43 protein-coding genes are annotated in these 48,053 nt (G+C 73.6%); 23 read left to right on the forward strand and 20 right to left on the reverse strand.

Features of this window, described 5'->3' with window-relative positions:
- Positions 1 to 189 precede the first annotated feature (189 nt).
- The gene (locus tag ACFVGS_RS23065) at positions 190 to 1,344 is read right to left on the reverse strand and encodes a cystathionine gamma-synthase (RefSeq protein ID WP_384411842.1); all 1,155 of its coding nucleotides are present in this window, start codon (positions 1,342 to 1,344) and stop codon (positions 190 to 192) included.
- A gap of 80 nt (positions 1,345 to 1,424) precedes the next feature.
- Between ACFVGS_RS23065 and ACFVGS_RS23070 the strand changes: the two genes are divergently transcribed.
- From ACFVGS_RS23070 to msrA, 4 genes are all read left to right on the forward strand, one after another.
- Complete coding sequence (locus ACFVGS_RS23070; protein ID WP_384411844.1) at positions 1,425 to 2,531, forward strand: hypothetical protein; 1,107 nt, start codon at positions 1,425 to 1,427, stop codon at positions 2,529 to 2,531.
- Between the two features lie 191 nt (positions 2,532 to 2,722).
- Positions 2,723 to 4,324: a M48 family metallopeptidase gene (locus ACFVGS_RS23075; RefSeq protein WP_385693524.1), complete on the forward strand. Its 1,602-nt coding sequence runs from the start codon at positions 2,723 to 2,725 to the stop codon at positions 4,322 to 4,324.
- A 51-nt stretch (positions 4,325 to 4,375) separates the two neighbouring features.
- Positions 4,376 to 5,467: a hypothetical protein gene (locus tag ACFVGS_RS23080; RefSeq protein WP_385693525.1), complete on the forward strand. Its 1,092-nt coding sequence runs from the start codon at positions 4,376 to 4,378 to the stop codon at positions 5,465 to 5,467.
- A 144-nt stretch (positions 5,468 to 5,611) separates the two neighbouring features.
- Positions 5,612 to 6,271 carry a peptide-methionine (S)-S-oxide reductase MsrA gene (gene msrA, locus ACFVGS_RS23085; RefSeq protein ID WP_385693526.1) on the forward strand — a complete coding sequence of 220 codons (660 nt, stop codon included), beginning with the start codon at positions 5,612 to 5,614 and terminating at the stop codon, positions 6,269 to 6,271.
- Positions 6,272 to 6,295: 24 nt separating this feature from the next.
- Here msrA and ACFVGS_RS23090 read toward each other — a convergent pair whose 3' ends face one another.
- From ACFVGS_RS23090 to ACFVGS_RS23100, 3 genes are all read right to left on the reverse strand, one after another.
- Complete coding sequence (locus ACFVGS_RS23090; RefSeq protein WP_385693527.1) at positions 6,296 to 7,636, reverse strand: BTAD domain-containing putative transcriptional regulator; 1,341 nt, start codon at positions 7,634 to 7,636, stop codon at positions 6,296 to 6,298.
- An 11-nt stretch (positions 7,637 to 7,647) separates the two neighbouring features.
- Complete coding sequence (locus ACFVGS_RS23095) at positions 7,648 to 7,806, reverse strand: hypothetical protein (RefSeq protein ID WP_385693528.1); 159 nt, start codon at positions 7,804 to 7,806, stop codon at positions 7,648 to 7,650.
- A gap of 98 nt (positions 7,807 to 7,904) precedes the next feature.
- The gene (locus ACFVGS_RS23100; protein ID WP_385693529.1) at positions 7,905 to 8,135 is read right to left on the reverse strand and encodes a hypothetical protein; all 231 of its coding nucleotides are present in this window, start codon (positions 8,133 to 8,135) and stop codon (positions 7,905 to 7,907) included.
- Between ACFVGS_RS23100 and ACFVGS_RS23105 the strand changes: the two genes are divergently transcribed.
- Positions 8,125 to 9,018 (forward strand): RNA polymerase sigma-70 factor, encoded by an 894-nt coding sequence (locus ACFVGS_RS23105; RefSeq protein WP_385693530.1) that lies wholly within the window; start codon positions 8,125 to 8,127, stop codon positions 9,016 to 9,018. The genes ACFVGS_RS23100 and ACFVGS_RS23105 overlap by 11 nt on opposite strands.
- A gap of 83 nt (positions 9,019 to 9,101) precedes the next feature.
- Positions 9,102 to 9,632, forward strand: a complete 531-nt coding sequence (locus tag ACFVGS_RS23110; RefSeq protein ID WP_385693531.1) for a hypothetical protein — start codon at positions 9,102 to 9,104, stop codon at positions 9,630 to 9,632.
- 110 nt (positions 9,633 to 9,742) lie between these two features.
- Here ACFVGS_RS23110 and ACFVGS_RS23115 read toward each other — a convergent pair whose 3' ends face one another.
- A complete protein-coding gene (locus ACFVGS_RS23115) occupies positions 9,743 to 10,786 on the reverse strand; it encodes an NAD(P)-dependent alcohol dehydrogenase (RefSeq protein WP_385693532.1) in 1,044 nt (347 codons plus the stop codon).
- 129 nt (positions 10,787 to 10,915) lie between these two features.
- Here ACFVGS_RS23115 and ACFVGS_RS23120 point away from each other — a divergent pair, with 129 nt between their 5' ends.
- Positions 10,916 to 11,776, forward strand: coding sequence for a helix-turn-helix domain-containing protein (locus tag ACFVGS_RS23120; protein ID WP_384411858.1), 861 nt, complete (start codon positions 10,916 to 10,918; stop codon positions 11,774 to 11,776).
- A 58-nt stretch (positions 11,777 to 11,834) separates the two neighbouring features.
- On the opposite strand, the gene ACFVGS_RS23125 is transcribed toward ACFVGS_RS23120, so the two are convergent.
- A complete protein-coding gene (locus ACFVGS_RS23125) occupies positions 11,835 to 13,106 on the reverse strand; it encodes an Ig-like domain-containing protein (protein ID WP_385693533.1) in 1,272 nt (423 codons plus the stop codon).
- Positions 13,107 to 13,378: 272 nt separating this feature from the next.
- Positions 13,379 to 13,723, reverse strand: coding sequence for a hypothetical protein (locus tag ACFVGS_RS23130; protein WP_384411861.1), 345 nt, complete (start codon positions 13,721 to 13,723; stop codon positions 13,379 to 13,381).
- A 109-nt stretch (positions 13,724 to 13,832) separates the two neighbouring features.
- Between ACFVGS_RS23130 and ACFVGS_RS23135 the strand changes: the two genes are divergently transcribed.
- Positions 13,833 to 14,102, forward strand: coding sequence for a hypothetical protein (locus ACFVGS_RS23135; protein WP_384411863.1), 270 nt, complete (start codon positions 13,833 to 13,835; stop codon positions 14,100 to 14,102).
- An 86-nt stretch (positions 14,103 to 14,188) separates the two neighbouring features.
- On the opposite strand, the gene hutH is transcribed toward ACFVGS_RS23135, so the two are convergent.
- Entirely contained in the window at positions 14,189 to 15,730 is a 1,542-nt protein-coding gene (hutH, locus tag ACFVGS_RS23140) for a histidine ammonia-lyase (RefSeq protein ID WP_384411941.1), read from the reverse strand.
- 431 nt (positions 15,731 to 16,161) lie between these two features.
- On the opposite strand from hutH, the gene ACFVGS_RS23145 reads away from it, so the two are divergent.
- Positions 16,162 to 16,995 carry a hypothetical protein gene (locus ACFVGS_RS23145; RefSeq protein WP_385693547.1) on the forward strand — a complete coding sequence of 278 codons (834 nt, stop codon included), beginning with the start codon at positions 16,162 to 16,164 and terminating at the stop codon, positions 16,993 to 16,995.
- 21 nt (positions 16,996 to 17,016) lie between these two features.
- Here the strand turns inward: ACFVGS_RS23145 and ACFVGS_RS23150 are convergent, their stop codons facing one another.
- Positions 17,017 to 17,895, reverse strand: a complete 879-nt coding sequence (locus ACFVGS_RS23150) for an NmrA/HSCARG family protein (RefSeq protein WP_385693534.1) — start codon at positions 17,893 to 17,895, stop codon at positions 17,017 to 17,019.
- Between the two features lie 198 nt (positions 17,896 to 18,093).
- Here ACFVGS_RS23150 and ACFVGS_RS23155 point away from each other — a divergent pair, with 198 nt between their 5' ends.
- Positions 18,094 to 18,645, forward strand: a complete 552-nt coding sequence (locus ACFVGS_RS23155) for a YciI family protein (RefSeq protein ID WP_384411867.1) — start codon at positions 18,094 to 18,096, stop codon at positions 18,643 to 18,645.
- A gap of 90 nt (positions 18,646 to 18,735) precedes the next feature.
- Here ACFVGS_RS23155 and ACFVGS_RS23160 read toward each other — a convergent pair whose 3' ends face one another.
- The 5 genes from ACFVGS_RS23160 to ACFVGS_RS23180 form a co-directional block, all read right to left on the reverse strand.
- On the reverse strand, positions 18,736 to 19,965 hold the full coding sequence (locus tag ACFVGS_RS23160) for a hypothetical protein (RefSeq protein WP_384411869.1): 1,230 nt from the start codon (positions 19,963 to 19,965) through the stop codon (positions 18,736 to 18,738).
- 492 nt (positions 19,966 to 20,457) lie between these two features.
- Complete coding sequence (locus ACFVGS_RS23165) at positions 20,458 to 21,609, reverse strand: diguanylate cyclase domain-containing protein (RefSeq protein ID WP_384411871.1); 1,152 nt, start codon at positions 21,607 to 21,609, stop codon at positions 20,458 to 20,460.
- Positions 21,610 to 21,811: 202 nt separating this feature from the next.
- Positions 21,812 to 22,615: an enoyl-CoA hydratase/isomerase family protein gene (locus tag ACFVGS_RS23170; protein ID WP_384411873.1), complete on the reverse strand. Its 804-nt coding sequence runs from the start codon at positions 22,613 to 22,615 to the stop codon at positions 21,812 to 21,814.
- A 59-nt stretch (positions 22,616 to 22,674) separates the two neighbouring features.
- The gene (locus tag ACFVGS_RS23175) at positions 22,675 to 23,832 is read right to left on the reverse strand and encodes an adenylate/guanylate cyclase domain-containing protein (RefSeq protein ID WP_384411875.1); all 1,158 of its coding nucleotides are present in this window, start codon (positions 23,830 to 23,832) and stop codon (positions 22,675 to 22,677) included.
- Positions 23,833 to 24,131: 299 nt separating this feature from the next.
- Positions 24,132 to 24,983, reverse strand: coding sequence for a biotin--[acetyl-CoA-carboxylase] ligase (locus ACFVGS_RS23180; RefSeq protein ID WP_384411877.1), 852 nt, complete (start codon positions 24,981 to 24,983; stop codon positions 24,132 to 24,134).
- 134 nt (positions 24,984 to 25,117) lie between these two features.
- Here ACFVGS_RS23180 and ACFVGS_RS23185 point away from each other — a divergent pair, with 134 nt between their 5' ends.
- The 4 genes from ACFVGS_RS23185 to ACFVGS_RS23200 all read left to right on the forward strand — a co-directional run bounded on the left by ACFVGS_RS23185 (position 25,118) and on the right by ACFVGS_RS23200 (position 32,437).
- A complete protein-coding gene (locus ACFVGS_RS23185) occupies positions 25,118 to 26,722 on the forward strand; it encodes an acyl-CoA carboxylase subunit beta (RefSeq protein ID WP_385693535.1) in 1,605 nt (534 codons plus the stop codon).
- 17 nt (positions 26,723 to 26,739) lie between these two features.
- Positions 26,740 to 26,952, forward strand: coding sequence for an acyl-CoA carboxylase subunit epsilon (locus tag ACFVGS_RS23190; protein ID WP_384411881.1), 213 nt, complete (start codon positions 26,740 to 26,742; stop codon positions 26,950 to 26,952).
- A 184-nt stretch (positions 26,953 to 27,136) separates the two neighbouring features.
- Entirely contained in the window at positions 27,137 to 27,598 is a 462-nt protein-coding gene (locus tag ACFVGS_RS23195; protein ID WP_385693536.1) for a hypothetical protein, read from the forward strand.
- A 3-nt stretch (positions 27,599 to 27,601) separates the two neighbouring features.
- Positions 27,602 to 32,437 (forward strand): caspase family protein, encoded by a 4,836-nt coding sequence (locus tag ACFVGS_RS23200; protein ID WP_385693537.1) that lies wholly within the window; start codon positions 27,602 to 27,604, stop codon positions 32,435 to 32,437.
- Here the strand turns inward: ACFVGS_RS23200 and ACFVGS_RS23205 are convergent.
- The gene (locus tag ACFVGS_RS23205) at positions 32,419 to 33,828 is read right to left on the reverse strand and encodes an MFS transporter (protein WP_384411887.1); all 1,410 of its coding nucleotides are present in this window, start codon (positions 33,826 to 33,828) and stop codon (positions 32,419 to 32,421) included. The two genes, ACFVGS_RS23200 and ACFVGS_RS23205, sit on opposite strands and share 19 nt — an antisense overlap.
- A gap of 36 nt (positions 33,829 to 33,864) precedes the next feature.
- On the opposite strand from ACFVGS_RS23205, the gene ACFVGS_RS23210 reads away from it, so the two are divergent.
- From ACFVGS_RS23210 to ACFVGS_RS23220, 3 genes are all read left to right on the forward strand, one after another.
- Positions 33,865 to 34,596: a TetR/AcrR family transcriptional regulator gene (locus ACFVGS_RS23210; protein ID WP_385693538.1), complete on the forward strand. Its 732-nt coding sequence runs from the start codon at positions 33,865 to 33,867 to the stop codon at positions 34,594 to 34,596.
- A 71-nt stretch (positions 34,597 to 34,667) separates the two neighbouring features.
- Entirely contained in the window at positions 34,668 to 34,796 is a 129-nt protein-coding gene (mmpB, locus tag ACFVGS_RS23215; RefSeq protein WP_384411891.1) for a morphogenic membrane protein MmpB, read from the forward strand.
- Positions 34,797 to 34,835: 39 nt separating this feature from the next.
- Positions 34,836 to 35,441 (forward strand): nucleoside triphosphate pyrophosphatase, encoded by a 606-nt coding sequence (locus ACFVGS_RS23220; RefSeq protein ID WP_384411893.1) that lies wholly within the window; start codon positions 34,836 to 34,838, stop codon positions 35,439 to 35,441.
- Between the two features lie 24 nt (positions 35,442 to 35,465).
- On the opposite strand, the gene ACFVGS_RS23225 is transcribed toward ACFVGS_RS23220, so the two are convergent.
- A complete protein-coding gene (locus ACFVGS_RS23225; protein WP_385693539.1) occupies positions 35,466 to 35,939 on the reverse strand; it encodes a hypothetical protein in 474 nt (157 codons plus the stop codon).
- Between the two features lie 395 nt (positions 35,940 to 36,334).
- Between ACFVGS_RS23225 and ACFVGS_RS23230 the strand changes: the two genes are divergently transcribed.
- On the forward strand, positions 36,335 to 38,089 hold the full coding sequence (locus tag ACFVGS_RS23230) for an acetyl/propionyl/methylcrotonyl-CoA carboxylase subunit alpha (RefSeq protein ID WP_384411897.1): 1,755 nt from the start codon (positions 36,335 to 36,337) through the stop codon (positions 38,087 to 38,089).
- Positions 38,090 to 38,204: 115 nt separating this feature from the next.
- A complete protein-coding gene (locus ACFVGS_RS23235) occupies positions 38,205 to 38,750 on the forward strand; it encodes a TetR/AcrR family transcriptional regulator (RefSeq protein WP_384411899.1) in 546 nt (181 codons plus the stop codon).
- Between the two features lie 88 nt (positions 38,751 to 38,838).
- On the opposite strand, the gene ACFVGS_RS23240 is transcribed toward ACFVGS_RS23235, so the two are convergent.
- Both ACFVGS_RS23240 and ACFVGS_RS23245 read right to left on the reverse strand, forming a co-directional pair.
- Positions 38,839 to 39,780: a DeoR/GlpR family DNA-binding transcription regulator gene (locus tag ACFVGS_RS23240; RefSeq protein WP_384411943.1), complete on the reverse strand. Its 942-nt coding sequence runs from the start codon at positions 39,778 to 39,780 to the stop codon at positions 38,839 to 38,841.
- Between the two features lie 248 nt (positions 39,781 to 40,028).
- Complete coding sequence (locus ACFVGS_RS23245) at positions 40,029 to 41,468, reverse strand: NAD(P)H-quinone dehydrogenase (RefSeq protein ID WP_385693540.1); 1,440 nt, start codon at positions 41,466 to 41,468, stop codon at positions 40,029 to 40,031.
- A gap of 231 nt (positions 41,469 to 41,699) precedes the next feature.
- On the opposite strand from ACFVGS_RS23245, the gene ACFVGS_RS23250 reads away from it, so the two are divergent.
- The 4 genes from ACFVGS_RS23250 to ACFVGS_RS23265 all read left to right on the forward strand — a co-directional run bounded on the left by ACFVGS_RS23250 (position 41,700) and on the right by ACFVGS_RS23265 (position 46,518).
- Positions 41,700 to 42,137, forward strand: coding sequence for a gamma-glutamylcyclotransferase (locus tag ACFVGS_RS23250; RefSeq protein ID WP_352190175.1), 438 nt, complete (start codon positions 41,700 to 41,702; stop codon positions 42,135 to 42,137).
- A gap of 169 nt (positions 42,138 to 42,306) precedes the next feature.
- Complete coding sequence (locus ACFVGS_RS23255; protein ID WP_384411903.1) at positions 42,307 to 43,110, forward strand: purine-nucleoside phosphorylase; 804 nt, start codon at positions 42,307 to 42,309, stop codon at positions 43,108 to 43,110.
- Between the two features lie 236 nt (positions 43,111 to 43,346).
- The gene (locus ACFVGS_RS23260) at positions 43,347 to 45,008 is read left to right on the forward strand and encodes a phospho-sugar mutase (protein WP_385693541.1); all 1,662 of its coding nucleotides are present in this window, start codon (positions 43,347 to 43,349) and stop codon (positions 45,006 to 45,008) included.
- Positions 45,009 to 45,384: 376 nt separating this feature from the next.
- Positions 45,385 to 46,518 (forward strand): hypothetical protein, encoded by a 1,134-nt coding sequence (locus ACFVGS_RS23265; protein ID WP_385693542.1) that lies wholly within the window; start codon positions 45,385 to 45,387, stop codon positions 46,516 to 46,518.
- Positions 46,519 to 46,595: 77 nt separating this feature from the next.
- Here ACFVGS_RS23265 and ACFVGS_RS23270 read toward each other — a convergent pair whose 3' ends face one another.
- Complete coding sequence (locus ACFVGS_RS23270; RefSeq protein WP_384411909.1) at positions 46,596 to 47,240, reverse strand: PH domain-containing protein; 645 nt, start codon at positions 47,238 to 47,240, stop codon at positions 46,596 to 46,598.
- 21 nt (positions 47,241 to 47,261) lie between these two features.
- Complete coding sequence (locus ACFVGS_RS23275) at positions 47,262 to 47,900, reverse strand: class F sortase (protein ID WP_385693543.1); 639 nt, start codon at positions 47,898 to 47,900, stop codon at positions 47,262 to 47,264.
- Positions 47,901 to 48,053: the final 153 nt, after the last annotated feature.

Below are 48,053 nucleotides of genomic sequence, written 5' to 3' on the forward strand. Positions count from 1 at the left end.
GCCGGCGGGGGGGTTTGTGGGGCGGGGGTCCCGCCCCCCCCCCGGGGGGTGGGGGTTCCCGGCAGCCAACCACAACTTCGCTTCGCTCGTGGAGGAGGCTAAAACGTCCGGACACCCCCACCCCCGCTCCGGCCCCGCACCCCTCCCCGCCGTCGTCGGTGCGGCGCGGTCGCGCCGGAGGCGTGGCGGCTAGCCGAGCGCCTCGCGCAGGTCCGCGAGCAGGTCGTCGACGTTCTCGATGCCGACCGACAGGCGGACCAGGTCCGCCGGGACCTCCAGGGCCGAGCCCGCGACGCTCGCGTGCGTCATCCGGCCCGGGTGCTCGATCAGCGACTCGACGCCGCCCAGGGACTCGCCCAGGGTGAACAGCTTGGCGCGGTTGCAGACCTCGACCGCCGCCTCCTCGCCGCCCTGCACGCGGAACGAGATCATGCCGCCGAAGGCGCGCATCTGCTTGGCCGCGACCTCGTGGCCCGGGTGCTCCGGCAGGCCCGGGTAGAGGACCTGGGTGACCTTCGGGTGCTGGGTCAGCATCTCGACGACCTTGCCGGCGTTCTCGCTGTGCCGGTCCATGCGGACGGCGAGCGTCTTGATGCCGCGCAGCACGATCCACGAGTCGAACGGGCCGGCGACCGCGCCCATCGCGTTCTGGTGGTAGGCCAGTTCCTCGCCGAGCTCCGCGTCGGCCGTCACCAGGGCGCCGCCGACCACGTCGGAGTGGCCGCCCATGTACTTGGTGAGCGAGTGCACGACGACGTCCGCGCCCAGCGACAGCGGCTGCTGGAGGTACGGGGAGGCGAAGGTGTTGTCGACGACCAGCTTCACGCCGGCCTGCCGGGCGACGCCCGCGACGGCCTCGATGTCGGTGATGCCGAGCAGCGGGTTCGAGGGCGTCTCGACCCAGACCAGCTTCGTACGGTCGTTGATCGCGCCGCGCACCGACTCGACGTCCGAGGTGTCCGCCACGGAGAAGTCGACGCCCCAGCGCTGGACGACCTTCGCGAACAGGCGGAAGGTGCCGCCGTAGGCGTCGTTGGGGATGACGACGTGGTCGCCGGGGACGAGCAGGGTGCGCAGCAGGCAGTCTTCGGCGGCGAGGCCGGAGGCGAAGGCGAGGCCGCGGCGGCCGCCTTCCAGGGCCGCGAGGTTCTCCTCCAGCGCGGTCCGGGTCGGGTTGGCGCTGCGGCTGTACTCGTAGCCGCCGCGCAGTCCGCCCACACCGTCCTGCTTGTAGGTGGACACCTGGTAGATGGGCGGGACGACCGCGCCGGTCAGCGGGTCGGCGGTGTTGCCCGCGTGGATGGCGCGGGTCTCGAAGCTCTGGTGGGAGTGCTGGTCGCTCATGATGCAGGAGCGTAGTCCCGTGTCCGGGCCGCCGCCCGGTGTCTCAGCAGGTGTGCCGGAGCGTCCTGGACAATGGACGCATGGAGATTCTGTGGTTCCTCATCGCGCTGGGCATGTTGTTCGGCGTTCTGGCTCCCTTCGTGTGGCGCGGCAGGCGCGGTGTCATCCGCCCCGTGGCGCCCGGCTCGCCCGACGCGGCGGACCCCGAGGCGTACGGGTTCCTGCGCCAGGAGGAGCAGGACGTGCGGCTGCCGGGACCGGACCGGGATCTCCTCGACGTGCTCGACGTGGTGCAGGCGACGCAGGACTGGCGGGCTGCTTCGCAGTTGTTGAAGGGCACCGAGAAGGAGGGCGAGATCCGCTGGCAGCGGGTCCAGGCCTTCGCGGGCGCGGCCTCCCTCGAGCTGGCCGAGCGGCCCGGCGTCGGCGGTGCGTGGCTGCGCTCCTGGCGGGCCGAGGCGCCCAAGGACCCGGGCGGCGCGCAGGTGTACGCCGAGTTCCTGGTGCAGCAGGCGTGGCGCACCTCGACGGCGGGCACGCAGGACTTCCGGGTCATCCTGGAGGAGGCGAGGACGGCGTGCGAGCAGGCCGCGCTCCTCGCGCCGGGCGACCCCGTGCCGTACATCTCGCAGCTCGCCGTGGCCCGTGGACTCGGCTACGCCCACGAGGAGTTCGACCTGGTGTGGGCGAAGGTCATCGACCGGGCGCCGGAGCACATGGGCGCGCATCTGGCGGCGCTGCACTACTGGTGCGAGAAGTGGCACGGCTCGCGTGAGGAGGCGGACCACTTCGCGACGACGGCCGCCGCCCGCGCACCGCGCGGTTCGCTGCTCGCGGCGCTGCCGCTGTTCGCGGTCTTCGAGAACCGGCCCGAGTTCGTCGTCGGCGTGGACTTCCACCGCACGGCGGTGGTGACCAAGGCCGTGGAGGGCGCCATGTACGCGGTGCACTCGGCGCGGGTCGACGACCCGATGCTGGCGCACGTGCGGCACCTGCTCGTGGAGTTCCTGCTGGGCGCGGAGCGCTGGAGCGAGGCCATGCAGCTCCTGGTGAAGGTGGACGGTTACGTGGGCGCGCTGCCGTGGACGCTGGACGAGGACCCGGCGGCGGCGTACACGCTGCGGCGGAACCTGGTGGTGGCGGCGTACGAGGCGAACGGCGGGAGCCCGGCGACGCTGCCGAGGTGACCGGGGCGCGGGGCCCGCTCCGGGGGCGCGGGCGCCGGTGCTGGGAGGGCGCGGCGATCTCGCGCCGGTGACGGGGGGCCGGCCGGCCCGCGCGCGGAATCTGCTGGACGTCCTACCCGCGGGTAGGCGATACTCCGCACTCCCCCCACATGCCTGCCGTTTCCGTATTTCCCGTGGGGGGACTCTGCCCGATGGGCGCGACTCTGCGTGCCGTGCGCGCGTTCGTACTGCTTTCCGGTTTCTATCTGCTCGGCCTCGGGCTGCTCGCGCTGCTCGGTGCCGTCGACTGGGCGTCGTGGGTGTGGGCGCCCGCGGCCGTCCGGCTCAAGATCTTCGTGGTCACCGTGGTCCTGGCGATCCCCGTCGTCCGGGGCATGTTCATGCTGCGGACCCCGCGTGACGACGAGCCCGGCGGACTCCTCGTCAGCGAGACGGACGAGCCCCGGCTGTGGGCGACCGTGCGCGAGCTGGCCGAGCAGGTGGGCACCCGGGCGCCGGACGAGATCCGGCTGACCCCCGACGTGAACGCCGCCGTCAGCGAGGACGCCCGCTTCCTCGGCCTGCTGGGCGGCCGCCGCCGGCTGTTCCTGGGACTGCCGCTGATGGCCGGCCTCGACGAGGCAGGGCTCCGCGCGGTCCTCGCCCACGAGCTGGGCCACTACGGCAACGCGGACACCCGTCTGTCCGCGCTCACCGTCCGCGGGCGCGTCCAGGTCGGCCGCATGATCGCGATGTTCCACGCGAAGGCCGACGCCAAGGTCGCGCAGGAGCGGGCACGCCAGGAGAAGAAGTCCGAGAAGCGGGTCGCCAAGGGCAGGTCGGCCAAGGAGGTCGACACCACCGGCACCGGTGTCACCTACCGCATGATGGCGAAGATCTACTCGGCGTACGGGCGGCTCTACCTGCGCGCCACCCTGTCCGGCGCCCGCCGCCAGGAACTCGCCGCCGACCTGGCCGCCGCCCGGATCGCGGGCCGCGACGCCACGGCGCGGGCGCTGCGCGAGATCCACGCGATCGACGCCGCCCACGACTTCTACCTCTCGTCGTACGCGACGCTCGGCACCGAGTTCGGGCTGCTGCCCGCCCGTGGCGAGGTGTTCGGCGGCGTACGGCACCTGCTCGCCGCCCGCGCCGGCGAACTGGCCGGACTGCGCGAGGAACTGCCGCAGGAGCCCGCCTCCCCCTACGACTCGCACCCGCCGGTGGCCGAGCGGGTCGCCCGGATCGAGGCGCTGCCGGACGACGGCCGGTCCGCCGAGGGCACCGGGCCCGCGCTCGGTCTGCTGGCCGATCCGGAGGCCGCGCTGGCGGCGGTCGAGGACGTGTCCCTGACGCCGGAGGCACAGCGGATGCGGCGCCTGGGATGGGCCGAACTGGTCCACGAGTCCATGAGCGCCCGGGTCGCCCAGGGCGCGGAAGAGCTGCGAACGGCGGCCGGAGGGGCGGCGGTCACGCTCCCCCGGCTGCTCGACGCGATCGACGCGGGCGCGCTGTGGGAGATCGCCGGCCGCCTGCCGAAGTCCGAGGAGGCCGCGGCGGCGAGCGGCCGCGTGGCCCGCGAGTTCGCCCGCCCCGCGCTGCGCCGCGGCCTGTCCGCGATGGTGACCGAGGAACTGCTGCGCTCGGGCCGCGCCCGCTGGGAGCTCTCCTGGAGCGGCCCCGCGACCCTGGACCTGGACGACGACACGGCGGACCGGCTCCCCGCGGCCCTGGACGCGGCCACGGCCGACCGTCCGGACACGGGGCCGCTGCGCGCGCTGCTGACGCCGGCCGCTCCGGCCGCGGCCCACTGAGCGTCCCCTTCCCGGACAGGCCCCCGACCTTCTCACGAGGAACATCCACTGATGCCCCGTCTCATACCGATGATCGTGATCGCCGTGGCGATCTACTTCTGGCTGCAGTCCCGCAAGGCCCGGAAGGCGGTGTCCGGAGCGGCCGCCACCGGTCAGGCGGCCGGTGCACCGCAGGTGTCGGCCCGCTCGGCCGCGCTCGGTTTCCTGCCGGCCGACCGGCTCGACACCGAGCGGAGCCGACCGCTCGACCCGGCGCTCGCCGCGGCGCTCGACGCCGCGCGCACCGGTGACTGGAAGCCCGCCGCGGAGCTGCTGTCGGCCACCACCGCCGGTCCCGACTGGGAGACCCGGACGTTCCAGGTGGCCCGGCTCGGCTCGCTGGCCGCCGAGGACGACACGTGGCTGGCGGCGTGGGAGGCGGCGGAGCCCGACAGCCCGGACGCGGCCGTCGTACGCGCCGACAGCTCCGTCAGCCTGGCCGGGGAACTGCGCGGCAGCGCGACGGCCGCCAACACCACGCGGGAGCAGTTCGACGGCTTCCACCGCATGATGCGCCGGGCCCGCGGCGAGATCGCCCGGGCCGCCGAACTCAACCCCGCCGACCCCACCCCGTACATCGACGAGATCTGGGTCGCGCTCGCGCTGCGCTACTCGCACGACGACATGCGCGCCCTGTGGGAGCGCATCACGGCCCGCGCCCCGCACCACTACTCGGCGCACTACGCGGCGATGCAGTACTGGTGCCAGAAGTGGCGCGGCTCGGTGGAACTGGCGCGCGAGTTCACCGACCGGGTGGTCGCCACCGCTCCCCGCGGCAGCCTGCTGACGGCGTTCCCGCTGATCAGCTGGTACGAGCACGAGTCGTTCGGCCACACCGACCGGGGCTACCGCACGCCCGAGGTGTCGGCCATGGTCGACACCCTGGCGGCGGACGTGGCGGCGGCGCCGGCCGACCACCTGCGGCTCAACGAGGTCAGGCTGCTGCTCGCCTGGTACCTGGTGGAGCTGCGCCGCTACCCGGAGGCCCTGGAGCAGTTCCGGCTGGTGGACGGCCACATCGGGGCGTTCCCGTGGAACTACTACGGGGACCCGGCGAAGGCGTACGTGAAGGCACGCGAACTGACCGTCCGCAAGGCGGGCTGAGGGCACGGGCCGGGCACACGCGGCCGGGCGCGAGCGCCGGACGGCCGCGGGCCCGGGCCAGGGAGCGGCGGGGCCGCGAGGGCGGGAATCCCTTGCGGCCCCGCCGCGTTGTGCTTGTCGCCGACCGTCGAGGAGAGATGCAGCATGTTCCTGTCCCGAACCCCCGTCCTCCCCACTCCCGATCAGGCCCTGGGCGGGCGTCCCGAGCCCGCGTTCCAGGTCCCGGAGCGCCACACCGTCCTCGGTACGCCGCTGCTCGGCCCCTACCCGGAGGGCCTGGAGGTCGCGGACTTCGCCCTGGGCTGTTTCTGGGGCGCCGAGCGCAAGTTCTGGCAGACCGAGGGCGTGTACACGACGCTCGTCGGCTACCAGGGCGGCTACACCCCGAACCCGCTGTACGAGGAGGTCTGCTCGGGCCTCACGGGCCACACGGAGGTCGTCCGCGTGGTCTTCGACCCGTCGAAGGTCTCGTACGAGCGGCTGCTCAAGCTGTTCTGGGAGTCGCACGACCCGACCCAGGGCTTCCGTCAGGGCAACGACGTCGGCACCCAGTACCGCTCCGCCGTCTACACCCACTCCGACGAGCAGGCCGCGACGGCCGAGGCCTCCCGCGAGGCGTACCAGAAGGTCCTGACCGGCTCCGGCTACGGCGAGATCACCACCACGGTCCTGCCGGCCGAAGGCCGCACCTTCTACCCGGCGGAGGCCTACCACCAGCAGTACCTGGACAAGAACCCGGCCGGCTACTGCGGCATCGGCGGCACGGGCGTGTCCTGCCCGATCGGGGTCGCCAAGGCGGAGTAGCGCCGCCGGCCCGCCCGTTCCTTCTCAGTTCCGGCCGTCGCCGCAGGTCGCCAGTGAGCACCAGCGGCGGCGGCCGGACTCGTCCAGGAAGAGCCAGCCGCAGTCGGCGCTCGGGCAGGCGCGGAGGGTGAGCCGACGCGGGTCGGCGAGCAGGTCGGCGGCGGCGCGGGCGACCGCGAGCAGCGGGAGGTCGAGGCCCGCCGACGGAGTCAGCCGCCAGTGGGCGAGGCCGTCGGGGCCCAGGGTGAGCACGGCAGCGCGGGCCGCCCGCCGTGCCGCGTCGGCGACCGTGCGGAAGGCGCGGGCGTCGGCGGGGTCGGTGAGGCAGGCGTACAGCGCGGCGCGGAAGTCCCGGGCCTCGTCGAGGGCCGTCGCGGCGGCCTCCGGCCGGTCGGCGGCTTCCTTGAGGAGCCGGTCCACGAGGGCGTCGTCCGCGAGGTCGTGGTGCCCGGCCCAGGCGGCGAGCGCCGGGTAGCCGCGCAGCCAGTCGGAGCCCGGCACGGCCGGGTCGCGGCGCCAGCCCGCGTACGTGTTGCAGAACTCCAGGGCCGGGTGCCCGCCGGTCGTCCACGGCAGCCACTGGTCGCGGACCCGGACCGCGTACAGCGGCGCCGGCGGGCGGTCCAGGCGCGGGTCGCCGGTCAGGATGCGGTCGTGGAGGGTGGTCAGGACCGGGCCGGGGTCGATGCCGAGTTCGGTGTCGAGCCGGCGCCGGGTGGTCTCGTAGAGCTCCAGTGCCTCGGACTGTCGCCCGGCCCGGTAGAGGGCCGTCATCAGGGCCGCCACCAGGCGTTCCCTGGCGGGGTGCGCGGCGGCGAGCGGGCCGAGGTCCGCGAGCACCCGGGTGTGCAGGCCCATGGTCAGCTGGGTCTCGGCCCGCTGTTCGAGCGCGGAGAGCCGCAGCTCGGCCAGCCGGCCGCCGAGCCGCTCGCGCAGGGCCCCGTCGGCGGTGCCGTCGAGCAGCGGACCGCGCCACAGGGCGAGCGCGGCGTCGTGGCACCGCACCTGTTCGCCGGGGTCGCCGGCGGTCGCCGCCCGCCCGACGAGGTCGAGGAACTCCCGTACGTCCACCCGGTGCCGGCCGTCGTCCAGCTCGATCGCGTAGCCCTCGTGGCGGGTGGCGACGGTCACGCCGTACGGCTTGAGCGCGGCCCGCACCCGGCCGACGTAGGTGTGCACGGTGGAGCGCGCGGAGGCGGGCGGGGCGCCGTTCCACAGCAGCTCGGCGAGCCGGGCCACGGGCACCACCCGGCCCGCGTCCAGCAGCAGGATCGCGAGCAGGCACCGCTCCTGGCGGCGGGTCCCGAGCTCGACGCGCGCGCCCTCGTGGCGGGCCTCGAAGGGGCCGAGGAGGCTGAAGTCCATGGAGGGTCACCCTAGGAGGCAGGGCGGGCGCCGGCACGGCCCGCGGCGGGACGGTCCGCGCCGGGAGCGGGGATGTCCGGGAGCGGGATGTCCGGGAGCGGGATGTCCGGGAGCGGGATGTCCGGGAGCGGGATGTCCGGGAGCGGGATGTCCGGGAGCGGGGACGTCACAGACGGGGCATGTCACAGACGGGGCGGCTGTCTCGTCTCCGAGGGTGGAGCGGTGTCTCCCGACAGGGAGACGGCCGGCCTCGGATCACGAGGACGGGTCACGAGGAGGAGAGCGGAATGAGCGGGTCGGGCACGGCGGAGGGGTGGGGCGGGGCCGGCAGGGACGGCGGGGTCGGTGGGGTCGGTGGGGCGGACCGGGCGAGCGGGACCGGCGGTGCCAGCGGGGCCAGCAGGGCCAGCAGGGCCAGCAGGGCCAGCGGGAATCGTGGGTCGGGCGCGGTCGGTGGGACCGAGGAGTTCGAGGGGCTGCGGCCGCTGTTGTTCTCCATCGCCTACCGGATCCTCGGCAGCGTCAGCGAGGCCGAGGACGCCGTGCAGGAGACCTGGCTGCGCTACGCCTCCGCCCCGAACCCGCCCGTCTCGCCCAAGGCGTTCCTCTCCGCGACCGTCACCCGCATCTCCATCGACGTGCTGCGCTCGGCGCGGGTCCGGCGGGAGCAGTACGTCGGCGAGTGGCTGCCGGAGCCGCTGCTCGCCGACCCGTACGAGGACCCCGAGCGCTCGGCGGAGCTCGCGGACTCGGTGTCGATGGCGGCGCTGCTGCTCCTGGAGCGGCTGAGTCCCCTGGAGCGTGCGGTGTTCGTGCTGCGCGAGGTCTTCGGTTTCGGTTTCCCGGAGGTCGCGTCGGCGGTGGGACGTTCGGAGGCGGCCTGCCGGCAGCTCGCGGTACGGGCGCGACGGCACATGGCGGAGGGGCGGCCGCGCTTCGAGGCGGACCGCGTGGAGCGGGAGGAGCTGGCGGCGCGCTTCTTCGACGCGCTCCAGGCGGGCGAGGTCGACGGGCTGCGGGCGCTGCTCTCGGCCGACGCGCAGCTGGTCGGGGACGGCGGCGGCAAGGCTCCGCAGCTGGCCAGGACCGTGGTCGGCGCCGACCACGTGGGCCGTCTGCTCGCCGCGTACTACGGCATGCTGCTCGACGTCGACGTGACCTGCGAGGCGCGCGAGGTGAACGGCAGCCCGGGCGCGGTCTTCCGCGACCGGGACGGCAGGGTGCTGTTCACCTGGACGCTCGACGTGCTCGACGGGCACATCCAGACGATCCGCTCGGTGTCCAACCCCGACAAGCTCGGGCACCTGGGTCCGGTCGGGGACGGCTGGGGCGTCGCCGAGGAGATCAAGGACCGCCGCCGCGAGGAACGCCGGACGTCGTGAGCTCCGTGGTCAGGTTCTGGTGAGGGCGCGGCGGGAGGGTGGCACCGCAACGGCTCGACCGCCCTTCCCCGCAAGGAGTTTCCATGCGACGTGTCCTCGTCTCCCTCACCGCCGCCTGCGCCGCCCTGTCCGCCGCGACGGTCCCGGCCGGTGCCGCCGGCTCGGCCGGCGCCGTCACCGACGCGGCCACCGGCTGGGAGCCGGCGCCCTCCCCGTCCTGGTCGTATCCGGCGGGCGTGCGCTGCGACTTCGCGGTGCAGGGGGCGCCGGTGGTGGACGAGGTGGTGCGACGGACGGTCAGGGCCTATCCGGACGGCACGAAGCTCGTCGAGTACCAGGGCGCGCTCGTGGTCCGGGTGGTGAACACGGCGACGGGCGCCTCGTACGACGCGGACGCGAGCGGCCACGCGCTGGTCGAGCTCCGGCCCGACCGCTCGCAGCGCTGGTACGTGCTCGGCCCGATCCTGGCGGGCTTCGGCACGGGCGGCGGCAACGTGCCGCGCGGCCTGTACACGGTGGACGGCGCGTACACCCTGGACGTCTCCCCCACCGGCTACAAGACGCTGACGATGCTCGACGGCACGACCGACCCGCTCTGCGACAAGGTCGCCTGAGCGGGCGCGTCCGCGCCGTCGCCACGGTCGTCGGACCGTCGCCACCGTCGTCGGACCGCGGCCACCGTCGTCGGGCGGTCGCCGCGGTCGTCGGACACTCGCCGTCGTCGTCAGATCGTCGACGCGTCGATCACGAAGCGGTAGCGCACGTCGGACGCGATGACCCGCTCGTAGGCCTCGTTGACCTGGTCGGCGGTGATCAGCTCGATCTCGGCGCCCAGGCCGTGCGCGGCGCAGAAGTCCAGCATCTCCTGGGTCTCCTTGATGCCGCCGATCATCGAGCCGGCCAGCGTCTTGCGGCCGCCGATCAGGGAGAACAGGCCGACCTTGACCGGCTCCTCCGGGGCGCCGACGTTCACCAGGGCGCCGTCGGTCCTGACCAGGCTCAGGTAGGCGTCGAAGTCCAGCGGCGCGGAGACCGTGGAGATCACCAGGTCGAAGGTGCCGCGGAGGGCCGTGAAGGTCTCCGGGTCGCTGGTGGCGTAGTAGTGGTCGGCGCCCAGCTCGAGGGCGTCCTCCTGCTTCTTCAGGGACTGGCTGAGCACCGTCACCTCGGCGCCGAGCGCGTGGGCGATCTTGACGCCCATGTGGCCGAGGCCGCCGAGGCCGACGATCGCGACCTTCTTGCCGGGCCCGGCCTGCCAGTGGGCGAGCGGCGAGTAGAGGGTGACGCCGGCGCACAGCAGCGGGGCGGCGACGTCGAGCGAGATGCCCTCGGGGATGCGCAGGGTGTAGTTCTCGTCGACGACGATGTGGGTCGAGTAGCCGCCGTACGTGGGCTCGCCGTTCTTGTCGAGGGCGTTGTACGTGCCGGTCATGCCGTTGACGCAGTACTGCTCCAGGCCCTGCTCGCAGTACTCGCACGTACGGCAGGAGTCGACGAAGCAGCCGACGCCGACGCGGTCGCCGACCTTGTGCCTGGTGACGCCGGGGCCGACCTCGGTGACGATTCCCGCGATCTCGTGGCCGGGCACCATCGGGAAGATGCCCTCTCCCCAGCCGTTGCGGGCCTGGTGGATGTCGGAGTGGCAGATACCGGCGTACTTGATCTCGATGAGGACGTCGTGCTCGCCCACCGCGCGGCGCGGGACGGTGGTGCGCTCCAGCGGGGCGTTGGCGGCGGGTGCAGCGATGGCGGAAACGTTCGTGGTCATGGCGGAAAGCCTGCCGGAGGTTTCCGGCCGTACCCAGACCACTGTTCTGCCTACGACCCGTGTGCCTACCACTGGCAGGGACAGGAACGTACGTCCGTTCCCGGCCACGAACGGGAATACTGGGGTCGTATGGACCTCAGTGCCGAACTCAGCGAATTCCTCCGCTCCCGCCGGGCACGCCTGAAGCCGCAGGACGTGGGACTGCCCGAGTTCGGGCGGCACCGCCGGGTGCCGGGCCTGCGCCGGGAGGAGCTGGCACAGCTGGCCGGCGTGTCCGTGGCGTACTACACCCGCCTCGAGCAGGGCAACGGCAGGAACGTGTCCATGGAGGTCCTGGACTCGATCGCGCGGGCGCTGCGGCTCAGCGACACCGAGCGGGCCCATCTGACGCACCTCGCCCGGCCGACCGTGAAGAAGCGGCAGCGGGCGGCGAGCGCCCGCCCCCAGCAGATCCGGCCGGGCCTGGCGCATCTCCTCGACGCCATGGAGGGCGTGCCGGCCTTCGTCCTCGGGCGGCGGGGCGACATCCTGGCCTGGAACCGGATGGCGCGGGCCCTGATGGGCGATCTCGACGCGTGGGAGCCGCGGGACCGGAACATGGCCCGGATGATCTTCCTCGACCCCAACGCGCGCGATCTGTACGTCGACTGGGAGTGCAAGGCGACCGAGGTCGTGAGCGTGCTGCGGCTGTACGCCGGCGTCTATCCCGACGATCCGGAGCTGCTGTCGCTGGTGGGCGAACTGTCGGTCCGCAGCGAGGAGTTCCGCTCGCTGTGGGCGGCGCACACGGTGACCGACAAGGGCCACGGGCAGAAGCGGCTGCGGCATCCGCTGGTGGGCGAGATGACGCTGCAGTACGAGTCGCTGAAGGTGTCGGGCGACGACCCGGATCTCGTGCTCGTGACGTACCACGCGGAGCCGGGCTCGCCGTCGGCGGACGCGCTGCGGCTGCTGGCGCAGTGGGGCGTGGACGAGCCCGCCGAGGTGTGAGAGAGGCGCGGGAAAGGCCCCCTCCGCTGCCGGAGGGGGCCTTTCTGTCCCGGACGGGTCAGACGGCGGAGCCGGCCTTCCACGCCGACCAGCTCATGTTCCAGCCGTTGAGGCCGTTGTCGGGAGCGATCGTCTTGTCCGCGGAGTTCTTGACGATGACGACGTCGCCGATGATCGAGTTGTTGTAGAACCAGGCCGCCTGCTGGTTCGGGTCGCCGGCGCCCTTGACGTCGGCGAGGCCCACGCAGCCGTGGCTGGTGTTCACGCTGCCGAAGATGGAGCGGGCACCCCAGTAGTTGCCGTGGATGAAGGTGCCGGACGTGGACAGGCGCATGGCGTGCGGCACGTCCTTGATGTCGTACTCGCCCTTGCCGTCGTCGTCGGTGAAGCCGACGGTGGCGCCGTTCATCCGGGTCTCCTTGAACTTCTCGGAGATCACCATCTGACCGTTGTAGGTGGTGTTGTCCGGGGAGCCGGCGGAGATCGGGATGGTCTTGACGGTGCGGCCGTCCTGCTTGACGGTCATCGTCTTCGTCTTGACGTCGACCGTCGAGACCTGGTTGCGGCCGATCTTGAAGGTGACGGTCTTCTTCTGGACGCCGTAGACGCCGTTGGCGCCCTCGACGCCGTCGAGGTCCAGCTTCATGGTGACGGTCGAGCCCTCGGCCCAGTAGTTCTCCGGGCGGAAGTCGAGCCGCGTGGAGTTGAACCAGTGGCCGACGACCTCCTGGCCGGAGCTGGAGGTGACGGTGATGCCGCCCTGGACGGCCTTCTTGTCCGTGATCGCCTTGTTGAAGTTGATCGAGACCGGCATGCCGACGCCGACCGTGGAGCCGTTCTCCGGCGTGAAGTTGCCGATGAAGCTGTTCGCCTGCGAGACCGTGGTGAACGAGGAGTTCTCGTGGGCCTCGAGGCCCGAGGCGTCCTTCGCGGTCGCGGCGATCTTGTAGACCGTGCCGCGCTTGAGCTGGCCGGTCGGCTTCCAGCTGAGGCCGTCCGCGGATATCTCGCCCTCGACGGCGGTGCCCTCGGCGGAGGTCATGGTGACGTCCGTGAGCTTGCCGTCGGTGACGGTGACCTTGGCGTCGTCGTTGATCGACGCGTTCTGGGCGCCGTTCTTCGGCGAGATGGTGATCTGCGCCTTGGAGGTCTTCTGGGCGGCGGCCTCGTCGACCTGGGCCTGTGACTGCGCGCTCTGCGAGGCATCGGCGGCGCTGCCGCCCTTGTCGCTGTCGCTGCATGCCGAGAGCACCAGCACGCCACCGAGCACCGCGGCCGCGGCGGCCAGGCTCTTGCGGCGCTTGCCGTCCGTCATCACACGCTTCTCCATCGTCGCCGACTACCTGCCACTTCCCACTGGAACGACCATCAGAACCCGCCCGGTTCCGTATCCGGAGGGTTTGTGGGGAACACCACTGATCCACACGCACCAGCGGACCGTTCGGTTCCCGGGCGCGGGGAGGCCCCGGGACACCGACGCCCCGGGGCCTCCGTCGGCACGCGATCGCCAGGCGATCGACAGGCGATCGACAGGCTATCGGCCGGCGGCCGGCACGCGGCCGGCCGGCGATCCACAGGTGATCGCCGCCCGGTCACGAGGAGTCAGGTGCGGTCTTCTTCGTCGTCTTCCCACCCACCATCTTCGTCCTCGTCGTCCCAGCCCCTCGCATCGGGGTCGTAGTCGATCTCCTCGGTGCTCCACGAAGCCTGGACCAGCTCGATTCCGGGGACGGTCCCGACGACGTCGAAGGGCTCGACCAGGTAGGCCAGCGCCTCCGCGCTGTCCTCGACGACGGCGGTGCGGGCGTGCGCCCGCTCCTCCTCCGGCAGCGAGGTGTCGGACTCGATGCGGCCGACGGCCGCCTCGGTCAGCTCGGCGGGCCCGTCGACCTCGAGGACCAGATCCACCCGAAGCCGTACATAGCGTGATGTCTCGGAAGTGCTCATGGGCGGAGCGTAGAGCGCCGGGTGGCCTCGGCTTTCCCGCGACCCGCTGTGTTCAATACCATCGGCGCACCTACCAGTTCGCGGTTTCCGCAAGGGGGATCGAAAACACGTGTCCGTCGCCCGACGCCCGCTGCTCACCGCCACTGCCGCGGGGACACTGCTCTGCGCACTGTGGTTCGTGCCGTCCGCGAACGCGACGGGCGAGCAGGGCAGATCCGACGGCGGCCGGCCGGCCGTCACGGAGGGCCAGGACGACGCGCGGCTCGCGGAGACCGGCGGCCTGGACACCACGCCGTACCTGCTGGGCGGGACGCTGTTCCTGGGCGTGGGCGCGGGCTTCGTGACCCTGGCGATGCGCCGCGGCGGCCGGGCCTCGTAAGACCTGCCGCAGTCCTCGTCCCGTACGGCGAAGGGCCGCCCCGGCGGCCGGGGCGGCCCCTGCGCGTGTGCTCGCGGAGTGCGGGGTTACGCCAGCGGGCCGGTGACCGGCTCGACGGCGGCGACCAGCCGGCCCTCGCGTACGAAGGTGTCGGCGGCGGCCAGGTCGGGCGCGAGGAAACGATCCGGCCCGGGGCCCTCGACGCCGGCCGCGCGCAGCGCCTCGATGGCCGCGGCGGAGGCGGGCGCCGGGCTCAGGCCGTGGCGGAGCTCGATGGCGCGGGTCGCGGCGTAGAGCTCGACGGCGATGATCCGGTTGAGGTTGCCGATCGCGGTGCGCAGCTTGCGGGCGGCGGACCAGCCCATGGAGACGTGGTCCTCCTGCATGGCGGAGGACGGGATGGAGTCGGCGGAGGCCGGGACGGCGAGCCGCTTCATCTCGCTGACCAGGGCGGCCTGCGTGTACTGGGCGATCATCAGGCCGGAGTCCACGCCGGCGTCGTCGGCGAGGAACGGCGGCAGGCCGTGCGAGCGGTTCTTGTCGAGGAGCCGGTCGGTGCGGCGCTCGGCGATGGAGCCGAGGTCGGCGGCCGCGATCGCGAGGAAGTCGAGGACGTACGCGACGGGGGCGCCGTGGAAGTTGCCGTTGGAGCGGACCTCGCCGTTGCCGAGGACCACCGGGTTGTCGACGGCGGCGGCCAGCTCGCGCTCGGCGACGAGCCGGGCGTGGGCCATGGTGTCGCGGCCGGCGCCGGCGACCTGCGGGGCGCAGCGCACCGAGTAGGCGTCCTGGACGCGCGGGGCCTCGCCGCTCTGGTAGTGACCGGTGAGCTCGGAGCCCTTGAGCACGGCCAGCATGTTGGCGGCGGAGGCGGCCTGGCCCGGGTGCGGGCGGATGGCGTGCAGCTCGGGCTCGAGGACCTTCTCGGTGCCGAGGAGCGCTTCGAGGGAGAGCGCGGCGGTGACGTCGGCCGACTTGTAGAGGTTGTCGAGGTCGGCGAGGGCCATGACCAGCATGCCGAGCATGCCGTCGGTGCCGTTGAGGAGGGCGAGGCCCTCCTTCTCGCGCAGCTCGACGGGCTCGATGCCGGCGGCGGCGAGCAGCTCGCCGGCGGGCTTGACGACGCCGTCGGGGCCCTCGGCGTCCCCCTCGCCCATGAGGGTGAGGGCGCAGTGGGAGAGCGGTGCGAGGTCGCCGGAGCAGCCGAGCGAGCCGTACTCGTGGACGACGGGCGTGATGCCCGCGTTGAGCAGGTCGGCCATGGTCTGGGCGACCTCGGGCCGGACGCCGGTGTGACCGGAGGCGACGGTCTTGAGCCGCAGGAACATCAGCGCGCGCACGACCTCGCGCTCGACCCGCGGACCCATGCCGGCGGCGTGCGAGCGCACGATGTTCCGCTGCAGCTGGGTGCGCAGCTCGTGGCCGATGTGCCGGGTGGCGAGCGCCCCGAAGCCGGTGGAGACGCCGTACACCGGCTCGGGCTTGGCGGCGAGCGCGTCCACGGTGGCACGGGCGGCGGCGAGCGCCTGGACGGCTTCGGACGACAGCTCGACGCGGGCGCCGTGGCGGGCTACGTCGATGACGTCCTGCGGGGTGGTGCCGGACGTCCCAAGGACGACAGTCTGCATATCCATATTCAGCACCCTACGGACTGAAGAGCGACCTGTCACTAGGGGAACGGTCACCGGCCCCGGGCACGCCAGACCCTTACGGAGCAGCCGCCCGCGAAGTCCCAGTCTTCCGCGCGAGGGCACCCGCGGCTCAGCGGCGCGGGAGGCGGCGCCGGGGGGGGTCGATCCCTCGGCGACGGAGCGCGGGCACGGCCCCACCTCTACGGGCCACTCGCCCCCTGATCACGGGGCGGACCTGCTGGACGGCGAGCCCGGAGGAGACTCACGACCTGACTTCGGCCTGAACTGCTGTCACTCGTAAGAGGGTTCTTCACTCTGCGTGTCGATGCGGGCATATGCCGTGCGGTACGTTCACGCAAAACGGCCCCCGCGATGGCGCCAACCATTCGCGAGGGCCTCGACCACTAGTGGAAGAGCACTCCACCGTGATGTACCGGAACTTTATCGCGCCCTCGCGCGGCTTCACCCAGTTCTCCCACGAGCTCATCCGGCACCCTCGCCTCAGCTCCGACGCCGTGCGGCTGCTGACCTGGCAGCTTTCGCTTCCCGACGGCGCCCGTGAGTCGCTGTCCCGAACAGCCGAACGTGCCCGGATCGGGGCATGCGCGTTCACCCGCGCCAAGCGGGAGCTCAAGGAGGAGGGGTTCGTCCACGAACGGCGGGTGCAAGGGCCGGGTGGGCGATGGGTGACGCAACAGCTCGTCTCCAACGTCCCGTTGAACGAGGCCCAGGCCGCCAAGCTGTTCGGGCGGACACCCGCATCCGTGCAGGTGGTGCCGGGTCCCCGGATTCCGGCCGTCGGCGCTCCGGCACCCCGGCCCGCCGACGGTCATCCGAAGAAAGACCTCCGGGAGCACACCTCCAACCGTCCCGCCACGTCGACGTCACAGCCTCCGGACGAGGCCCGCGCGCTCGTCGCCTCACTACCGTCCCTCTCCCCTGCTCTACGGCACATCCCGCCGGGAATGCGTGAGGAGTTGGCACGGCTTACCGCCGACTGGCTGGACGCCGGGCACACCTCCGAGGATGTCCGGGCACACATCCTGCGTGGCCTGCCTGGCGCCGGTACGCCCGTACATCGACCCGGCGGCCTGCTGCGCTATCTCCTGCGTGAGGTCGCGCCCGTACGGGAGGCACGGCCTGCGACATCGTCCCGGCTGGCCGGGACACGAGAGTGCGACGGGGACCATGCGCAGGCGACGCTCTTCCGGCCCGTCGGGGACGAGACACTGTGCGGGGTCTGTCGCCCCTGCGGGGTCTAGCGGTGCACCAGCCGACGGGCTTCACACAGGAACTCCGGCGGAGAGCAGGGCCGCCCAGTCCTGACCCGCGGCCCAGTCGGCGAAGGTGTGCCAGCCGACCTCGGGGTACGCGTGGCGCAGGCCGGTGACGTCGACGCCGAGGCCGTGGTCGGCGAAGTACGCGAACATGGCGGCCAGGTCGGTGGAGTGGCGCCGGACGACGTCGAGCGGCACCTCGTGGTGGGTGATCGGCCGGCCGGCGGCCGACGCGAGGATCGCGGCCATCTCACCGGAGGTGCGCTCGTCGGAGGCGATGTCGATGCGGCGGCCGGTGAACTCGGCGCGACGCCGGAGGGTGAGCGCGGCGAAGGCGCCGATGTCGGTGGCGGGGATGAGGGTGAGGGGCGTGGCGGACGGCATGGGCCAGGCGAAGGAGCCCTCGCGCAGGCTCTCCAGGGTCCAGCCGTCGGCGTAGTTGTCCATGAAGGCGGCCGGGCCGATCACGGTCCAGGGCAGTCCGGAGGCGTACAGGTGCTGCTCGACGGCCCACTTGCTGTCGTAGTGCGGGACGCCGGTCCCGCGGTCCGCGTGGGCGGCTGAGGTGAACACGACGTGCCCGACACGGGCGGCCGCGGCGGCGTCGACGAGCTCCTTGCCCTGGCGTATCTCGGTGGTGATGCCGGTGCCGAAGGGCGTGGTGACGGCGAAGAGCGAGTCCGCGCCGGCGAGGGCGGCGTCGAGCGAGGCGCGGTCGTCGAAGTCGGCGCGGCGCACGTCGGCACCGAGGGCGGACAGGGCCCGGGCGGCGGGCGAGCCGGGGTCGCGGGTGAGGGCGCGGACGTGGTGCCCGACGGAGAGGAGGGCGCGGGCGGTGGCTCCGCCCTGGGCGCCGGTGGCACCGGTGACGGCGACGGTGAGCATGGGATCCTCCGGGGTTTTCTCTGCGTGACGCAACCTTTGCGCTACACAGAGAGTACTGCATTCGTCTGCGTCGCGCAGACTTTTTCGCCGCGGCCTGGTCTCCATGGGTTGTTTTCCCTGGCCTGGCCTGTTCTCCGCGGCCTGCCGGTGGCGTGAAACCGATCGACTCACGGCCGCCCGCTCGCGCATCCTCTCCGCATGGAATTCCTCGTCTATCACCGCGACCGGCCCGGCTCCCTGCCGCTGCGCCGGGAAACGCTGGAAGCACACTGGTCGTACATGGACCGGTTCGAGAAGGAGATGATCGCCCGCGGGCCGGCCTTCGACGTCGACGACGCCGAGAAGCTCGTGGGCAGCGTGCACGTCGTCGACCTGCCCGGTCCCGCCGAGGCGCGGGAGTTCGCCTTCGGCGAGCCGGCCTACCAGGCCGGGGCCATACGGGACGTGCTCATCCGCCGGTGGCGCAACGCGCTCGGGCGCACGATGTGGGACTTCCCCGGAGGGCGGACCGGGGGCGACCGCTTCCTGGTGCTCGGTCTGGGCCAGGGCGAGGCGGTCGACCTGGAGGTGCCGGAGGACCGGGACGAGCTGATCGCGTACGGCCCCCTGCTGTCCGACGACGGCTCCGCCTGGCTGGGCACGGCGGCGCTGGTCCGCGCACCGGACGCGGAGTCGGCGCGTGCGCTGCTGACGGTGGAGCGGTACGCCGATGTCGAGGTGTACGCCTGGGAGTTCGGCGGACGCCGGTAGCGGACGCCGGCAGGGAGCGCCGCCGCCGATGACGGACGCGTCCCGCGGCCGGTCCGCCGGCCGCGGGACGCGTGCGTGTTCCGCCGCCCGTCAGGACGGGTTCAGCTTGATCGCGAAGCCGTTGAAGATGGACCAGACGTCGACCCAGGCGAGGCCGGTGCTGCACTCCTTCGCGGCGTTGCAGCCGTAGCCGTAGCTCACGATTCCGTTGAGCTGCCGCGAGTTCGGGTCGTTGATGTAGATCACCGGGCCGCCGCTGTCGCCGCCGCGGCCGACGATGCCGCCGTAGTGCGGGACGCCGTAACTGCCCCATACGGTGGTCCCGTTGACGTTCCAGCTGGAGTTGCCCGCGTACACCGTGCGGATGTTGCAGACCACCTTGGAGTTGTAGCCGAGCTGGCAGGTGAAGTCGCCGACGGCGACGTTGCGGACGCCGTTCAGGTAGCGGCTGTAGCCCGCCGCGTCGGTGCCGTCCCAGGTGTAGCGGTAGGTCGGGGCCTCGATGAAGGCGGAGTCGAGCTCCGGCCGCTTGTACTTGACCTGGCCGATGTAGTTGCCGCCGGCCGCCCAGACGTTGTCGTTCACGTTGTAGCAGTGGCCGGCGGTGACCAGCCACTTGCGGCCGTCCCAGGTGCTGATGGCGGGGATGCCGCTGGTGCACCACGAGCGGTCGCCGTTGGCCGGGCCGAGCGCGGCTCCCGCGTAGAAGGGCGAGGTGTCGTTCCACCGGCTCAGCGGCGCCGACGGCGGCGCCTGCCGCACCTGTACGGGAGTGGCCCCGGCGGCCCTGCGCTGCCCGGCCACGGCCGGGGAGGCGAACCAGTCGCGGGCCGCGCCCGGCTTGTCGACCGCGAGTTCGATGGTGCCGCCGTCCACCGAGGTGCCCGCCAGGGAGACGGTGAAGGGCAGGTCCTTGCGGGAGGTGAGGGCGGAGATCTCCGCCCTGAGGTCCTTGCGGGACTTCTGGGCGGGCAGGACGCGGATCAGCCGGGTGTCCGCCTTCGGTACGGCGCGGTGGGCGGCCGCAAGGAAGCGTGCGCCCTGGTCCGGGTCGGTCAGATAGACGTTCACGGAGCGGTAGTCGGAGGCCATCTCGACCTGGGTGTAGATGTCGGCCATGGGGCCCTGACCGGCCTGGGCGGCGGCGTCGGCCGCCAGCCTCAGCGGTTCGAGGACCTCGGCCTGCCGCTCCGGGGACATGGCCGCGACCCGGTCGGCGGACAGTGGTTCGGACGGCTCCGCGTGGGCGGAGACCGCCGCCAAGGGCAGCAGAGCGAGCGCTCCCAGGAATGCCAGGGAACGTCTGAACCGGCTTTTCATGGAACCCCCCTGATCAACCGTCACCGTCCCCGCGGTCACGGGGTCCCGGTGTCCGGGGATGCTAGGGAGGGGCTGTCGGCACCGACAAGGGCGCACGCGGCGGCCTCCGGGACCGCCCCCGCCGCCGAGCAGGGCCCGCCAGGAGCCGGAACGTCACGCCGTGGCGGCCCCCGCCCCTCCCCGCGCACGTCCCGGCGCACGGGCCCGGCCCTGGTACGGCCGAAGGCGACGGCCCTCGCCCCGCGCGCCGCCCCTCGCCCCGCGCACGAGGGCGCATGCCCACCCCACGCGCGCTCTGCGTACGCGTTCGGGGGCGGGGGTGGGGTGAGGGCGGAGGTGGGGTGAGGGCGGAGGTGGGGTGAGGGCGGGGGTGGGGGTGACGGCGGGGGCGTAGGCGGGGACGGGGGCGCGACTCTGCACCGGCACGGGCGCCGAGCCTGCGGCGGGGCCCGGAGGCATCCGGCCCCTCACGGGGCCGGATCGCGGCGCGCGCTAGCGGGTGTCGGAGCCTGCTTCGCCGGGCGGACCTTCGACCGGTGGCGCGTCGCGGAAGCGACGGCGGTCGCGGGCGCCGGGCGGGGCGTCGGCCAGGCGGATGACGGTGCCGTCGCGGCCGGCGACCACGGGCTTCGCCGAGCGGGCCGCCTTGGCCTGGTACTGGGCCGCGTCGGCGAGGCGGAAGAGGCGGCGGGCCGACTTCAGCGGGCCGATCGGGTCGCCGGTCGAGGCGACCCCGCAGGCGACGCCCTCGCCCAGCTCCAGTTCCGCCGCCCGTACGCACAGCTCCTCGGCGACGGCCACCACCTCGTCCGCCGTGGGCCCGACCGTCAGCAGGCAGAACTCGTCGCCGCCGAGCCGGGCCGCCAGCGCGCCGGGAAGCATCGCGCCGCACCGTGACAGAACGGAGCCGAACCGTTCCAGCAGCCGGTCGCCGACCGCGTGACCGTGCGTGTCGTTGACGCGCTTGAGCCCGTTGAGGTCGCAGACCAGCAGGCTCACCACCGACCCGTCCACCCGATAGCGCTCGATCGCCTGGTCGAGCCGGGTGTCGACGGCCCGGCGGTTGGCGAGGCCCGTCAGCGGATCCGTGAAGGCCAGCTTGCGGACCTCTTCGAGGCGTTCCGCCTGGGCGATCCCCGCCGCCACGACGGCCGCGAGCACCGTCGCGAAGTCGGAGTCGTCGCGGTCGAAGGGCACCGCCCCGGCCGGCCGCGCCACGTACAGCTCGCCCCAGGCCCGCCCGTGCAGCACGATCGGGGCGACCACGCAGCAGCCGCGCCCGCGCCGCCGCAGGCCGGTGACCCGGCCGGTCGGCACGCGGTCGTCGGCGGTCTCCACCCATGCGTCGGGCTCGCCGCCGCCCGCCCACTGCTCGTGCAGGAACTCCGTGATCTCCGGGAACTGGTGCACCGGATATGTCTCCGCGTCCGGGAACTCCTCCTCCCCCACCGCCCGCTCCCCCGCGTTCACCAGGACCTTGAGCCGGCCGTGGTCCCGCTCCCAGACGGAGAGCGCGGCGAAGCTGCCGCCGAGCGCGTCACGGGCGCCCAGCGCGGCGGCCCGCCAGAACTCGCGCGGAGTGTGCGCCGCCGCCATCGCCTGCGCCAGCGCCACCACGGCCCGCAGCCGCACATCCTCTCCCATTCCTCCAGCTTAGGGAGGTTTGATCCGTTTTCCCTTCTGAGACGTCACGGAAAGTGACATTTAGTGCAATTCGGGACCAACGACCTGCGGAACGGAGGCGTGTGGGCGGGACGCGGGACGGCGGCCACCGAGGGGCTGCGGCCACGGAGGCGCTGCGGCTACGGAGGTGCTGCGGCTACGGGGGCCGCGGCAGGCGGCGGGCTCACTCGCCCGGCCACTCCGGGCGACGCTTCTCGTTGAACGCCGCCACGCCCTCCGCCCGGTCCCCGGAGAAGGCCACCGAGCGCCAGGCCGCGTCCTCGACCTCCAGGCCCGCCCGCAGGTCGAGCCCCTGGCCCAGGCGCATGGCCTTCTTGGCCGCGCGCAGGCCGACCGGCGAGTTCGCCGCGATCCGCCCGGCGAGCTCCAGGGCGGCGGTACGGGCGTCCTCCTCCAGGAGGTCGAGGAGGCCCAGCTCGCGCGCCTCGGCCGCCTCGACCCGGCGTGCGGTGAAGACCAGCTCGGCGGCGCGGGCGGCGCCCACCCGGCGCGGCAGGAGCTGCGTGCCGCCGCCGCCGGGGATCACGCCCACCGACACCTCGGGAAGCCCGACCACGGTGGTGGCGTCGCCGACGATCACGTCGCAGGAGAGCGCGAGCTCGTAACCGCCGCCGAGGGCGAAGCCGTGCACGGCGGCCACGGTCGGCATCGGCAGCTCCAGGACACCGGTGTACGCGGCGCGGGCGACCGGCCGCTGGCGGACCAGCTCGGCGTCGGTGAAGGAGTTGCGCTCCTTGAGGTCGGCGCCGACGCAGAAGGCGCGGTCGTTGGAGGAGGTGAGCACGGTGACGCGGACGGCGGGGTCGGCGGCGAGCGCGGCGCAGGCGGCGCCGATGGAGCGGGCCATCTCGGAGGAGACGGCGTTCATCGCCTTGGGCCGGTCGAGGACGAGCTCGGCGACATGGCCGCGCCCGTCCTTCCGTACGGCGACGAACTCACCAAAACGCTGCTCGGACTGCTCGGACATCCTCAGGCCCCTCCGGTCGCGCCTGTTAACGGGTGTTAACGGCTGTTCACCGGGAGATCCTAGGTCGGACGGCGGCTCAGCAGCCAGGGCTCCACGACACCCAGTCCTCGCACCGGGCGCTGCCACATCGGCTGGAGCGCGAAGCGGTACGCGGGCGGACGCTCGCCCTCCTTCTCGGCGCGGGCCAGCTCCTCCGCCGCCCGGGTCTCGGAGACGGGCGCGTCACCGGTCCTGGTGAGCTCCTCGGCGAGGGCGCTGTCGACCAGGACGGCGTCCTTCGGCGCTATCGAGGTGAGCCGGCTGGCCAGGTTCACGGTGGTGCCGAAGACGTCGCCCATCCGGGTCGTCACCGTGCCGAAGGCGAGGCCGACCCGCAGCGCGGGCATGGTCTCGTCGTGGCCGAGGGTCTCGATCAGCCGCAGGCCGATCTCGGCGGCCGTACCGGCGTCGTCGGCCGCGTACAGCACCTCGTCGCCGAGCGTCTTGATGAGCCGGCCGCCGTGCGCGGCGACCAGGTCGGCGCAGGTGGTCTCGAAGGCCTCGACGAGCTCGCCGAGCTCCTCCTCCTCCAGGCGCCGGGTGAGCCGGGTGAAGCCGACGAGGTCCGCGAAGCCGACGGCGAGCCGCCGGTCGACCATCTCCTCGTCGTCCGCGGCCTGCACGACCCGGCCGGTGGCGGCGGCGAGCTGGCGCCGCCACACGTAGATCAGGAACTCCTCCAGCTCGGGCAGGAGCAGCTCGACCAGCGGGTACGTGACCTCCGTACGGGTCATGCCGGGCTCGGGCGGCTCGGTGAGGCCCTCCAGGAAGGAGTCGATCTGCCACTCGGCGAGCCGGGCCGTGGTCTGTCCGGTGGAACGGGCGACCTGCACGGCCATCGGCTCGCTGAGCAGCCCGGCCTCCACGAGACCGGCGAGGCGGCGCAGTGCGAGCACGTCGGCCTCGGTGAGTGCCTTGGCCTGGCCGATGTCGGCGAAGCCCATGGCGCGCCAGAACCGGGAGGCGAGCTCCATGGAGACGCCGGCGGTGCGGGCCGCCTGGAAGGGCGTGTAGCGGCGGTCGGCACCGAGGATGAGCTGTTCGAGGCGGATCGCCAGCGGGTCGTCGGTCGGCTCGGCCGTGTGGTCGACGACATGGTGGGGCGTGGGGTAGGCCGAGGGCTCGGCTGGTCCAGCTGGTTCGGCCGCGCCGCCGTTGTTCGCGTCGTCGACGGTCACCGGCCGCCTCCTGCCCGTTCCCTGCCCACTGTCCTGCCGTTCTGTCGCGTGGATCGCGTCACGCGTCGCGCTCCACGAATCGCGCTCCACGATACGACAGGTGTGTGCTGGCTCACGCCCGAACCGGCCGCGCACCGCCCGCCACGGGCGGGAACGGCCGGTCCGTAAGGGTGAGTGTCCGGCCACGGCCCGCCCCGGGCGACCGACCACCGGCCACCCCGCGGACCGGCCCACCGACCGGCACACCGGCCCGCCGCCCGCCGCCCCACCGGTCGATCCACCGACCGGCGGCCCGCCGGTCAGTCCGCCGACCGCAGGTGGACGATGTCGCCCGCCGCCACGGCCTCCGTCCCGCCGCCCTCGGTGGCCACGACGAGACGGCCGTCGCCGTCGACGTCCACCGCGTCGCCTTCGAGCATGCGCTCGCCGGGCAGGTCGGCGCGGACTCGGCGGCCGAGGGTGGCGCAGGCGGTCGCGTAGGCCTCCTGGAGGCCGGAGGCGGCCGGGTCGCCGCCGGCCCGCACCCACTCGCCGTACCACTGCTCCAGGGAGCGCAGCACGGCCCGCAGCAGGGTGTCGCGGTCGGTGGAGACGGCACCGGCGAGGAGCAGGGAGCCGGCCGCCGGCACGGGGAGCTCGTCCTGGCGGAGGCTGACGTTGACGCCGAGGCCGACGACGACGCCGTCGGCGCCGGCCCGCTCGGCGAGGATGCCGCCGGTCTTGCGTTCCTCCCCGCCCACGCCGACGAGGAGGTCGTTGGGCCATTTGAGGGACAGCTCGACGCCGGCGGCCTTCGCGAGGCCGGTCGCGGCGGCCACGCCCGTGAGCAGCGGCAGCCATCCCCAGTGGTGCACGGGCACGGAAGGCTTGAGCAGGACGGAGACGAAGAGGCCGGAGCGGGCGGGTGCGGTCCAGCTGCGGTCGAGCCGGCCGCGCCCGGAGGTCTGCTCCTCGGCGACGAGCACCGCGCCTTCGGGGAGTTCGTCGGCGCGGGCGGCGAGGTCGGAGTTGGTGGAGCCGGTGGACTCGACCACGTCGAGCGAGGTCCAGAGGCTGTCGGAGGACACGAGCGCGCGGCGCAGGGCGAGGGCGTTGAGAGGAGGCCGGTCGAGGTCGGACCAGCGTCCCGCTGAGCCTTGGGAGGACGTCATGCAAGCCAGCGTAGGTGTGGCAAACGCCGCACTGCCGAACCGTATCGACGCCGATACGCTACGGGTCAGTAGCAGGGCAGTAGCCCATTCGTAGTCAACGAACCCCCCGTGACCAGGCAGGGAGCCGCATCCCGATGTCCGAGCCGGCAGAGCACAACGAGATCGACATTCACACGACCGCGGGCAAGATCGCGGATCTGCAGCGCCGGATCGGCGAGGCCACGCACGCCGGTTCCGAGCGGGCCGTGGAGAAGCAGCACGCGAAGGGGAAGCTGACCGCACGGGAACGCATCGCACTCCTGCTCGACGAAGGTTCGTTCGTGGAGCTGGACGAGCTGGCCCGGCACCGCTCGACCAACTTCGGCCTGGAGAAGAACCGCCCGTACGGCGACGGCGTGGTCACCGGCTACGGCACCGTCGACGGCCGCCCGGTCGCCGTCTTCTCGCAGGACTTCACCGTCTTCGGCGGCGCGCTGGGCGAGGTGTACGGCCAGAAGATCGTGAAGATCATGGACTTCGCGCTGAAGACGGGCTGCCCGGTGGTCGGCATCAACGACTCCGGCGGCGCCCGCATCCAGGAGGGCGTCATGGCCCTCGGCGCGTACGGCGAGATCTTCCGCCGCAACACCCACGCCTCCGGCGTGATCCCGCAGATCTCCCTGGTCGTCGGCCCCTGCGCGGGCGGCGCGGTCTACTCGCCCGCCATCACCGACTTCACGGTGATGGTCGACCAGACCTCGCACATGTTCATCACCGGCCCCGACGTCATCAAGACGGTCACCGGCGAGGACGTCGGCTTCGAGGAGCTGGGCGGCGCCCGCACCCACAACACCACCTCGGGTGTGGCCCACCACATGTCGGGCGACGAGAAGGACGCGATCGAGTACGTCAAGTCCCTTCTGTCCTACCTGCCTTCGAACAACCTCTCCGAGCCGCCGGCCTTCCCCGAGGTCGCCGACACCGAGGCCACGGACGAGGACCGCGAGCTCGACACGCTGATCCCGGACTCCGCGAACCAGCCGTACGACATGCACACCGTGCTCGAGCACGTCCTCGACGACGGCGAGTTCCTGGAGACCCAGGCCCTGTTCGCGCCGAACATCGTCACCGGCTTCGGCCGCGTCGAGGGCTTCCCGGTCGGCATCGTGGCCAACCAGCCCATGCAGTTCGCCGGTTGCCTCGACATCAACGCCTCCGAGAAGGCCGCGCGTTTCGTGCGCACCTGCGACGCCTTCAACATCCCGGTGCTCACGTTCGTCGACGTGCCGGGCTTCCTGCCGGGCGTGGACCAGGAGTACGGCGGCATCATCCGGCGCGGCGCGAAGCTCATCTACGCGTACGCCGAGGCGACCGTCCCGCTGATCACCGTCATCACGCGCAAGGCCTTCGGCGGCGCGTACGACGTCATGGGCTCCAAGCACCTGGGCGCCGACATCAACCTGGCCTGGCCGACGGCGCAGATCGCGGTCATGGGCGCGCAGGGCGCCGTCAACATCCTGCACCGCCGCACGCTCGCCGAGGCCGAGGCGAACGGCGAGGACGTCGAGGCGGTGCGCACCCGGCTCATCCAGGAGTACGAGGACACCCTGCTCAACCCGTACATCGCGGCCGAGCGCGGCTACATCGACGGCGTGATCATGCCGTCCGACACCCGCGCGCAGATCGTGAAGGGACTGCGTCAGCTGCGGACGAAGCGGGAATCCCTGCCTCCGAAGAAGCACGGCAACATCCCCCTCTAGGACCTCAAGGAGCCGTTGTGATCAAGGTCGTACGAGGAAACCCGACCCCGGAGGAGCTGGCCGCCGCACTGGCGGTGGTCCAGGCCCGGGCCGCGGCGACGGCGGCGGCAGCCGCCGAGGGCGGCGGCCCGAAGGTACCGGAGGGCTGGTCGGACCCGGCCCGCATCGCCCGCAGCGTCCGGCCCCGGCCGGGCCCGCGCTCCTGGGCGCGCTCCTACTGGCCGGCCTAGGACCTGTCCGGACCGCGGACAACCCGACGCCCGGACACGTTCGTCCGCCGGAGGCCGGGCCCCTTGTGCGGGGGGTCCGGCCTCCGGCGTGCCCGCGTCCGGTCCGCGCTCGCGGCCGAAATCCGCCTGGATGCGCCGGAGTTGCCGTCGTACCCTCGTACGGCTCGGAGGCAACGGAGGTCACGTGAGGATCACCCTGGAGGTCACCGGCGCCGGTGAAGCCCTCGACCTGCGGGAGTGGCTGCGCGGCGATCCGGAGCTGCGCGACCGGGTCGGCCGCGCCCCGGCGCGGGCACCGGAGCCCGGCGCGATGGGCGGGCTCGGCGAGCTCGTCGCACTGCTCCTGGAGCCGGGCGGTCTCACCGTCACCCTGGCCGCCTCGGTGGTGGCCTGGCTGCAGACGCGCAGGGGCAGCCAGACCGTGACCCTCACCAAGCCGGACGGCACGCAGGTCGTCGTCACCTCGGAGGGCGTGCGCGGGCTCACGCCGGAGAGCAGCGGCGAGCTGGCGGAGCGGGTGGCACAGGCGCTGCGGGCGCCGACCCCTCCCCCGTCCCCGGCACCGTCCACGACAGACGGCGCCACCGGCGACCGGAGCGGTGACGCCGACACTCCCGGCGGGGCCGGCGCCGGCGAGCGCGTCTGAGTCATGCCGGACCGAGCGGGGGATCTGGCGGGACCGGACTGCCACGCCGTCGTGGTCGGCACGGGCCGCCAGGCGGCCGGCGGAGCAGCCGCCTTCGCCGCCTCATCCGCCGACAGCGCGCGGCTCACCGACCTGCCGAGCGCGGCGGACACCGCGCGCGCGCTCGCCCGCGTGCTGCGCGAGCACTGCGGCATGGCGGACCGGGTCACCGAGGTCATCGACCCGGAGAGCCCGACGGACGTCCTCCACGCGCTCCGGAGCGCCGTCGACCGCGCGGAGGGCGGCACCGTCCTCTTCTGCTTCACGGGACACGGCCTGCTCGGCCCGCGCCGGCAGCTCTACCTGGCCACCGCCCGGACCGCCACGGCCGACGACACCGTCAACGCGGTGCCCTACGCGGAGGTCCGCAACCTGCTCGCCGACGCGTCCGCGCGCACGGTCGTCGTCCTGGACTGCTGCTTCTCCGGCCGGGCCGAGGCCGCGCCGAGCGACGCCCACCGCGACCCGTACGCCTCCGCCCGCCCCGACGGCAGCTTCCTGCTCGCCTCGGCGACGCACTACGCGGCCTCGTTCGCGCCCGTCGGCGCCGAACACACTCTGTTCGGCGGCGAGTTGATCCGGCTGCTCACGGCGGGCGACCCGGGCGGGCCGCGCTGGCTCACCCTGATCGACCTGTACCGGATCCTCGACCGGCGCTTCCAGGGCGGCCCGGCGCGGCCGTACGCGGACGGCGTCGGCCGGGCGGGCGACCTGGTCGTCGCCCCGAACGCCGGCTATCCGGCGGCTGTGGACGCAGGTGGTGCGCCCGAGGCGGAGCGGGAGCGAGGGGCGGACTCCGCGGGCCCGTGCCCGTATCCCGGGATGCGCCCGTTCCTGCCCGAGCAGCGTCATCTGTTCTTCGGTCGCGAGGAGTCGGCCCGCGCCCTCCTCGACCGCGTGCGGCACGGCACGGACCCGGGCCCCGTCGTCCTCGTCGGCGCGTCCGGAGCGGGCAAGTCCTCGCTGCTGCGCGCCGGTCTGGTGGCGGGCCTCGAAGACCTGGGCGGGTCCCGTGTCCTGCTCGTCCCGGGTCCGGGCGCCCATCCCTTCCGCACCCTTGTCGAGCACTGGTCGCGGGCGGTGCGCCGCCCCTTCGCGGAGGTCGAACGGGAGCTGGGCTCGGGCCGCTTCGGCGGCGGCGCCGGCCCGGAGGGCTGCCCGGACGTCCTGATCGTGGACCAGCTGGAGGAGATCTTCACCGAGTGCGAGGACCCGGAGGAGCGCGAGCTCTTCCTCCGCGCCGTGACGGGCGACGCCGACGACTCCGGCGACGCCGGAGACTCCGACGGCCCCGACGGCCCCGACGACAACACCGGGCACTCCGAAGGCTCCGGGCACTCCCACGGCTCAGGCCCCTCCGACGGCTCCAGGCCTTCCGGCCGCCCCGGGCACTCGGGCGCCGCATCGGCCGCCCGTCCCCGCATCGTGCTCGGGCTGCGGGCGGACTTCTACGGGGCCTGTCTGCGCGACGCACGGCTCGCGCGGGTCGCGCAGGCGGGCCAGTTCACCCTCGGCGCGATGTCCGACGACGAGCTGCGGGCGGCGATCGAGCGGCCGGCCGAGCACGCCGGCCTGCGCCTGGAGGACGGACTCGCCGAGCACCTGCTGCACGAGCTGCGCCGGGAGTCGGCCGGCGCGGGCGAGGCGGTCGCGCTGCCGTTCCTCGCCCACGCCCTCCAGCAGACCTGGGCCCGGCGCCGCGGCACCCTGCTGACCTTCGCCGGTTACGAGGCCTCCGGCGGCATCCGGCGCTCGGTGGCCCGGGTCGCCGACGAGGTCCACGACTCCCTCGACGCCGAGGGCCGCGCGCGGCTGCGGGCACTGCTGCTGCGCATGGTGACCCTGGTCGACGCGGACGGGCGGGCGGTGCGCCGCCGGCTCCCGGTCCCCGAGCCCGGCGGCGGCGCGGACGGCGACGCGGACCGGGAGCTGCTCGGGCTGCTCGCCGACGCCCGGCTGGTGGTGCTCGACCGTGGTGTGGCGCAGTTGTGTCACGACTCGCTGCTGCACGGGTGGCCCCGGCTGCGCGACTGGATCCGGGACGACCGGGTCGGCCTGCTGGTCCGGCGCCGGTTCGGTGACGCGGCCGACACCTGGGAGGAGGCGGGCCGCCCGGACAGCGCCCTGTACCGGGGCGACCAGCTCGCCTCGGCGCGCTCGCTGCTGAGGGAGCCGGGCGATCACGCCCCTTCGGCCCGTCCGCGGGCGGAGGCCCGTGCCGCGGGAGCGGCGGCCGGGCCGCTCCGCCCGGTGGAGCGGGACTTCCTGCGGGCGAGCGAGCGTGCCGAGCACCGGGCCCGGCGGGTGCGCCGGGCGGTCGTCGCCGTCGTGTCGGTCCTCGCGGTGCTGGCCGGTCTGCTCGCCTTCGTGGCCAGGGACGCGCTGCGGGAGGCCGAGAGCCGCGAGACCCTCCTCATCGCCAGGCGTCTGGCCGCCCAGGCGGACGCGATGCGCGAGCGCGACCCGCAGACGGCACTGCGGCTGAGCCTCGCGGCGTACCGCACGGCGGAGACGAGCGAGACGCGCTCCAGTCTGTACGCGGCCTACACGTCCCGGCCGCAGGTGGACCTGCCGGCCGGCGGCGGGCACGACCCGGTCGTCAACCTCGCGTACAGCGCGGACGGCAAGGTGCTGGCCGTCGCCCAGAGCAATGGCGTCGTCCGGCCCTGGGACGTCACCCGGCCGACCGTACCGGTGCCGGGCAAGACGCTGCCGAAGCAGCGGGGGGCCGCGGCGATCGCCTTCCATCCGCGGTCCCGGCTGCTCGCCGTGCTGGGCCCGGACGCGCTGACCCTGTGGGACACCGCCGACCCCGCGGACCCGCGGCCGGTCGGCCGGCTGACCCTTCCTCGTACGAGCGCCTTCAGCCTCGCCTTCAGTCCCGACGGCCGCACCCTCGCCGGAGGCGGCGCGAAGGGCCTGCTGCGGCTCTGGGACGTGTCCGACCCGGCGAGCCCCCGCCAGGTCTTCGGGCGGACCGTCGCCACGGCCCACCTCATGGCGGTCGCCTTCCACCGCGACGGCCGTTTCCTGGCCACGGGCAACGGCATCGGCAAGGACGGCAAGGGACGCGAGACGCCCGCGCAGGTGCGGCTCTGGGACGTCCGCACGCCGGCGGCGCCCGCCCTGCACGGCACGGTCACCGCCGCGTCGGTGATGGCCGTGGCCTTCCATCCGAAGCGGGACCTGCTGGTGGCGACCGGCGGGAAGAACGCGATGGCCTGGTGGCGGGTGGACACGGGCGGGCCGGGGCACGAGGGCGGGCGGCTCGTCCGGATCGTCGCGAAGGAACCGTACGAGAACACGTGGGGGGCCGGCGACGCCATGCCGTCGCTCAGCTTCCGCCGGGACGGCGAGATGCTCGCCGCGGCGGACACGGGCGGGGCGGGCGGCGGGCGGACCCGGGCGGTGGACGACGGCGACGGCCCGGAACTCCTGGAGACCACCGCCGATCGCGAGATCCTGCCCGGCGGCGAGCCCGTCCAGTCCGTGGCGTACAGCCCGGACGGTGCCCATCTCGCCGTGGGAGACGTGGGCGGGAACGTACGGCTGTGGCCGGAGCGGACGGCCGCGCTCGCGCTGCGCGGGACCCTGGAGTACGCGGCGCCGGGTGCGACGGCGGTGAGCGGGGACGGCCGGCTCGCCCTGACCAGCGAGGCCCGGGTCGGCGACGGCGCCATGGGCCGGCTGACCCGGGTGTGGGACCTCCGTGCGGCCGACACCCGGAAGGGCACGGCGCCCCGGCTGGTGTTTACCCTGCCGCCGGAGTGGGAGGCGAACGACTTCCTGCCCGGCCGGGACCGGCCGCTGGTGCTGGCCCACCGGTGGGGCGGCGTGGGCTCCCGGGACCACGCCTTCCGGATCTGGGACCTGGGCGGCGACGGGCCGCCGGTCGCGGGCCCCGAGATCGCGGTGCGGGCCCCCGACGTGAGCACCGCGGTGTCGTCGGACGGCAGGCTCCTGGTGGTCGCCGGCTCCCCGGCGCCGCGGGGCGAGGTCTGGGACATCGGCGACCCGCGCCGGCCGGTGAAGCGCGGCACGGTCACGGTGGCCCCCGCCGGCCTGACCGACACCATGAGCTTCTTCGGCCCCCGCACGCTCGCGACCGTGGAGGACGCCTCCGGCGACGGCGTGGCCGACGACCTGCGCCTGTGGGACCTCACCGATCCCGCCCGCCCGGTCCGGGCCGGCGCGCCGCTCGAGGGCGTGGCCGGAGGGCGGGCGGCCTACCTGCCCCGCACCAGGACGCTGATCACCGACCACATCGGTCAGCGGGCGAAGCTGTGGGACCTGACGGACGTCCGGCACCCGAGGCTCGTGACCACGCTCGCCGCCGCCTCCGGCGGCTACACGCCGGTCGGCGGCGGACGCCACGGCACGCTGCTCGCGACCACGCTCGCCGACGGGACCGTACGGCTCCTGGACGTACGGAACGGGGCCGTGGTGCACACCATGCGGTTCGACCGCGAGATCACCGACGTCGTGGCCTCCGGGGACGGCGGCCGGGTGCTCACGGGCGCTCCGTACCGCGTCTGGGACATCGCCCCGGACGGCCGCTGGGTCACCCCGGCGTTCGCCACCCTGGAGGGTGCCGACGGGGTGACCCTGCCTCCGGGGAAGAGCCCCTTCCTGCTGGTACGGCCCGACCGGAGCAACCTCCGGGGCACCGAGTACACCTTCCTCCTCGACCGGGACAGCGACGCCGTCTACGACCGGCTGTGCACGACCAACCCGCTGGACGTCGGACGGGAGCAGTGGAAGGCGCTCTTCCCCGACCTCGCCTACCGCGCCTCCTGCTGACGCGGCCGGCGCAGGAACAGCGCCGAGGCCACGGCGCCCGCGCCGACCACCGCCGCGTTGACGACGACCGCGCGGGCGATGCCGTCGGGGAGGGTGGTGCCGGTGACGACGACGGCGCTCATCACCGGGGTGCCGAGCGTGATGCCGATCTGCTGCGTCATGGTGGCGATGCCGGTGGCCATGCCCTGCTCGGCGTCGGGCAGCCCGGAGGTCGCGGTGACCATGAAGCCGACGATGGCGAGCATGTTGCCGACGCCGCCCGCGAACGTGGCGGCGAGCAGCAGCCCGTACATGCTCCGCTCGTCGCCGAGCGCGATAAGCGGGAGCGTGGCCGCGGCCTGGAGCAGTCCGCCGGCGACGAGCGCGGTGCGGGCGGAGAAGCGGCCGATGAAGCGGGGTGCGAGCAGGCCGCCGAGGACGGTGCCGGCGCCGAGGACGCCGAAGGAGAGTCCGGCGGCGAGCGGGGAGAAGCCGAGCACGTCCTGGAGGTGCAGGGTCATCAGGAAGACCAGCGAGGTCTCGGTGGCGAAGGCGACGAGCCCGGCGAGGTTGCCCCAGACGACGGTGCGGCGCCCGAGGACCCGGACGGGGACGAGCGGCGCGGCGGAGCGCCGTTCGACCAGCGGGAACGCGGTCAGCAGGACGACGGCCGCGGTGAGGGAGGCGAGGACGGCGGGGTCGCTCCAGCCGTGCTCGCCCGCGGCGGTGAGGCCGTGGACGAGGGCGAGGAGGCCGCCGGTGACGGTGACGGCGCCGGGCACGTCGAGGCGGGGCCGCTCGGTGGGCCGGCTCTCCTTGATGACGGTGGGGGCGACGAGGAGGACGGCGAGCGCGACGGGCACGTTGACGAAGAAGGCCCAGCGCCAGGAGAGCAGATCGGTGAGCACGCCGCCGAGTACGGCCCCGGTGGTGAAGCCGGCCGACATGAGGGCGCCGTTGAGGCCGAGCGCCCGGTCGCGCAGCGGGCCCTCGGGGAAGGCGGAGGTCAGCAGCGACAGCCCGGCGGGTGTGACGGCGGCGGTGGCGAGGCCCTGGGCGACGCGCGCCGCCATGAGGACCTCCGGACCGGTCGCGAGCCCGCCGGCCAGGGAGGCCGCGCCGAGTACGGCCATGCCGCCGAGGAAGATCCGGCGGCGGCCGACGAGGTCCGCGATCCGCCCGAAGAGCAGCGTGAAGCCGGCGGCGGCGAGGGCGAAGGCGGTGGCGATCCACTGGAGGCCGCCGATGCTGAAGCCGAGTCCGCGGCCGATGACGGGCAGGGCGACGTTCAGGATCGAGAAGTCGACGGCCAGCATGAACTGGGCGACGAGGAGGACGACGAGGACGAGCCGCATCCGTCCGTCCATGCGCACGCCCGGCGCGGGGACGGCGGGGGCATCGAGAGCAACCATGACGGGACCCCTTAATGGGAGAACGGTTCCGTTAAGATGAGCGAGACGGTAGCAGAGCGAACCGGCTTAACGGAACAGGAGTCCCATTTGAGCGAGAGCCCGTCGGCCGTGCCCGGCACCCAGCGCCCCGGAGGCCGCACCGCGAAGGTGCGCCGGGCGGTCCTCGACGCCACCGAGGACGCCCTCGCGGCCTCCGCCTTCCACACCCTGAACATGGACCAGATCGCCGCGGCCGCCGGAGTCGGCAAGACGACCGTCTACCGCCGCTGGGGCTCCCCCGTCGGTCTGGTCGCCGACCTCCTGCACGACATGGCCGAACAGTCCCTCCCGGCCGCCGACACCGGGAGTCTCGCGGGCGACCTGCGCGCCAACGCCGAGCTCGTGCACCGCACCCTCAGCGACCCCCGCATGGGCGCCGTCTTCCGCGCCGTGATCGCGGCGGCGGCCTGCGACGAGGAATGCGCGCGGGCCCTCAACGGCTTCTACCGCACCCGCCTGGCGGAATGGGCCCCGGTCGCGGCCCGGGCGGAGGAACGCGGCGAGCTTCCCGCCGGCACCGACGCCCTCGAACTGCTGCGAGCCGTCTCGGCACCGCTCTACTACCGCTTCGCGGTCACCCGCGAGGAGCTGACCTCCGCCGACGCCGAACGCGCCGTCACGGCGGCCCTCGCCGCGGCGGCGGCCGGTGCGTTCCACACGAGTACGACGGACGGCGCGAAGGGCGACGCCACGGACGACACCACGGACCGGGCCTCCGCCGCCGACTAGTCCTTTGTCACCGGCGCGGTTGAGTACCCGTACTCAGGCGCCCCGGCGGCACGCCCCGCACGATCGGGAGCATGCTGTGGTCCGACCCCGAGAACGAGCCGCCGAAGGAACTGCGCGACATGCAGGCGATGCTGCGCCGAGCGGGCATCCTGCTCGCCCTGGCGATGGTGGTGGCGATGTTCGCGGTCGGCGCGCGCTGACGGGCTGAGGACCCGGCCCGGGCTCGCTACGCTGCCCCCATGACTGCTGATCGCCGCCGCCTCGTGCTCGCCTCCGCCTCTCCCGCCCGGCTCGGACTGCTCCGGCAGGCCGGGCTCGCGCCGGAGGTCATCGTGAGCGGTGTCGACGAGGACAAGGTGCACGCCCCGACGCCGGCCGAGCTGGCGCTCGCCCTCGCCGAGGCCAAGGCCGCGCACGTCGCCGCCCGTCCGGAGGTGTCGGGCGCGCTGGTCATCGGCTGCGACTCGGTGCTGGAGCTGGACAAGCAGGCCCTCGGCAAGCCCGCCGACCCCGAGGAGGCCACCGCCCGCTGGAAGTCGATGCGCGGGCGGGTCGGCATCCTCCAGACGGGCCACTGCGTGTACGACACGACCGCCAAGCGGTACGAGTCGGCCACCGCCTCGACCGTCGTCCGCTTCGGCGAGCCCACGGACGCCGAGATCGCCGCCTACGTCGCCAGCGGCGAACCCCTCCACGTGGCGGGCGCGTTCACCCTCGACGGCCGCTCGGCCCCCTTCATCGAGGGCATCGAGGGCGACCACGGCAACGTGATCGGCCTGTCCCTGCCGCTGCTGCGCAAGCTGCTCGGCAAGCTGGGCGTCTCGATCACCGACCTCTGGGTCTGACGGGCCGGCCCCCGACGCAGGGCCTCACGCGGCGGCCGGTGCCTCCTGGCCGCCGTTCGGGCCGCCGGACGGGCCGTCACCCCGGGCCTCGGCCACGGGCTCGCCGCGGGTCTCCCCGTACGCCACGAGCGTGAGCACGATCAGCCCCACCACCACCATCAGGAACACGAACGCCGCCCAGCCGAGCAGCCCGACCGCGACCGCGCCGAGGACGCCGTGGACGACCGCGCAGCCGATGAGCAGGGCGCGGCCCGGGCGGCCGGGGCGGCGGTCGCGTATCGCGGCGACCAGCGGGACGAGCGCGCACAGCACGAGCAGCGCGCCGGAGCCGATGCCGAGCGCCCAGGTGCCGGTGTACATGGCGTCGGGGTCGAGTCCGTCGAGGGACATCGACTGGGCCTTCACGAACCGGGCCATGACGGCGTTGATCGCCACGATGCCGGGTGCTTCGAGCAGGAGCACCGCCGCCGTCACGAGTGCTATCGGTCTGCGGGCCACCTCGGCCACCCCCTGGAAACGGCTGTTACCTCCGGTACCTACGACACGGCGAAGGCTACTGGCCGGTAAAACCTCGGACAAGGGTTCGCACCGGGAAGGGAAACGAGCGCAGGTGGGCGACGTCCGGACGGCGTAGAGGCAAAGAATCGTTGAGCCATTCGTAGGGACTCCACAAAGAAACCCATTTGGCGACTGGCTCACGGAACAGAGACCTGCGCCACACCTCGGAGCTACTGTGCCGTAAAGAATCCCTGCGTACCGTGGTGCGACAAGGGATTTCACGACCCGAGCGAGCCTCGATTCACGCTCCGTGTGGGCAAGCTCACCATTGGGGACGGGTCGAAGTGCCGTGTCGGCAGTCCCTAAACTCAGCTTGTTTCAAGGAGGGAGCCATCGTGCGCAAGGTGCTCATCGCCAACCGTGGCGAAATCGCTGTCCGCGTCGCCCGGGCCTGCCGGGACGCCGGGATCGCCAGCGTAGCCGTCTACGCCGATCCGGACCGGGACGCTCTGCACGTCCGCGCGGCCGACGAGGCGTTCGCCCTGGGCGGTGACACCCCGGCCACCAGTTACCTGGACATCGCCAAGGTGCTCCAGGCCGCCGCCGACTCCGGCGCGGACGCGGTCCACCCGGGCTACGGCTTCCTCTCCGAGAACGCCGAGTTCGCCCAGGCCGTGCTCGACGCCGGTCTCATCTGGATCGGCCCGCCGCCGCAGGCCATCCGCGACCTCGGTGACAAGGTCGCCGCCCGGCACATCGCGCAGCGCGCCGGTGCCCCGCTGGTCGCCGGCACCCCGGACCCGGTCTCCGGCGCCGACGAGGTCGTCGCGTTCGCCCAGGAGCACGGTCTGCCGATCGCCATCAAGGCCGCCTTCGGCGGCGGTGGCCGCGGTCTGAAGGTCGCCCGCACCCTCGAGGAGGTGCCGGAGCTCTACGACTCCGCCGTCCGCGAGGCCGTCGCCGCCTTCGGCCGCGGCGAGTGCTTCGTCGAGCGCTACCTCGACAAGCCGCGCCACGTCGAGACCCAGTGCCTCGCCGACAAGCACGGCAACGTGGTCGTCGTCTCCACCCGTGACTGCTCGCTCCAGCGCCGCCACCAGAAGCTGGTCGAGGAGGCCCCGGCCCCGTTCCTGACGCCCGAGCAGAACGCCCAGCTGTACGCCGCGTCGAAGGCCATCCTCAAGGAGGCCGGCTACGTCGGCGCCGGCACCGTCGAGTTCCTCGTCGGCCTCGACGGAACGATCTCGTTCCTGGAGGTCAACACCCGCCTCCAGGTCGAGCACCCGGTCACCGAAGAGGTCACCGGCATCGACCTGGTCCGCGAGATGTTCCGCATCGCCGACGGCGAGGAGCTCGGCTACGGCGACCCGGAGATCCGCGGCCACTCCTTCGAGTTCCGCATCAACGGCGAGGACCCGGGCCGCAACTTCCTCCCGGCGCCCGGCACCGTCACCACCTTCGCCCCGCCGACCGGCCCGGGCGTCCGCCTGGACGCGGGCGTCGAGTCCGGCTCGGTCATCGGCCCGGCCTGGGACTCGCTGCTCGCGAAGCTGATCGTCACCGGCGCCACCCGTGAGCAGGCGCTGCAGCGCGCCGCCCGCGCGCTGGCGGAGTTCAAGGTCGAGGGCATGGCCACCGCCATCCCGTTCCACCAGGCCGTCGTGGTCGACCCGGCGTTCACCGCGGACCCGTTCCGCGTCCACACCCGGTGGATCGAGACCGAGTTCGTCAACGAGATCAAGCCGTTCGCCCCGGCGGGCGCCGAGGCCGAGGAGGACGAGGCCGGTCGCGAGACCATCGTCGTCGAGGTCGGCGGCAAGCGCCTGGAGGTCTCGCTCCCGTCCTCGCTGGGCATGACCCTCGCCCGTACGGGCCTGGCCGCCGGCGCCAAGCCGAAGCGCCGCGCCGCGAAGAAGTCCGGCCCGACCGCCTCCGGCGACACCCTCGCGTCCCCGATGCAGGGCACCATCGTCAAGGTGGCCGTCGAGGAGGGCGCGGAGGTCAAGGAGGGCGACCTGATCGTCGTCCTGGAGGCCATGAAGATGGAGCAGCCGCTCAACGCGCACAAGGCCGGCACCATCAAGGGCCTGTCCGCCGAGGTCGGCGCCTCCGTCACCTCCGGCGCGGCGATCTGCGAGATCAAGGACTGAACCGGCCCCCGGCCGCCCGGGGTACGGTACGAAGGGCCCGCAGGCATCCGCCGCGGGCCCTTCGCCTGGGGGCCGTGGGCGGATCAGGCCGACATCCCGTCCAGGAGGGACCGCCATGCGTGCCGACGCGCGCCGCAACCGCGAGCGGCTGCTCTCCGAGGCCCGCGCCGCGTTCGCCGCGCAGGGCACCGACGCGTCCCTGGAGGACATCGCCCGGCGCGCCGGCGTCGGCATCGGCACGCTCTACCGCCACTTCCCGACCCGGGAGGAACTGCTCGGCGCCGTCTTCCGGGACGGACTCGCGGAACTGCTCGACCGCTCGGCGGAACTCGCCGGGGCGAGCGACCCGTGCGCCGCGCTGGTCGCCTGGCTGCGCACCCTGATCGCCCACGCGGGAGAGTACCGCGGGCTCTCGGTGGCGCTCATGTCCGCGTCGTACGGCCGGAGTTCGGCACTCGCCGAGTGCAGCGAGCCGCTGCGGGCGGCCGGCGGGCGCCTGCTCGCCCGCGCCCGTGAGGCGGGCACGGTGCGGGCCGACGTGTCGATCGGCGACCTGATGAAGCTGACCAACGCCATCGCCCTCGCCGCCGAACGCTCGCCCGACGACCCGGAGTTGGCGGACCGACTGCTCGACGTGACGGTACGGGGCCTGCGGGCGTGAGGACTTGGGGCCTGAGAGCCTGCCGGCCTCAGGGCCTGACGGCCCGCGGGCCTACAGGCCTGCGGAATCGGACCGAGGACCGGCCGGTTCAGCGGCGGCGCATGTCCGCGACCCGTACGGCCTGGCGGTCGGGCGCCAGCACGTCGCTCGCGAGCGGGCCGCCCGGACCGCCGGGGCCGCCGCGGAACTGCCCGCCCGGGAGCCGGCCGCGCTGACCCGGCAGCGGCAGGTCACGGCGCGGGCGGCCGCCCGGAGGGTGCTGCTCTCCCCCGTGGGTGGGGGCCCCGGTGCCGGCCACCGCGATCTGCACGCCCTGGTCGGCCAGGGCCTGCAGCTCGGTGGCGGCCCGCTCGTCGTGGACCGGCGGCTCGTCCGTGACCAGGCGGGTGATGACGTCGGTCGGCACCGTCTGGAACATGGTGTCGGTGCCGAGCTTGGTGTGGTCGGCGAGGACCACGACCTCCGCCGCCGCCTGCACGAGGGCCCGGTCCACGCTCGCGGAGAGCATGTTGGAGGTGGAGAGGCCGCGCTCGGCGGTCAGTCCGCTGCCGGAGAGGAAGGCCCGGGAGACCCGCAGGCCCTGGAGCGACTGCTCGGCCCCGCTGCCCACCAGCGCGTAGTTGGAGCCGCGCAGGGTGCCGCCGGTCATGACGACCTCGACCCGGTTGGCGTGGGCGAGGGCCTGGGCGACGAGCAGCGAGTTGGTGACGACGGTGAGCCCGGGCACCCGGGCGAGCCGGCGGGCCAGCTCCTGCGTGGTGGTCCCCGCGCCGACGACGATGGCCTCGCCCTCTTCGACGAGGCCCGCGGCGACGTCGGCGATGGCCGTCTTCTCGGCGGTCGCGAGATGGGATTTCTGCGGGAAGCCGGACTCTCTCGTGAACCCGCCCGGCAGTACCGCACCGCCGTGCCGGCGGTCGAGGAGTCCTTCTGCCTCCAGCGCCCGCACGTCTCGCCGTACGGTCACTTCTGAGGTCTGGACGACGCGGGCGAGCTCGCGGAGCGACACGGCTCCATTGGCGCGCACCATTTCGAGGATCAACTGGCGACGTTCTGCAGCGAACACGAAACTGACAGTAACGTGACCGGACGATGCTTTTCAGCACTATGGGCCGAATTGCAGAAGATGCACACAGGCGGGGCCCCCAAGTGGTATGGGAGGCCCCGCCGTTGATCCGCTCGCTGCCAGGGCTATGCCCCGCCTTGCCGGGGGTTGTCCGAGTCGGCGAACCGTTCCCGCAGGCCGGGAAGGCCGTCGACCGGTGGCCGGCCGGGCGACTACGCCTCGCCCGCGGTCTTTCGGGTGTGCAACTGCCGTGCCACTTCCGCGATCGAGCCCGACAGGGAGGGGTACACGGTGAAAGCATTTGCGATCTGTTCGACCGTCAGATTGTTGTCGACCGCGATCGAGATGGGGTGGATCAGCTCGCTCGCGCGGGGCGCGACGACCACGCCGCCGACGACGATGCCGGTGCCGGGGCGGCAGAAGATCTTGACGAAGCCGTCGCGGATGCCCTGCATCTTCGCCCGGGGGTTGCGCAGCAGCGGCAGCTTGACGACCCGGGCCTCGATCTTGCCGGCGTCCACGTCGGCCTGGGTGTAGCCGACGGTGGCGATCTCCGGGTCGGTGAAGACGTTGGAGGAGACGGTCTTCAGGTTGAGCGGGGTCACCGCGTCGCCGAGGAAGTGGTACATGGCGATGCGGCCCTGCATGGCCGCCACCGAGGCGAGTGCGAAGACGCCGGTGACGTCGCCGGCCGCGTAGACGCCGGGGGCGGAGGTGCGGGAGACCTTGTCGGTCCAGATGTGCCCGGAGTCCCTGAGCCGGACGCCGGCCTCCTCCAGGCCCATGCCCGCGGTGTTCGGGATGGCGCCGACGGCCATCAGGCAGTGGGTGCCGGAGATGACCCGGCCGTCGGAGAGGGTGACCTCGACCCGGTCGCCGACCCGCTTGGCGGACTCGGCGCGGGAGCGGGCCATGACGTTCATGCCGCGGCGCCGGAAGACGTCCTCGAGGACGGCGGCGGCGTCGGGGTCCTCGCCGGGCAGCACGCGGTCGCGGGAGGAGACGAGGGTGACCCGGGAGCCGAGCGCCTGGTAGGCGCCGGCGAACTCGGCACCGGTGACACCGGAACCGACCACGATGAGCTCCTCGGGGAGCTCCTTGAGGTCGTAGACCTGGGTCCAGTTGAGGATGCGCTCGCCGTCCGGCTTGGCGTCCGGCAGCTCGCGCGGGTGACCGCCGGTGGCGATCAGGACGGCGTCGGCGGTGAGCGTCTCCTCGGTGCCGTCGGCGGCGGTCACGACCACCTGGCGGGAGCCGTCGAGGGCCTGCCGCCCGGAGAGCCGGCCGCGGCCGCGCAGCACGCGGGCGCCGGCCCGGGTGACGGAGGCGGTGATGTCGTGCGACTGGGCGAGCGCGAGCCGCTTCACACGGCGGTTGACCTTGCCGAGGTCGACGCCGACGACGCGGGCGGCCTGCTCGATGTGCGGGGTGTCGTCCGCGACGATGATGCCCAGCTCCTCGTAGGAGGAGTCGAAAGTGGTCATCACCTCTGCGGTGGCGATGAGGGTCTTGGAGGGAACACAGTCGGTCAGGACCGACGCGCCGCCGAGACCGTCGCAGTCGACGACGGTCACCTCCGCGCCGAGTTGGGCGCCCACCAGGGCCGCCTCGTATCCGCCGGGTCCGCCGCCGATGATCACGATCCGGGTCACTGGGATCTACGCCTCGCGCTCTCGTTCTGCCGGGGGTGCGGCCCCCGCTGGGCTGCAGTGCGTACGCCATTGTCCCGCACGCTTCAAAGTGCGTACCCCATTGTCCCGCACGGACGAACGACCCACGCGCCGGGGCCGCCCGGCGGGTCGCGGAGGGCGGGAGGGGGCGCGTAGGGGCAGGTCACCCTGGTCTTCCTCATCCACCCCGTGCCCTCCCGTACCCTCGACCCCATGTCGCTCTACGCCGCGTACGCCGGCAACCTCGACGCGCGGCTCATGACCCGCCGCGCACCGCACTCGCCGCTGCGCGGCACCGGCTGGCTCAACGGCTGGCGGCTGACCTTCGGCGGGGAGCAGATGGGCTGGGAAGGGGCGCTGGCCACGATCGTGGAGGCCCCGCGGTCCCAGGTGTTCGTCGCCCTGTACGACATCGCGCCGATGGACGAGGAGTCCATGGACCGCTGGGAGGGTGTCGGCCTCGACATCTACCGGCGGATGCGGGTCCGCGTGCACACCCTGGACGGCGACGAGTCCGCGTGGGTGTACGTGCTCAACGCGTACGAGGGCGGGCTGCCCTCCGCCCGCTACCTGGGCGAGGTCGCGGACGCGGCGGAGTCGGCGGGAGCGCCGCACGACTACGTGATGGAGCTCCGCAAGCGCCCCTGCTGACACCGGTCCGGAGGCGGAACCACCGCTTTCGTCGGAAACGACAAGACAACGATCGCAGGTCCGTGCGCGACGTCATCTACGCGCGTAGGGATTCTCGGGCTAGGCTGCTGGACGTATCAAATCCGTCCGGGGCTTCCCTCGGACCCCCCTCCCCGAGGCGAGAGAGTCAGTGAACGCTACTGCCACCCCGTACGAGGCCGCCGAGGCCGCCGCCGCGCGTCTTCGCGAGCTGACCGGCGTCGAGAACCACGACGTCGCCCTGGTCATGGGCTCCGGCTGGGCCCCTGCCGTCGACGCCCTGGGCGCTCCCGAGGCCGAGTTCCCGGTCACCGAGCTGCCCGGCTTCCCGCCGCCGGCCGTGGAGGGCCACGGCGGCAAGATCCGCTCGTACAAGATCGGCGAGAAGCGCGCCCTGGTCTTCCTCGGCCGCACCCACTACTACGAGGGCCGTGGCGTCGCCGCCGTCGCCCACGGCGTGCGCACCGCCGTCGCCGCAGGCTGCAAGACGATCGTCCTGACCAACGGCTGCGGCGGTCTGCGCGAGGGCATGCGCCCCGGCCAGCCGGTCCTGATCAGCGACCACCTCAACCTGACGGGCGCCTCCCCGATCGTCGGCGCCAACTTCGTGGACCTCACCGACCTGTACTCGCCGCGGCTGCGCGCGCTGTGCAAGGAGGTCGACGAGACCCTGGAAGAGGGCGTGTACGTCCAGTTCCCCGGCCCGCACTACGAGACCCCGGCCGAGATCAACATGGTCCGCGTCATGGGCGGCGACCTGGTCGGCATGTCCACGGTCCTGGAGGCCATCGCGGCCCGCGAGGCCGGCGCCGAGGTCCTGGGCATCTCGCTGGTCACCAACCTCGCCGCCGGACTCTCGGGCGAGCCGCTGAACCACGAGGAGGTCCTCCAGGCGGGCCGCGACTCCGCCGCCCGGATGGGCGAGCTGCTGACGCGGGTCCTGGACCGGATCTGATTCCTTCCCGCACCCTCCCCTTCCCGTGACCGGGGGCCGCGCCCCCGGATCGCGCCTCGATCGCCGGCCAGGCCGGAATGCCGCCCCCGGGCGGGATTCCGGCCCGCCCGGCGTCCGAGGGCACGGCCGCAGGCCGTATGGGGGCCTGGGAGCCCGTCCCCCGTTCGGGAAGGGGCGGGGTGGGGAAGAAGAACCGCCCGCCCCCTCCCGCCGCACCCTCCGAAAGGCACACCACCGTGACGACGCAGGACGACCTCCTCGCCCGGGCCCAGGCGTGGCTCGCCGAGGACCCCGATCCGGAGACCCGTGAGGAGCTCGGCGCGCTCCTCGACCGCGGCGAGGCCGCGCGTGACGAGCTCGCCGCCCGCTTCGCCGGCACGCTGCAGTTCGGCACCGCCGGACTCCGGGGCGAGCTGGGCGCCGGCCCGATGCGGATGAACCGCGCCGTGGTCATCCGCGCCGCCGCCGGCCTTGCCGCTTATCTCAAGGCGAAGGGCCAGGCCGGTGGGCTCGTCGTCATCGGCTACGACGCCCGCTACAAGTCCGCCGACTTCGCCCGTGACACCGCCGCCGTGATGACCGGCGCGGGGCTGCGCGCGGCGCTGCTGCCGCGCCCGCTGCCGACGCCCGTCCTCGCGTACGCCATAAGGCACCTGGGCGCCGTCGCCGGCGTCGAGGTGACCGCGAGCCACAACCCGCCGCGCGACAACGGCTACAAGGTCTACCTGGGCGACGGCTCGCAGATCGTGCCGCCGGCCGACGCGGAGATCGCCACCGAGATCGACGCCGTCTCCGCCCTCGCGGACGTGCCGCGCCCGGACTCGGGCTGGGAGACCCTCGGCGACGAGGTCCTGGAGGCCTACCTGGCCCGTACGGACGCCGTCCTGACCGCGGGGTCCCCGCGCACCGTGCGGACCGTCTACACGGCCATGCACGGCGTCGGCAAGGAGGTCCTGACGGCCGCCTTCGCCCGGCACGGCTTCCCGGCGCCGGCGCTCGTCGCCGAGCAGGCGGACCCGGACCCGGCGTTCCCGACCGTCGCGTTCCCCAACCCGGAGGAGCCCGGCGCCATGGACCTCGCCTTCGAGGCGGCCCGCGCCGTGGACCCCGACATCGTGATCGCCAACGACCCGGACGCCGACCGCTGCGCGGTGGCCGTGCCGGACGCCTCCGTCGACGGCGGCTGGCGGATGCTGCGCGGCGACGAGGTGGGCGCGCTGCTGGCCGCGCACCTGGTGCACAAGGGCGCGCAGGGCGTGTTCGCGGAGTCGATCGTGTCGTCGTCCCTCCTCGGCCGGATCGCCGAGGCGGCGGGCGTCGGCCACGAGGAGACGCTGACGGGCTTCAAGTGGATCGCCCGCGTCGAGGGACTGCGCTACGGCTACGAGGAGGCGCTCGGCTACTGCGTCGACCCGGAGGGCGTCCGCGACAAGGACGGCATCACGGCGGCGCTGGCCGTCGCCGAGCTGGCCTCGGAGCTCAAGGAGCAGGACCGCACCCTGACGGACCTGCTGGACGACCTGGCGGTGGCGCACGGCCTGCACGCCACGGACCAGCTGTCGGTGCGCGTGGAGGACCTGGGCATCATCGCGAACGCGATGGCGGCGCTGCGCGAGAAGCCGCCGGTGCACCTCGCGGGCCTCACGGTCGTCTCGGCCGAGGACCTGACCAAGGGCACGGAGTCGCTGCCGCCGACCGACGGCCTGCGCTACCACCTGGAGGGCGACTACAAGGCCCGGGTGATCGTCCGTCCGAGCGGCACCGAGCCCAAGCTCAAGTGCTACCTGGAGGTCGTGGTCCCGGTCGCCGACGCGAGCGAGCTGGCGACGGCCCGTGCGAAGGCCGGCGAGGTGCTGAACGCGATCAAGAAGGACCTGGCGGAGGCCGCCGGGCTCTGAGCGCCCCGGCGCCGACGGCACCGCCGGGACCACCGGCGGCGTCGTGAGTGGGCGAGGGCCCGTACGGAATCGTTTCCGTAGGCGCCCTCGCCCTTTCGGGTGAATCAGGTACGACAGGGGACGCGACGCGCTGCCCGCGTTCCGGCGGCCGGGGCAGGGTGGCCCGGTGTCTCCCGTGCCACCGCAGCTGACCCGCCGCCCCGCCCCCGGAACCTCACAGGCCGACCCCGGCGCTCCGGGTCCCTCTGAGGCCTCCGAGGCTTCTGGGGCCTCTGGGACCTCTGGGGCTTCCGAGGCCCCCGCAGGAGCCTCCGGAGGCGCCGCAGGCCGTGCCGCAGCACTCGCCCGAAGCCGCGCCGCCGCCCCGTGGCGGGCGGTGACGGAACGGGCCCTCCGCCATGCGGCCGCGCGTGCCCTCCGGCACGCCGCCCCCGCCCTGCTCGGCTATCTGGCCGTGCGGCTCCTCGGCCTCGCCGTCCTGGCCCACTGGACGCACCTCCAGGAGCACGGCGTGTGGCCGGTGCTCGCCCGGTCCTGGGACTCCAACTGGTACCTGGGCATCGCCGACCACGGCTACACCCACGAGCACCGCGACCGGCTCACCGACCCGCCGCGCAGCCTGGCCTTCTTCCCGCTGTACCCGGCGCTCGTGAAGGTGCTCGCGGCCGTCACGCCCGGCTCGCGGGCCTCCGTGGGCCTGGTGCTCGCCGTGCTGTGCTCGTTCGCCGCCGCCTGGGGCGTCTTCGCGGTCGGCGACCGGCTGCGCGGGCGCCGCACCGGAACGCTGCTCGCCGTGCTCTGGGGCGCGACCCCGGTCGCCCTCGTGCAGTGGATGGGGTACACCGAGTCGCTGTTCACGGCGCTCGCCGCCTGGGCCCTGTACGCGGTCCTGACCGGGCGCTGGGCCTGGGCGGCGGGGCTCGCGGCGGCCGCCGGGCTGGCCCGGCCGACGGGAGTCGCGGTGGCCGCCGCCGTCTGCGCGGCTGGTCTGCTCGCCGCCCGCCGGCAGGGCCGGGCGCCGCTGGTCGCCGCGCTCGCCGCGCCGCTGGGCTGGCTGGCGTACGTGGGCTGGGTGGGCGTGCGGCTGGGCCGCTGGGACGGCTACTTCGCCGTGCAGCGTGTGTGGGGCAACACCTGGGACGGCGGTGCGGTGACCCGCGCCCGGCTGCGCGCCCACCTGGTGTACGACGACGACCCGCAGCTGTTCCTGGCCGTGGTCTCGGTGGTCCTGGTGGTCTCCGCGGGCCTGTACCTGCTGTGCCTGACGGACCGCCAGCCGCTGCCGCTGCTGGTCTTCGGCGGGGTGCTGCTCCTGGTGGTGCTCGGCAGCGGCGGGGTCTACTTCCCGCGGGCCCGCTTCCTGGTCCCCGGGTTCCCGCTGCTGCTGCCGGTGGCGACGGCGCTCGCCCGGGCCCGCTTCCCCGCGGCGGTCCTGGTGACGGGCGGCGCGGCGCTGTCCTCCGCGTGGCTGGGCGCGTACATGATGCTGGTGTGGCAGGGGCCGCCGTGACGTGTCCCGGGCGCCGGCCCGGTCCGCGGCGCGAGCCGCAGCCCTGACCCCGGTCCCGGCGGGGCCGGGACCGCCTGTCAGCCCGTCGCCGCGAGGATCACCAGGAGCACCAGGCCCGCGACCGCCGGTGCGATGACCTCGTAGGCCCAGCGGATCTGCGGCTCGCCCTGGGTCTCCGGCAGGCCGCCGCGGCGCTCGGCGAGCTCGCGCAGATCGGCCACCGACTGGTCGGCGGGCGCGACGCGGGCCTTGGAGTCGCGGACGTCGGCGCTCACCGACGTACGGCCGTGCGGGTCGTCCTGGGAGGCGCGGGCGGCCTGCCGGGCGGCGCGCTTGCGCTGGCGCAGCGAGACCGGGATGGCCCACAGCTGGTAGGTGCGGCCCTCCTTCGTGAGGGCCTCGCTGGAGTACCCGGCCCGGACGTCGGCGATGGCGCCCCACGGCAGCGTGATGGTGCGGAACGGATTGCGGATGCGCAGCCGCTCCACGCCCGCGAAGACGGCGGGCCGGATGGTGAACGCGACGATGAGCGGGATCACCATGATCAGCGCGGCGAGTGCCAGCCAGGGCGTACGGCCGTGGCCGCGCAGGATCGAGTCGCCGCCGAGGACCACGGCGAGGGCGAGCAGGAAGACGCCGGCCGCGATGCCCATGGGCGAGCGGAAGACGCGGTCCCGGACGGGCTCGGAGGGCTGCGGGGCGGGCGGCTCGGGGGTCGTCATGGCCCGATTCTGCCTCAGCCCTCACGCACCCGCGGTGACGAGGTCCGCGTAGACGACGATGTTGTCGGGCCGGTGTCCGTCGACGAGCTCGCCGCCGCAGGTGATCAGCCGGAGTTCGGGCCGGGCGGTGTCGCCGTACACCTTCTCCGTCGGGAAGGCCTTCTTGCCGACCTGTTCGAGCTCCCGTACGCGGAACACGGCGTCGGTGCCGTCGGCGCGCGTCACCGTGACGCGGTCGCCGACCCGGATGCGGCCGACGTTCCGCAGGACGGCGGGGCCGTCGGCGGTGTCGTAGTGCCCGATGAGGATCGCGGGTCCGGTCTCGCCGGGCGTGACGCCCTTGTCGTACCAGCCGATCCGGTCGGCCTGCGCGACCGACGGCACCTCGACGGTGCCGTCCTGGTTGAGGCCGAGCTTCAGGACGGGGCCGGTGTCGACGCCGGCGGAGGGCACCTTCACGCGTACGGGCAGGGAGCGCGGCAGCGGGGCGGTCGCGAGCCGCCCGGCCGGCGCGGGCGCGGCGGTCGCCGTGACGCGCGGGGCGGGCACGGCGGACGCGCGGGGCGCGGTGGCCGGTGCGGGCCCGGCCCCGCCGCAGCCCGTGAGCGCGACGACGGCCGTGGCGGCGGCCAGGGCGAGGGCGAAGGGGCGGCGGGTCATGGGCTGGCTCCGGGAAAGGGGTGTGGCGGGGCGCCCCCGGGGGGGGGGGGGCCCCCGGCGCCCCCCCCCATCCAGGCAAAACCACACAACAAAGATAGAACAAAAAGAACCAACCCGGCGGGGGCCGCCCCCCCCCGGAGTATGGAAACACAA

Origin of the sequence: Streptomyces sp. NPDC127114 (assembly GCF_042677525.1) — a bacterium.
GTDB lineage: Bacteria > Actinomycetota > Actinomycetes > Streptomycetales > Streptomycetaceae > Streptomyces.

Excerpts from the sequence above, each read along its gene's own strand:
- ACFVGS_RS23065 (WP_384411842.1), bottom strand. The coding sequence starts at position 1,344 with ATGAGCGACCAGCACTCCCACCAGAGCTTCGAGACCCGCGCCATCCAC.
- ACFVGS_RS23070 (WP_384411844.1), top strand. The coding sequence starts at position 1,425 with ATGGAGATTCTGTGGTTCCTCATCGCGCTGGGCATGTTGTTCGGCGTT.
- ACFVGS_RS23075 (WP_385693524.1), top strand. The coding sequence starts at position 2,723 with ATGGGCGCGACTCTGCGTGCCGTGCGCGCGTTCGTACTGCTTTCCGGT.
- ACFVGS_RS23080 (WP_385693525.1), top strand. The coding sequence starts at position 4,376 with ATGCCCCGTCTCATACCGATGATCGTGATCGCCGTGGCGATCTACTTC.
- msrA (WP_385693526.1), top strand. The coding sequence starts at position 5,612 with ATGTTCCTGTCCCGAACCCCCGTCCTCCCCACTCCCGATCAGGCCCTG.
- ACFVGS_RS23090 (WP_385693527.1), bottom strand. The coding sequence starts at position 7,636 with ATGGACTTCAGCCTCCTCGGCCCCTTCGAGGCCCGCCACGAGGGCGCG.
- ACFVGS_RS23100 (WP_385693529.1), bottom strand. The coding sequence starts at position 8,135 with ATGGAGAACAACAGCGGCCGCAGCCCCTCGAACTCCTCGGTCCCACCG.
- ACFVGS_RS23110 (WP_385693531.1), top strand. The coding sequence starts at position 9,102 with ATGCGACGTGTCCTCGTCTCCCTCACCGCCGCCTGCGCCGCCCTGTCC.
- ACFVGS_RS23115 (WP_385693532.1), bottom strand. The coding sequence starts at position 10,786 with ATGACCACGAACGTTTCCGCCATCGCTGCACCCGCCGCCAACGCCCCG.
- ACFVGS_RS23120 (WP_384411858.1), top strand. The coding sequence starts at position 10,916 with ATGGACCTCAGTGCCGAACTCAGCGAATTCCTCCGCTCCCGCCGGGCA.
- ACFVGS_RS23125 (WP_385693533.1), bottom strand. The coding sequence starts at position 13,106 with ATGGAGAAGCGTGTGATGACGGACGGCAAGCGCCGCAAGAGCCTGGCC.
- ACFVGS_RS23130 (WP_384411861.1), bottom strand. The coding sequence starts at position 13,723 with ATGAGCACTTCCGAGACATCACGCTATGTACGGCTTCGGGTGGATCTG.
- hutH (WP_384411941.1), bottom strand. The coding sequence starts at position 15,730 with ATGCAGACTGTCGTCCTTGGGACGTCCGGCACCACCCCGCAGGACGTC.
- ACFVGS_RS23145 (WP_385693547.1), top strand. The coding sequence starts at position 16,162 with ATGTACCGGAACTTTATCGCGCCCTCGCGCGGCTTCACCCAGTTCTCC.
- ACFVGS_RS23150 (WP_385693534.1), bottom strand. The coding sequence starts at position 17,895 with ATGCTCACCGTCGCCGTCACCGGTGCCACCGGCGCCCAGGGCGGAGCC.
- ACFVGS_RS23155 (WP_384411867.1), top strand. The coding sequence starts at position 18,094 with ATGGAATTCCTCGTCTATCACCGCGACCGGCCCGGCTCCCTGCCGCTG.
- ACFVGS_RS23160 (WP_384411869.1), bottom strand. The coding sequence starts at position 19,965 with ATGAAAAGCCGGTTCAGACGTTCCCTGGCATTCCTGGGAGCGCTCGCT.
- ACFVGS_RS23165 (WP_384411871.1), bottom strand. The coding sequence starts at position 21,609 with ATGGGAGAGGATGTGCGGCTGCGGGCCGTGGTGGCGCTGGCGCAGGCG.
- ACFVGS_RS23170 (WP_384411873.1), bottom strand. The coding sequence starts at position 22,615 with ATGTCCGAGCAGTCCGAGCAGCGTTTTGGTGAGTTCGTCGCCGTACGG.
- ACFVGS_RS23180 (WP_384411877.1), bottom strand. The coding sequence starts at position 24,983 with ATGACGTCCTCCCAAGGCTCAGCGGGACGCTGGTCCGACCTCGACCGG.
- ACFVGS_RS23185 (WP_385693535.1), top strand. The coding sequence starts at position 25,118 with ATGTCCGAGCCGGCAGAGCACAACGAGATCGACATTCACACGACCGCG.
- ACFVGS_RS23200 (WP_385693537.1), top strand. The coding sequence starts at position 27,602 with ATGCCGGACCGAGCGGGGGATCTGGCGGGACCGGACTGCCACGCCGTC.
- ACFVGS_RS23205 (WP_384411887.1), bottom strand. The coding sequence starts at position 33,828 with ATGGTTGCTCTCGATGCCCCCGCCGTCCCCGCGCCGGGCGTGCGCATG.
- ACFVGS_RS23210 (WP_385693538.1), top strand. The coding sequence starts at position 33,865 with ATGAGCGAGACGGTAGCAGAGCGAACCGGCTTAACGGAACAGGAGTCC.
- mmpB (WP_384411891.1), top strand. The coding sequence starts at position 34,668 with ATGCTGTGGTCCGACCCCGAGAACGAGCCGCCGAAGGAACTGCGCGAC.
- ACFVGS_RS23220 (WP_384411893.1), top strand. The coding sequence starts at position 34,836 with ATGACTGCTGATCGCCGCCGCCTCGTGCTCGCCTCCGCCTCTCCCGCC.
- ACFVGS_RS23235 (WP_384411899.1), top strand. The coding sequence starts at position 38,205 with ATGCGTGCCGACGCGCGCCGCAACCGCGAGCGGCTGCTCTCCGAGGCC.
- ACFVGS_RS23240 (WP_384411943.1), bottom strand. The coding sequence starts at position 39,780 with ATGGTGCGCGCCAATGGAGCCGTGTCGCTCCGCGAGCTCGCCCGCGTC.
- ACFVGS_RS23250 (WP_352190175.1), top strand. The coding sequence starts at position 41,700 with ATGTCGCTCTACGCCGCGTACGCCGGCAACCTCGACGCGCGGCTCATG.
- ACFVGS_RS23270 (WP_384411909.1), bottom strand. The coding sequence starts at position 47,240 with ATGACGACCCCCGAGCCGCCCGCCCCGCAGCCCTCCGAGCCCGTCCGG.
- ACFVGS_RS23275 (WP_385693543.1), bottom strand. The coding sequence starts at position 47,900 with ATGACCCGCCGCCCCTTCGCCCTCGCCCTGGCCGCCGCCACGGCCGTC.